This is a genomic window from Sunxiuqinia sp. (genome assembly GCF_055140945.1).
In genome coordinates this window covers 57,672-115,342 of sequence record NZ_JBSQYS010000003.1, presented here as the reverse complement: position 1 = coordinate 115,342, position 57,671 = coordinate 57,672, and the positions used below count along the sequence as shown (strand labels likewise).

Genomic DNA, 57,671 nt, shown 5'->3' with positions numbered 1-57,671 from the left:
CTCAGTTGTGATTCAACCACCCAACTGAGTACTGGATATTTTGCCTCAATCCCAGTCGGATGCTCCACCTTATTGCAAAGAATAGCTGCTACTTTAAGTTTGGCATGCTCTTTACTGCAACTATAAAAAATGCTAAATATGAGCAAAATAAAAATTAGGCGTTTCATTGGTTTGTTTTTATTATCAATCTCGTTTTTCAAGTGAACCTATCATTAAAACAGCTCTATTTTTTTTATGATTTAAAGTGAAATAAATTACTCTTTGAAACATCATCCAAATACTTAAAATCATAAAAAGAGAATTTCCGGTTGAAAAGCATGCCACACAGCCGTGATATTCATTTCAGATAATCTCCTAACTTTTAATCGATTAATGATAACGTTTACACTTTCTATATTACTGTTTTAATGGACTTTAATATTACAAAAATTACCAGATATTTGAAAACGTTATAACGCCATTAAGTCATGAAGTCCAATCTCCAACTTCATCCTAAAACACTAAAACTCTATCCTTCAAACAAATAGATTCCGAAAGTATCTCAAGGAACACTTTTGGCTCACCTTCGAGCCTATTTCAAGCCCAAATTATGGGCTAAAAATAGGAGTAGTTTTTCATAAAAGTTAAGCTCGAACTGACTTGTTTTATCCACTCCCGGGCCATTAGCTCGTGCCCAAAAACAGTTGGATGAATGCCATCCCAAATCCAGTAGTCGATCGGGGCTAAATCTGCTGCCTGCTCAAATACCTGAGCGAAATCAACAATTATAGCATCAAAATCATTGGCAATTTTTCTAACAATTTCAGTGCGTGCCAATGTTTCGCTCTTCCACCACTCCCAATTTTCCTTTCGGGCACCAACAGGAAAAACAAACGGAATACCCAGTACAAAAAGAATATCGGGATTGGCTTGTTTTGACATAGTCAATAATTTTCGATAGCCCTCCTCAAATTCGCTTAAATCCTTGGCACTAGGATTTTTTTCAACAACTGCAGCAACGTCATTAATTCCGACTAAAAGACTGAGCACATCGGGCTTGAGATTCAGCGTATCTTCCTGCCAACGCTTCTCCAAATCAGGGACTTTATTGCCGCTAATTCCTCGGTTATAAAATGAAAAGCCCGCCTGAGGGAAATCGGCACCAATCCGACTTGCAATAGAAAAAGCATAGCCATGACCCATGATATGGTTGGGATCGTTATTGCGTCCCCGATTGCCATCGGTAATAGAATCTCCCTGAAATAAAAAGGTCAGGTCTTTTTCTGTTTCTGGAATTTCATTTGTCCTGTTGGCAAAAGTATCTGAAGCAGTAAAGCCAGTCATTGCGCCGGCAATACCCGCTGTTTGCAGAAATCTTCGTCGAGTAAAGTTTTGAGGATTCATAAATTTATTGTTGAGGTCAGACTCATTTTGTACATTAAAAAAGCGGATTAAAATTAAAAAGTTTCTACGATTTTATCATATTTCATTTTAGCACGAACTAACACATCCACCATCTTTTGAGGAATCTGACCTGTTTGATCAGGAGGAACATTCAATAAAAAATTTGATCCTCTTTCTTTAGCAATCAATCGCATTCCCAAGATTTCGTCTGCCGAGCGAATCTGATTATTTTCCTTCCAAAACCAGGTATAACAAATTGTATCGCAAACTTCTCCGGGGATATAATAATCCTGATCGTTTCCCAAATAATCCTTCACCACATACCAGGGGTTATAGCCGTCACGCGAAGGCGGCAAACCCCGCTCCATGGACACCAAATCAGTTGGCCAGGAATAGTCGGTTTTGATTTGATGCCCTTTCCCTACTCCACCATTCATCATCACGAACGTATCAGGTTGCAGTTGTGTAATTAGCTCATATTGTTTAACCCGGTTTTCATAACTGAGCATTCCAGGGATATCAATCCACACCTCGGCAAACGGGCCATAGTTAGTCATCAATTCCTCAACCTGATTGAATTGAAACTCACAATATTCTGAAGTTGTAAACTTACTTTCCCATGGAACATTGGATGGCGTTGCCGACCCGAACAAATGATGATTATCCCACGAACAATAATAAAAACCAGGTTTGATATCATATTTCTGGCAAGCGGAAATAAAAGCTTCCATCACATCCGTTTTATTTCCGGAATTTCCAACATGATAGTCAGTATATTTGCTAGGCCAAAGACAATGACCCGATACGTGTTTGGCAGTCAAAACAATGTATTTCATACCAGCATCTCTGGCAACCTTCACCCATTGGTCGACATCCAGTTCGTTAGGATTATAGAGTGAGCAAGGATCTTTCCCTGAGCCCAACTCCTCACCAGAAAAAGTACTCATTCCGAAATGGATAAACATACCATATTCCTGTTCGGTCCATTTCTTTAACTGGCTAACTGGTAACCGTTGCACACCAGTTTTTTGAATATTTTCAGAAACATTTTCAGAAACAAAAGGAGTAGCAGTTGATGCGAAACCATTCATTCCAATTCCTGCCATTGCAGAAGCCATTGCAGATTTCTTGATAAAATCACGACGATTAAATTGATCAGGCATATGGATCTTAGTTAGGTTAATTATAAGATTAAAAAATAGAGGCTCAATAATCCTTGAGCCTCTATTTTTGCATAAATATTACCAACTAGTAACCCGCATTTTGGGTTAGGTTCGGATTGGCATTCATCTGTGATTGTGGAATTGGAAATATATTTCTGGTGTCAGGATCATCACTATCCTTGAAGGTCCATCTCCCTTTGGTGAATTTATCAAACCGAACCTGATCATTTCGTCTCCATCCTTCTCCCGCAAATTCCCATCCGCGTTCAGCTAATAAAGCGTCCATAGTTAATGTGGCCGTTGTATAAAGCTTACCAGAAGGATCGTCAAAAGCACGGCTTCTTACCGCATTTACCAGCTCAACAGCTTCAGCAGTAGCATTACCGCCATTTTTACGCATCAACGCTTCTGCTTTCATCAAAAGAACATCAGCATAACGTATTACGGCATAGTCGCAGGATACGGTATAGTTCTTAGCTCCGGTATAATCATACTTGGCTAAACGCGCACCTTCGTCCTCAAATGAACCTTCTAACGAGGTTAAATCAATACTAAAAGATAATGGCTTACCAGCCAACTCTTGATTGCAAACCAATTGTTCTCCTGTTAACGCATACTGTGGACCAACTAACCAAGCATTTCTTCTAACATCGGTCTCATCATAAGACCTATAAAAAGAGGGCATAGCACAGAAACCGTTCCAGCCTCCAGCTTCCATATTAAATGTCTTATTGGAGTTAAAATGAAGAGTCCAATATTGAAATTGATTCATATAATCCCAACTTGTTGTATAAACATCATCAAACGGAATCACAAAAATGTTTTCAGGAGAGCCTTGATTCTCAATAGCAAAATTTGAAAAATACTCGGAAGCCAACGAATAATTACCTGAACTGATAATGGCATCGCAGGCCGAAATACATTCATCAAGCATAGGAGTACCTGTATATATTTCGGCATTCAAGTACAATTTTGCCAAAATAGCCTGAGCTGCATAATAATGCATACGCCCATATGAAGTCATGTCTGTTTTTTTACTTAACACATCCAGACTGTTCTCCAAATCGGATTTAACAAAATCAAAAACTTCTTGTCGTGTATTGTTCGCAGGCGCATAGCCCTCAGGGACATCAAATTGATCAACAATAGGAATATTTCCAAATTGATCCAAACCCATAAAATAAGCGAACGCCCGAATGGCACGTAATTCATCCATAATACTGATCAAAGCATCACTTTTGTTTTCAATTAAATCAAATTGATATAGAATCCGGTTACAATTTGAAGCAGTATTATATACAGACCTCCAGGCCGAATTGAAAAGATCCATTTCCGAAGTCCAGGTATGCAATGCCATTCTTCGGTACATACCGCCATTGTCCCAATGGATACCTCTTGTAGGCAGCACCGCTTCATCGGTACAGAGACTATTAACCCCCCATGTTCCATAAACTTGTACAAATCTGCGGAGTTCGTTATACGCGGGACCAGCTGCCGCCAGAACCTGCTTATCGGTCTGATAAAATTTATCGGTAACAATGGTATCGTACACCTCTTCGTCAAGATTTGTACACGACCACAGTCCAAATAGTGCAAATAATATGATTAATTTTTTCATGATTCGTGTGTTTTAAAATTTAAGGTTAAAACCAATGGTATAAGTTCTTGTACTTGGATAGTCACCTCTGGAATCTACTCCCGGTTCCAATCCTCCGATTGAACCTTCAGGGTCAATTCCTTTGTACCCGGTTATCACCAACAAGTTTGTTCCTGTGAAGAATATTCGTCCTGATTTTAACCATTTTGAACTTTGCAATGGAATATTGTATCCGATAGTCAAGTTATCCAATTTCACAAAATCACCATTCTCAAGGTAGAAATCAGAGAAGTTTTGCGTATCCCAAATTTCAGAATCCATTGCTGATTTCATAATATTTAAAGGAAGCATGATTGGATTTTCGTAGAAAATCCGTTTGTGATTGATGATTTGGTGCCCAAACATACCGCGGAACATCAAGGACATATCCCAACTTTTGTAGCGGAACGTATTGGTTAACCCGGCGTAGAAATCCGGAATTCCATTTCCAATGTCTGTCCGGTCTTCAACCGTAATACCATCAACACCATCCGTATCTTTAAAAATCCATTTACCATCGTCTGTTAACCCCTGATAAACGAATCCATGGATATTACCAATTGAACCACCTTCATAATAACGGTGTGTCCATGCAGAAACTCCCGGAGAGCCAATCTCACCTACATTTCGGTATTCCAAAGAATAATACTGGTTAGAAAGAGACAACAATTTATTTTTTCGGTAATCGAAATTGAAATCTACATTCCATTGAAAATTTCTACTTTGAACAGGAATCGCACTGATTGTAAATTCTAATCCAGAATTACGCATTGAACCAACATTGGCCATGGTCTCTTCATACAAGTTTGGAGGAACCGGCACATCGTACAAGTGTAAAAGATCCTTGGTGTCGCGCACATAATAATCAACCGTACCACCCACTCGTCCTTGATTTACAGACCAGTCAATACCGAAGTTATATTCATGCTTGGTTTCCCATTTCAGATTCGGATTTGGGTTACTGTCAGGCCCATAGCCCGGAATAAACTCTCCATTATAGAAGAAATAACCAGCTTCAGCCATTCTGGACAGCGACAAATAAGGATCAATCCCCTGATTACCTGTGACTCCGTATCCGGCACGAATCTTCAATAAGTCAAAGTTCGAATCATCCAAAAAACCTTCTTGAGTTAAATCCCAAGCTCCGGATATTGCGGGAAACGTACCCCACTTATTGTTGACTCCAAACTTAGAAGAGCCCTCACGACGAACACTGCCCGATAAGAAATATTTTCCTTTGTAATTATAGGCTGCGCGAGCGAAGAAACCAACCAACTTGTTTTCTGATTTGTAGGAGCCCATATCAGCACTACCATCCTTTAGTTTGGTTCCAGACCCCAAGTTGTTATACAATAGATCATCCGAGATAAAATTTGTGTTTTCTGCATCAAATCCTTCATCAACAAACGACTGAAACGAATAACCAGCAGTTGCACTAATTGTATGCTCATCAAAGGACCAGTTAAAGTCGACTGTGGTTTCTAAGGTTTTGGTATCCCTTGCAATCGCCTCTCGACTTGCCGTACCCGAAGTTCCTGCAGTCTCCTGCGTAAATGCATAACTGGGTTCATAATAACCATTTAACGAACGATACTTTTGAATTCCGCCAACAACACCAGCTTTCAACCAATCTGTCAGATAAAGCTCAGCTCCCAGATTCGCAAATAAAGTTGAAGAACCATCTTCGCGAGTTCTTTCAGTTAATTGACCAACCGGATTTTCATATTGCCATCCGGCTATCTCGAATAAACTACCGTCATCATTGTAAACAGGCTCTGTGGGATTCCGTTTGATCGCCTGACGGAACGCATCGTAGTTTACAGGATTTGAAGTACGATCTGACAAACCAAGTTGAACGGTTAATTGCAACTTATCATTTAACGCCATTTGCCGTAAATTCATATTGGCACGATATTCTTCCATTTCTGAATTCAGCATCACACCTTCCTGATCTGTGTAATATAATGACAAGCGGTAAGTCGTTTTATCCGCTCCACCACTCATCGATAAATGCTGAACGTGACTGAAAGGAGAGCGAGTAATTTCATCAAACCAATCCGTATCATAACCATGATCAATCATGCCACTCGCAACTTCGGGATGAGATGACTGTAGCCTGGTTTTCATTTCACGATATTCATCTCCATTCAAAACTTCAACTTGTTTTAATATAGACTGAGTTGTAAATCTGGATGAATACTCGACTTGAACATTTCCTTGCTTCCCTCTTTTGGTCGTAATCAAAATAACTCCATTCGTTCCGCGCGTACCATAAATTGCCGCTGCCGATCCATCTTTCAAAATATCCATTGATGCAATATCCTCTGGAGCAATAGCGTTCAAATCCCCCCCCGGAATACCATCAACAACAACCAAAGGTTCCTGATCTGCACTAATACTTGAAGACCCACGCAAGCGAATTTCAAAACCGCTAGTTGGGTCGCCACCATTTGTGCGGGTGATACTCAATCCGGCTACTTTACCCTGAATTAACTGCATCGCATCAGAGGAAGCAATTTGATTAAAATCATCTGCTTTCACTGAAGCAACAGAACCGGTTAATTCTCTCTTTTTTACGGTACCATAACCAATAGCAACAACTTCTTCCAAACCGATGGTTTCCTCCTCAAGGCTAACATCGATTGATTTCCGTCCATCAACAGGAATTTGAGTGGTTCGCATTCCGACAAATGAATAGGTTAATGTTCCAGCTGACGGCACCTCTGAAATAGAATAACGACCATCGATATCCGAAATCGTTCCATTCATAGTTCCTGCAATTGTAACGGTCACCCCGGGGATTGGCTCACCCGAAAGACTCGTAACTCTACCAGACACTGTTAGCAGCTCTTGCCCGGTTGCATTTGGATTAGTCAGATTTTGATCTGTAATAACAATGTAATGACTAATGAATTCATACTTTAAACTTGAAGGCTTCAAAATAAGATCTAGAATTTCTTCTACGGTCTTATTTTCAACATTAAGATCAATCTTTTCAAGAATATCCAGGTTGTTGCTGTTGTATGCAATTTGATAATCCGTTTGGTTTTCAATTGCATTAAAAACATCCAGAATTGTAGCCTGAGACATATTCATCGTGACAGTACTCACTTGTGAATATGACTGAGAGGCAAAAGTCATAAGTCCGGAAAAAATCAGGATCAATAATAGTTTCATAACTCTTAAGAACTTTGAGTAATGGAGAAATCGATCCCCAAACCCATTGGTTTTACATTTTTTCATAAATTTGTTTAGTTTTTCGTTAAACTTAAGGTTTACACGTAAAGATGGCGGGTAGTGTATGTTGGCGCAGAACTACCCGCTTACTTTTTAAAATAGCTTAGCTTTTCATTTTCGGTTTGATATATATTTTTTGTTTGTTTATGTGATAGTTTATATTCATTGTCTTTTCGATAATCTGCATTAACCGATCAATGCTTTCTCCTTCTCGTAATTCAACCGTCAGTCTTTTATGGTCATACAGTTTTTCATCATAAATAATTTCGACATCGTACCAGCGTTCAATTTTCTTAACGAGATTACTAAATGTATCATCTCTGAAAACCAATCGGTTATTCTTCCACCCAACAATTTCTTCAGAATTAAACCCTGATTTTGACACCGACTTTTGGCTACCGGAAATATTGACAAGTTCTCCCGGATGGACATCAATCTCATCACGATTATCTATCAACAATTTGATTTTCCCGGATAAAAGCGCCGTTTCAACCTGACTTTCATCATAATAGGCCTTTACATTAAACGTTGTACCCAGCACCTTAACAGCCACGTTTTTAGCATTTACGATAAAGGGAGCATTGGCATTATGGGCAACCTCAAAATAAGCCTCCCCATCCAGAAAAACTTCTCTTTTGCCACTTCCAAACTTCACTGGATATTTTAATCGCGTTCCAGAGTTCAACCAGATATGCGTGTTATCGGGCAATACAATTTCTGATTTTTGACCATTTGGCACGATGGCCTCTGCATATTGAAGATTAGAATCTACTCGCGATAGAACGAGGTAGGCTGATACTAAAACAAGAGGTAGAATAAGGATTGCGGCTATTTTTTGTAGTTGTTTAACCCATTTCCGATCCCAGAAAATTTTCTGATTCCGTGTTTGATACGCTTGGTTAACCTGGCCAATTATATCAGAAAATGAAGTATTGGACTCAACTTCATCTGCAAGATCCCAGTAGTCATGCATCCAAATATCAATCACCTGACTATTTCGGGGATCTTCCAACACCCTTTTAAGCACCTTCAATTCCTGTGTTGAAAGGAAATCGTCTTGGATAAATCTTTTTAACAGAGACAAGGTTTGATCGCTCATAGATTCGATAGTTTGTATTCAATACGAAAGCAAACTCTGTTTCCGTGAAGCCAAATCAAAAAAAATAAAGAAAATTCTTAAAGCTGACTATCCTCGTGGTTCTACAACGAAGTAGCGCGCCAACTCTATTTCAACCCAACAGCCTAAAATCGGATGTTCCCTATTTCACGCCTCCGTCAGTCGGAAGACTGACAGCTTCCCCGATTTTCAGGAAAGAAAAGATGAAATCCGGAAACTGATCTTCAAAGAATTATTTGATTAGAAAATTATCAGCAGAATGTTATTGCGAACTATCTTTAACTCTTCTCTCAAAAATTTCAACGCCTTACGAATTTGGGTGTCTACTGTATTTTCTGAGATTTCCAGCTTTTCTGCGATCTGTCTGTAGGTCAAGCCTCCGAATCTACTCAGTTCGAAAATCTCCTTCCGGCGTTCCGGCAATTGATGAATCAACTCACTTATTTTTCTCTCTAATCCCAATTGTTCATCTGTATTATCAGACTGCTCCCTAATATTCAGGTCGGCAATCAGGTTGTTGCCCATAAAATAAATACGGCGATTTACAGAAGACTTCAGTTGATCAATGATTTCATTTTTGGCGATCGTATACAAGAATGCAGAAAATGACTTGTCAATAGACAACTTTTCTTTTTGAAGCCAAACCTTAATAAACACTTTTTGAACGATGTCGTCTGCATCAATTTGAGAGGGGGCAAACTTGAGTACAAAACCTTTAACTTTGTTTTTGTATTTATAAAAAAGGACTTCAAAGGCAAAATGGTCTTGATTTATCAATCTCTTTACCAGTTCAATCTCGCTATGAAGTTCGAGTTTTTTCAAGGAGTAAGTTTTAGTTATGGCTTTGCTCAAATATAACCATTTCATTGGTTGTAAGCTCACGGACCTATTTAATATTTTCGGTTTCGCTTCTATCACAAATTGTTAAAGACTCGAAACATGACACTAAATTATTCACACTACTTACTTCGCATCATGTAAAATAAAAACGAGCGAAAAGATATGGAAACTTTGAAGAAGTCATCTTCAAGAAGTTTCAACTTTAAAGCTACAAACTGCCGATAAAAGATAGTAACTAACTTAAGGCTTGCCTTTAACAACTGGAATTGAAAACCGAAATATTGCTCCTTTTCCTTCCTCGCTTTCAACCCAAATAACTCCCTTGTTCTTTTCGATAAATTCACGACATATCATCAATCCTAAACCACTACCAGTTTCACCCGAAGTTCCTGCCGACGTTGAATAGTTCTGACTATCAAAAATATTGCGCTGAACTTCCTCTGTCATCCCAACCCCTTGATCGGACACTGAAAACTGGATATTTCCACCAATCTGTTTACCCTCTATACGAATAGTAGTTTCAGGATAAGAAAACTTGATCGCATTAAAAACTAAGTTACGAATGACTGTTGCAATCATATCTTTATCGCCATAAATCTTCAATTCGTCATCCATATCAACTTCAACAACCAGAGATTTCTTCAATAGATTTGGGGCTGCCAAATTTAAAATACTATCAACGACTTCCTTCAGTTTAAAATTGGTATTGTATACTTTGATCATATTGGTCTGCGACCGAGTCCAGTGTAGCAGGTTCTCCAATAATGAGAATCCTTGCTCGGTTGCATTATTTAAGTCGATAATAATCCGTTTGAGATCATCTCGGCTAAAGGAATCAAATTGTTCGCGCAACAGGCTGGTAAAACTAATTAAAGCATTAAACGGATTTCGCAGGTCGTGAGCTATAATGGAGAAAAAACGGTCTTTTGACAAGTTTAGTTTTTTCAACTCCTGAGTTTTATCGTGCAGCTCGCGGGCCAGTGCTCGTTCTTTTCGCAACAGGAAAAACAAGATGGACAGAAAAATAACAACCAGCAAAATAATTAAATACAAATAGTTCTGAATACTTCTGGAGTTTACCAAAAGTTTTTCCTGCTGTTCATTTTTCTTTTGAAGCTCCAATATTTCACGCTGCTTTTTTTCAAATTGGTATTGAGTTTCCAGCTTTCGGATTTTAAGTTCTTGTTTCTCTCCTATCAAACTATCATACACCGTATTGTATTGATCGTAATACTCAAAAGCATTTTTGTAATCCCCAATCTCTTCGTAATAAATAGAAAGGTTGCCGTAAATATCACCAGTGAAATCATACATGTTCAATTCGGATGCTATTTTTAATGCAGTTTTAAAATTTTCCACCGATTTCGGGTAATCTTTAAGATCCAGATAAATCAAACCAATATTGTTTTTTGCAATCGCAACCCCTGCCCGATCTCCGGATTCCTCATACAATTCCAGCGCTTGTAGATAAAAACTTAAGCTTTCATCGTAGTTTTCAAGATCGTATTCAAGCGTTCCCAGATTATTAACAACATTCACCATCGAAAGGCTGTCATTCAACTCTTTGGCTAGCTCAAAAGCCAGATTATTATATTCTCTTGACCGCTCGTATTGTTTGAGATTCTGATAACTAATTCCCAAATTGATATATGAAAAAACCAATCCCTCTTTGTTATTCGCTAAACTGTCTATAAAATATGATTCACGGTAAAATTCAAGAGCGCGCTCGAAATCTTCCAGCTCATCAAAAATCATCCCCAGGTTATTATAAACTATAGACTTTTGTCTTACGTTCGGTTTGTGATCCAGAATATTTAGTGCCTTGTAAAAATAGTCCGTACTATTTTCATAGTTTCCAATATTGAAATCAGCCAACCCAAGGTAATTGTAGATTTTTACTTGTAGTGAATCATTTCCAGCTGATTCGGCACTGTCCAAAGCTTCATTCAGACAAGTAACCACAAAGTCATAATAGATAATGGAATCAAGGTATTGGTCACTAAAATCAAGCAATGCATCTACCCTATTTTTTTCACCCGCTGCAATAATTGTTTTCAGAGAATCTGTACTAACAGAATACCCACTGACAATCCCTCCTCCTATAAAAAACAGAAATAATAGAATCAGTTTAAACTTCATAACGAACGTCAGATTAGTCCGGTTTAGCTGCAAATATAAGATAAAAGAATATAGAATGTTAAAAATTGAAAGTTGAAACTTCACATGAAAAAAAATGTGTAACTAAAAAATAGTTTTATCACCCCATAAGATTTTATTTAACAGCCTAAATTTCTTTGAAATACAAGAGATAATCCGTAATTCTGTTATGAAAAATAACCCATTAATTACTACGATTATGGAAACTCGTTCTACTCAATCCTTCATTGATCGTGAAGCACGTTATGGAGCCCACAATTATCATCCACTACCTGCAGTGCTGGAACGCGGCGAAGGCATCTATGTTTGGGATGTTGACGGCAACCGATATCTGGATTTCCTGGCCGCTTACTCAGCAGTTAACCAAGGACATTGCCACCCCAAAATTGTTGAAGCACTCACCCAACAAGCACAAAAACTAGCTTTAACCTCACGGGCTTTTTACAACGATGTATTAGGCGAATGGGAAGAATACATGTGCAAGCTTTTTGGTTACGACAAAATGCTGCCGATGAATTCCGGAGCCGAAGCCGATGAAACCGCACTGAAACTTATTCGAAAGTGGGCCTATAAAGTGAAAGGAGTCCCAAAAAGCGAAGCTAAAATTGTAGTATGTAACGGGAATTTCCACGGGCGAACAATCACCATTATCTCCATGTCTTCGGATCCCGATGCTTATAGTGATTACGGACCGTACACTCCCGGCTTTATCAACATCCCCTACAACAACACCGATGCACTTGAACAGGCTTTGCAAGATCGGAATGTTGCCGGATTTTTAGTTGAACCTATTCAGGCTGAAGCGGGCGTTTATGTTCCTGAAGATGGTTTCCTGAAAAAAGCAGCTGATTTATGTAAAAAACACAATGTTTTATTTGTTGCCGACGAAGTACAAACCGGCTTGGCCAGAACAGGCCGAATGCTGGCCTGCGATCATGAGAATGTTCGACCCGATATCCTGATACTCGGGAAAGCCATCTCCGGGGGTATGTTTCCGGTGTCCTGCGTGCTGGCTGATGACGAGATTATGCTCACCATCAAACCCGGCGAACATGGATCAACCTACGGAGGTAACCCGATTGCGGGGAAAGTAGCCATGGCAGCACTGGATGTTATTCAGGATGAAAAGCTAGCCGAAAACGCTGAAAAAATGGGACGACTTTTTCGAAGTGAGATGCAAGCGGTTGATTCGGAAATGATTGAAGTAGTAAGAGGGAAAGGACTACTCAACGCCATCGCCATAAAGCCAATGGAAGGCAAAACAGCCTGGGATATGTGTTTAGCGATGAAAGAAAATGGATTATTGGCCAAACCAACCCACGAACATATTATCCGGTTTACCCCGCCATTAATCATTAACGAAACTCAAATGATGGAGGCCATCAATCGGATTAAAGAGACATTTAACACTTTTGGTTTTTAGAATGTCAACTAAGGTGAAAGGAGTCAGGTTTCTGGTTCCTTTCACCTTAACAAAAATGAGGACTAACATTTCATGTTAATCCTCATTCATCGAGTTATTCTTACTCAAAACGACCTATCGTTTTGCCTTTTTCTCTCTCTTTTCTGCCTTCTTTTCTTTTGGAGTTTTCAGTGGCTCCTTTTTTGCAGTTTTTTTAGCGTCATGTGATTTTGCCATAATGTTCCATTTTAGCTTTATTAAATTGAAATAAGCTCATTCAATTGCAAAATTACATCTTTATATGATCGGTTGTACAGATCGACATCGTTAAAATCTGAAAAGGTGAGCATTTTCTTCATTCTGAGGAAACTTGGAATAACAAGAAGTTCGGCAAAATAAGAAAGCGCATGAATTATTAATATACGCGCTTTTAAGCCTTTTTCTTCTCTACTGGTAACTCAGCGGAATTACGATCAATCCAAAAACGACTAAAACCTGTTCGAATCAATACAGCAGAACGCTAAAAATTCTGTTCTCAATATTATCCTCTTATACTTATTATTGGCAGTGCCATTCAATTACTTTTTCGATCGATTGTTGGCAAACCGGGCAAAACCCTTTGGCTTCATTGGTTTTCATACGACAGTCCATCATGGGGCTATAAATTCCCTTTGCCAGATAGCCACCACCTTCAAAAACACCCACTAGTTTGCTATTGGCACTATTCCTAGGAGTTGGTTGTGGCGTGCCTTCTTGAATCAAATCCGTCCATTTTGATTGAAAATCAACCAAAGTCGTAATATTCGGCTCCCAAGGTTCTAGCTCCAAATTATAATAATCAGCATAAGCTACATCTGAAGTATAATACTCGTCAGCTAATCCGGCAAAGCCATGTCCGAATTCATGAATAAATACAATTTCGGATAAACTATCGTCAACTGAAGTCAGTGACAGATAGTTGTAAAATCCACCACCTCCATATCTATCGGTATTTACCAACACGTAAATATGATCATATGGGACTACAGCTGCGGCATCGTGAATTGCAAGCATATCTTGTGAAGTCAGGTAGCGCGGTGTATCAAAGGTGTAAAAATTGGAGTTGAAAGCTGTATTCTTATAAATGTGTTCGCCTGGCACATCAGTTCCAGATTCATCAGACGAAACCTCAACAGCATAAACATTAAAATCGTCTTTATGCTTACTAAACGGAGCAGCAGAAAACAAAGCATCGGTCATTCGCCTGGCATCGGCCTCAAATTTATCCATTTCTTCTGAAGTATAACCTTCCGACAAAATAACCAGATCAACCTTTTTTTCGGGCTTCCCGCTATCGATAATTTTTTCAGACTTCAGATTTCTCGGATTTTCATTCAAAATAAAATAGTTTTCGGGATCTATATCAGTCGAATAAACGCTTACAAATTCTCCTTCCCAGTTTCGCTCTTCGACAACAAAAGAGCACGTTTTTTTAGGAAATGGTAAAATAGCCACCTGGTAAAAACTACGCTTTTGTTTTTTTGCCTCATCTGTGGTTTGCCACTCTTGAAAAATGGGACAGAATCCTTTTGAAAAAATTAACTCGTTCGACTCTTTGTCGAAAAGCTGATACCGATAAGTTCCAAAATCAAATTCGTCAATTAAATTAAAATGCGAACCGCCATAATTAGGCTCCTTCTTTAACTGTTCCAGAATAACTTCAGCCGTATCAGCCGTTCCGGTCAATAAGTAATCAATACGCAAGGTCTTGTTTATAAAATAGTCCGAAAACTGAGGTTTCGCCAATAAAACCCCGGATGTAAAAACAATCAACAAGCTGATAAGCATCCATTTCCTAATCATAACAAAATCATTAATTTTAGCGTCTAAATTAGGAACAAATTAATTAGAATAAATTGATATTCGTCAGATGAACTACTTACTAGATCTTTTTAGAACAATTTTATCAGACTTAAGTGTCCCTGAGAACAGTGCGAATCACATTTCAATTTTTGCATGCCTCCTTGTTTTGGCGTTGGTTTCGTACCTTGCTCAGTGGATAACCAGAATAGCACTAGCTAAGATTGTTCACCAGTTTGTTCAAAAAACAAAAACCCAGTGGGATGATTTTCTGGTTCAGCGAAAAGTATTTAGTGCTTTGGCTCATCTTTCATCTGCACTCATTATCTATTACGCTTCTGGTTTTTCTGATAGTGAATTAGTTAACAAGCTACTTTATGGTTTTTCACGAATTTACTTTATCGGAATCTTTACCTTCTTCACAATACGAATTGGTAATGCTGGCAACGACATCTACCAAACTACTCCATATGCTATCAACCGTCCAATCAAAGGATATATCCAGCTGTTTCAGATATTGATCTTTTGTATCGCAATCATCTTTGTCATTTCAGTACTTATTGACAAAACCCCCCTCTACCTGCTTGGTGGATTGGGAGCCATCGCGGCCGTATTGCTGTTAGTTTTCAAGGATACAATCCTAAGCCTTGTAGCTAGTATTCAGCTGTCGGCCAACAAAATGCTGAAACCCGGCGACTGGATTGCCATGCCAAGCCACAATGCTGACGGAACGGTAATTGACATCAGCTTAAATACAGTAAAAGTCCAGAACTGGGATAAAACGATTACAACCATTCCGACCTATGCATTAGTGTCCGAATCGTTCAATAACTGGATTGGCATGGAGGAATCGGGGGGTCGCCGAATTAAACGATCAGTAAACCTGGATATGCGCAGTGTCCGTTTTTGCGATAAAGCGACACTCGAAAAATTAAGTCATTTTTATTTACTGAAAGATTACCTGGAAGAGCGAGAAAAAGAGATCAAAGCGTTCAATAAAAATCTTAAAATAGAAGATGGTGACGTATACAATGGACGCAGGCAAACCAACCTTGGAATTTTCCGACGTTACCTTGAAAACTATCTTCGGCAACATCCGATGATTCATCAGGAGCTGACCTTCCTTGTTCGTCATTTACAACCATCAGAAAAAGGATTACCACTGGAGTTTTATGTTTTCAGCAAGGATCAGAATTGGGCTAAGTACGAAGCTATTCAGGCTGATATCATGGATCACATTTTAGCGATACTACCCGAATTCGGACTCCGTGTTTTTCAAAATCCAAGTGGTTACGACATATCAGACTACATCAGTCAACCCAACGGCACTTCAAAAAAATAGCGAGTAAATGAGTCCGAAAATGATATTGCATAAGAAAGTATCAATTAGAATATGAAAAAAATAATATACTTTTGCCGACCTAAATTTGAACCAACTTATTACTCATACATTACAAGTATCTGCTTATAAATTATTACTAAAGACTTAAAAAGTTACCCGATTATTTATAATTTATTGGTTTTTTATATCTTTAACTTTTAATTTCAAAGTTGAAAAATACAATCAGAATGAATAAAGAAAATACAAATCCGCTACCACAAATAGATGAATTAGATGAAAAAATTCTGCGGCTTATTACTAAGAATGCCCGTATTCCATTTTTGGAAGTTGCCCGGGAATGTGGTGTCTCCGGAGCTGCTATTCATCAGCGCGTACAAAGGCTTCTAAATTTAGGGGTTGTTTCCGGTAGTGAATTCATTGTTAATCCATCAAAATTGGGTTACAACACCTGTGCATACATGGGATTATTCCTTGAGAAAGCAAAATTCCATGCTTCGGTAGTAGAAGCGTTAAGTAAAATCCCGGAAATTGTAGAGTGCCACTACACAACGGGGTCGTATGCTATTTTTGTAAAAATTCAAACAAAAACCAACAATGATCTGAAACGAATTATTGATGAAGAAATGCAGGACATTGAGGGTATCGCCCGGACAGAGACATTCATCTCGCTAGAAATGGAATTTAAACGACAAGTACCAATCAAATAAATCAAATAGAAGCAAGCAATTACCAAACCATATAGAAACGCCTCATTTTGGGGCGTTTTTTTATGTCCATCGTTTTGACCTGCAAACTGCCCTCCTGAATATTCCTCCGATTCGCCACTCTCTAAAAGCCACTTATTTAAAACCTTCTATCCAGAATGGAAAAGAACAATTAATGCTGATAAGAGAAATTTGTTCTCAATTTTATTTTATTTAGTCCATGACAAACACTCAGTGTATGCAGAAAGAAACAGGATGTTGCGCTGAATTTACGAAAGTCGGGAACTAATCAATTTGATAAACTCCTCGCGAGTGGCAACCCGTTCAAAAGCACCGGTAAAATCAGAAGTTGTTGTTATCGAATGTTGCTTTTGTACTCCCCGCATCTGCATGCACAAATGCTGAGCCTCTATAACGACAGCAACCCCAAGCGGATTTAGGGTTTCCTGTATGCATTCTTTTATCTGAAGGGTGAGTCGCTCCTGCACCTGCAAACGACGGGAGAAAGCATCAACAACCCGGGCAATTTTGCTCAGTCCGGTAATGTATCCATTGGGTATGTATCCAACATGCGCCTTACCGATAAATGGCAACATATGATGTTCACACATCGAGTAAATCTCAATATCTTTCACAATAACCATCTGGCGATAATCTTCTTTAAACATAGCCGAACGCAACATTGCTTCAGGATCCTGCTCATATCCTTGCAATAGATATTGCATTGCTTTAGCAACTCGCAGCGGAGTCTTTTCCAGACCTTCGCGCGACATATCCTCTCCTAATAAACTGATTATTTCCCGGTAATGCCCACTTATTTTCTCGGTATTTTTACTGTCAAATCTTTCGATCCGGCGATAGCCGCTTTGCTCACCATTAAATGATTCTTCCATGTCAAAATGCTTCCCGTTGATTTTTCGATCCGAATATTGCAAACAGCAAAAGTAAAAACTTATCCTTTTAATTCATAAATCAGAAGAAATTATCAATAATAAGCTCTTTTGATTACTTTATTTTTGCCGTTAATCTTCTCAAAACGAGAAGAAATAATATTTTTGTGGCAGAAAATTTAAAATATATTGGTAGGCGACACAATAATTTTAACATTTTTTAAGTTTGAGTTGCAAACTCAGTAAACTAAAAACCTACTTAGGTAGTTAAATCTTACTTATATGATCGTTGTTACAGGTGCTGCAGGATTCATTGGAAGTTATATGGTGGGAAAGCTTAATCAGGAAGGATTTCAGGATTTAATCCTTGTTGACAAATTCAATGACCCCTTAAAAATATCGAACTACATTTCGAAAACGTACAATCAGCTACTTGATCGCGATAACTTTTTCGAATGGCTCAATGACAATCACCAATTTGTTCAATGCATCATCCACCTTGGTGCAAGAACCGATACCATCGGACAAGAACCAGAAATATACAAGCAACTCAATTTCGACTATTCGAAACGTATTTGGAAAAGCTGTGTGCAATTTGGATTACCGTTGATTTATGCCTCGTCGGCTTCAACTTATGGCGACGGCGAATTTGGATTTGACGATGATCATCAGCTTGTTGATCAATTCAAACCGTTAAATTGCTATGCACAATCGAAACACGATTTTGATCTTTGGGCTCTAGCACAAGAAAAAAAGCCGTATTTCTGGGCTGGGTTAAAATTCTTTAATGTTTTTGGCCCAAACGAATATCACAAAGGGAGAATGGCTTCTGTTATTTACCAGGCATTTAACCGTGTTTCCGAAACACAAAAAATGACTTTATTTCGCTCCCACCGTCCGGCATATAAAGATGGTGAACAAGCACGCGATTTTATCTATGTAGACGACGTAGCTGATGTGATGTTGCATTTTATGAAAACCCGCAAACATTCGGGAATTTACAACGTGGGAACAGGAACTGCCAGAACTTACGTCGATTTGGCCAAAGCTGTTTTCAAAGCCATGGACATGAAAGAAGACATCAGTTTTATTGACACACCTGAGGATATCCGCGACAATTATCAATATTACACCTGTGCTAAAATTGAGAAATTGAGAAAAACCGGTTACAACAGACCGTTCACGAAGTTAGAAGATGCTATTGACGATTACATCAAATCTTATTTAGCAGCAGAGTACTGTTATTAATTCGGGAAACTGCACGAACGCACGATATTCGAAGAGCCTGAAACTTGCAACTGGAAACCCAATACCAGCAACTCCCTTAGTGGTCGCGCGTAAAAACCCACTCTTTTTCTTTCGAAAGGTCATTATTGAAATAATACCCGTCCAAATCAAAAGCCTTTAAATCCTCTGGATTTGTAATCCGATTTTGAACGATAAACCGGCACATTAAACCACGCGCCTTTTTCGCATAAAACGAGATCATTTTATATTTCCCGTTTTTCAGGTCTTTAAAAGCCGGGGTAATAATCTCAGAACCGATCTTTTTCGTATCGACCGCTTTAAAATATTCATTTGAAGCCAAATTGATCAATGGACCTCCTGTCGCTTTCAGTTCCTTGCTGATTGCCTTTGTGACCTTTTCCTGCCAAAAATCGTACAGGTTATTTCCGCCATCAATTCCAAATTTAGATCCCATTTCCAACCGGTAAGGCTGAATCAGATCCAAGGGTTTCAATACGCCATAAAGCCCCGACAATATTCTGATTTTTTCCTGAGCGACTTCAAAGTCCTTTTCTGTGAAACTATCTGCCTCCATCCCTTGATATACATCTCCGGTAAAAGCCAACACCGCTTGCTTTGCATTTTCGCGAGTAAACGGAGTCTTCCATTTCCGGTTGCGCTCAAAGTTCAGTTCACCCAGCTTATCCGAAATGCTCATCAACTCAGACAACTCTTTGGGTGAAAGTTTTTTCAGCTCTTTATGAATCTGGCGCGATTCTTTTAGAAAAGAAGGTTGAGAGTATTTTTCAGTAGCCGGCTTTGTTTCAAAGTCCAACGACTTTGCGGGCGAAATAACTATCAGCATAACATTTGTTTTTGTGCTTTTAAACAAGCGGAACAATTGAAAAGTTTAGCTTATTTCCGCTCCAACAAAACCACATTCTCAACATGGTGGGTATGCGGAAACATATCCACTGCCTGAACTTTAGTTACCCGGTACTTTTCATCCATCATAGCCAAATCGCGTGCCTGCGATGCCGGATTACAACTAACATAGACCACCTTCCCAGGAGCAACATTCAAAATGGTCTTCACTACATCTTCATGCATGCCCGCTCGAGGAGGATCAGTAATAATCACGTCCGGCATACCGTGGGTTGAAATAAATTCATCGTTCAAGACATCTTTCATATCACCTGCAAAAAAGCTGGTATTTTCAATGCCGTTTATTTCTGAATTGATTTTAGCATCTTCAATTGCCTCAGGGACGTACTCAACGCCAACTACTTTTTGAGCTTTTCGGGCTACGAAATTGGCAATTGTTCCGGTTCCGGTGTATAAATCGTAAACCACTTCGCTGCCAGACAAGTCAGCAAATTCGCGAGCCACTTTGTACAACTCATAAGCTTGAGCCGAATTGGTTTGGTAAAAACTTTTGGGCCCAATTTTAAACCGTAATCCTTCCATTTCCTCATAGATATGATCCGGTCCTTTGTAAGCAATCACCTCCTGATCGGTTATCGTGTCGTTTCCTTTGCTATTTATCACGTACATCAGCGAAGTCAGTTCCGGAAATTCAGCATCAATTGCATTTAGCAATCCTTCCCGTTTTTCAACGTCTTCCTGGTAAAAAGCCAATATCAACATGGTCTCTCCGGTTGAAGCCGTCCGGATAATCATATTCCGTAAAAAACCTTCCTGACTTCGAATATCAAAAAACTCCAGCTTGTTTTCAATCGCGTAAGAGCGAATGAAATTCCGGATCGGGTTGGAGGGATCGGGCTGAAGCCAGCACTTTTCAATATCGATGATCTTATCAAACATGCGTGGAATATGAAATCCCAGCGCATTCATCGTTGCCGGCTCTTCTTCAGAGTCAATCTCTTCAACAGTCAACCAGCGTTTGTTTGAGAAACTAAATTCAAGTTTATTACGATAAAAAGTGTTTTTTTCAGAGCCCAGAATCGGACTCACTTCAGGCAACTCAATTTTCCCCAATCTTTTCAACTGATCAACAACTTGCTGTTGCTTATAATACAATTGCTTTTCGTAGGGTAAAAATTGCCATTTACAGCCGCCGCACACTCCAAAGTAATTACAAAAAGCTTCTACCCTATCGGCCGACTTTTCATGTACTTTAACCACACGGGCTTCCTGATACTTTTTCCGTTTTTTGGTCACCTGCAAATCCACAACATCTCCAGGAATAGCATGTGTCGTAAACACAACCATGTCGTTAACACGTGCAATGGCTTTTCCTTCGGCACCAATATCGGTTATTGTAACTTGCTCATAAAAAGGCTTTTTTCGGCGGCTTCGTCCCATACATTTCTATTTTGGTGCAAAAATAGGAAAATAGATGAACGAGCAGCTGTCAATCTCTTAAATTGTAAATGAAATGATTAATTAATCCCACACTCTTACAACTTAAGCTTCTCTCTATTTTCTAATGGATTCTTCTATCTTTGCACTTCAATTTTTAATGTGTTATGATTTCAGTTGATCAGTTAGTCGTAAGTTTTGGAGGATTTGAACTTTTAAAGAAGATTTCGTTTTTGGTAACCCCTAAAGACCGGATTGGCTTGGCGGGGAAAAACGGAGCGGGGAAATCAACCTTACTTAAAATCATTGCCGGACAGCAGTCGCCGTCTGAAGGATCAGTCGTTGTTCCAAAAGATATTCGCGTTGGCTACTTACCTCAGCATATGAATGTTTCGAATAAACATACCGTTTTTGAGGAAGCGAAAAAGGCTTTCGATGAGATCCTGCAAATCAAAAATGAAATTGAACACATCAATCACCAAATTGCTACTCGCAAAGATTACGAGTCGGACGAATACATGGGATTGATTACCAAGGTTACTGAGTTGAATGATCATCACCATATGGTTGGTGGGGCAAATTTTGAAGCAGAAATTGAACAGACATTAACCGGTCTTGGATTCAAACGAAGTGATTTCACTCGGCAAACAAGCGAATTTAGTGGTGGATGGCGCATGCGTATTGAGTTGGCAAAAATATTGCTAAAAAAACCAGATGTCTTTTTACTCGATGAGCCGACCAACCATCTGGATATTGAATCGATCCAGTGGCTGGAAGATTTTCTAAAAAGCTATGCCGGTGCAGTTGTTTTAGTTTCGCACGACCGTGCATTTCTGGATGCGGTAACCAACCGAACCATTGAGATTTCGCTGGGAAGAATATACGATTACAAGGCCAACTACACCAAATACCTGGAGCTTAGGCAAGAACACAAGGAAACCCAGCTGGCTGCTTATAAAAACCAGCAAAAGCTAATTGAAGATACCGAGAAATTTATTGAGCGATTTCGGTACAAGGCAACAAAGGCTGTTCAGGTGCAATCGCGCTCGAAAATGCTTGAAAAACTGGACCGAATTGAAATTGATGAAGAAGATAACTCGCGACTCAACATCCGTTTTCAACCACCGGAACGCTCTGGAACAATTGTTGCCGATTGCAAACACTTGACAAAAAGATATGGCGACTTATTAGTTCTCGACGACATTCATTTAATGATTGAGCGCGGTGACAAAATTGCTTTTGTTGGTAAAAACGGCGAAGGAAAAACAACTTTGGCTCGCGTTATTATGAATGAACTCGACTACCAGGGTAACTTGAAGATCGGACATAATGTAAAAATCGGCTATTTTGCTCAGGATCAGGCTCAACGATTAAATGAGAATTTATCGGTATTGGAAACAATCGACGAAATAGCTGTTGGCGATGTTCGAACTAAAATCAGGGATATCCTTGGGGCTTTTATGTTCTCGGGCGAAGATGTTGAGAAAAAAGTAAAAGTGCTGTCGGGAGGCGAGCGCTCACGGCTGGCGATGATCCGGCTGATGCTGGAGCCTGTGAACTTTTTGGTGATGGATGAACCGACCAACCACCTGGATATGCGTTCGAAGGAGATTTTGAAACAAGCTTTGGCTAGTTACGAAGGAACTGTTTTAGTTGTATCGCACGATCGTGAGTTTTTGGATGGGCTGGTCAATTGTGTTTATGAGTTTAAAGACCGTAAAGTCAAACAACACCTTGGTGGTATTTACGAATTCCTCCGTCGCAAGAAGATGGAATCGATGAAAGAATTGGAGCGCAAAAGTCAAGTTAATTCCAATTCTGAAAAAAAAGAAAAACCGCAGCAGGAAGAAAGCAAATTCAGCTACAACGAGCGCAAGGAAATAAATAAAAACATTAGTCGGTTGGAAAAGCAAATAGCGCAAGCAGAGCAGGAAATTACAAATCTGGAAAATAAGATTGAAGATTACGACAAGAGAATGGCAAATCCTGATTCGCTGGAAGATCATAGCATCTTTGAAGAGTATGATCAACTAAAAGCCAAACTTGAAGAAGTTATGACAGCATGGGAAAACAACCAACTGGAATACGAAACATTGAAAGAACAAAAAACCTGGTAACATGTATAAAGCAAAACCACAGAAAAATACTGACGACTTTATTTTTGGCATCCGTGCCGTTATTGAAGCCATCGACTCAGGAAAAGAAGTTGATAAAATACTGATCAAAAAAGGCTTGGGCGGCGAATTGTTTAAAGAGCTGTTTGACAAGATCAGGGAATTCCAGGTTCCGTTTCAGTATGTGCCGATGGAGAAAATCAACCGCATTACCCGAAAAAATCACCAGGGAGTACTGGCCTTTATTTCACCGGTTACTTTTTATGAGTTGGAAAACTTTCTTCCATCGGTATTCGAAGCTGGCAAAAACCCGTTAATTTTGGTATTGGATCAGGTAACCGATGTTCGAAATTTTGGAGCGATCGTACGCACGGCAGAATGTGCGGGGGTTGACGCAATCGTGATTCCCGAGAAGGGAGCTGCCAGAATTAACGCCGATGCGGTAAAAACTTCGGCTGGAGCGTTGCATCTGCTACCAATCTGTCGAACTAAAAATCTAAAGGAAAGCATTATTTATCTGAAAGAATCGGGGCTAAAAATCGCGGCAGCTACCGAAAAATCTTCATTCAACTATACCCAGGCCAACCTTTCGGGGCCCACAGCCATCATCATGGGCTCGGAAGAAAAAGGGATTGAAATGCAATTATTGAACTTAGCCGATGAGCAAGTTCAAATTCCTATTCTTGGTAAAATTGAATCGCTTAATGTTTCGGTAGCCGCCGGACTATTAATTTACGAAGCCGTCAGACAACGTCTTCATCATTCATGAATGGGCACCTGACGTTTAAAGGTTTCCTCCAACGAAATGAACGTTTCGGTACTCGAAATTCCGCCAATTCGTTGGACTTTGTCGCTTAAAACTTCCTTCAAATGTTCATTATCACGTGCATACACTTTCACAAAAATAGCATATTGCCCTGTAGTGTAATGACATTCGACAATTTCTGGAATTTCTTTTAATTGGTTGGCAACATCTTCGTAAAACCCACCTTTTTCAAGAAAAACGCCAACATAGGTACATGTCTTATAATCAACCTTCTTGGGATCAATATGATACCCTGATCCGGTAATTACATTCATCTCAATCATCCGATTTACGCGTTGGTGAACAGCAGCTCGAGATACGCCAACTTCGGAAGCAACGTCCTTAAAAGGAACACGTGCATTTTTAGTAATAATGTCCAGAATGTGTAAGTCTATCTGGTCCAAATTGTTTCTTAGTGTCATATAATTTAACTTCAGCCTTAAATTTATGCGTCTAAAATTAAATAAATTTTAGCAGATAGATAAATAAACAAAAACTTATCTTTCAATATGCAAACGAAAGTCATATTTTCGATTCACTCCTAACTAACTGGGTTCGAAATAAATGATCAGTTAAACATTTCCTAAATGTTAAATTAGACGAGGCTCTCAGTGACATTTTTTATCAAATTGAATAAATATTTTTGAATTATTCTTTGATTTTCTACTTTTACACCCAAATTAGTGTCAATTTGATACGGCTGAAGAAATTCTAATTGACAATATGTAGACATTGTAGGTAAACTTAAAATAATTTGACATTATGAAGAACGCTAATCTAAGTTGGCTTTTTATTCTATTATTATTGGTTGTTGCGGCAGTAGTGGGAGTATTTTTCCCAAGTGGTTTTGGTGGACTGAATGACCCGAACATCAGCACAGGAGATACTGCCTGGATGCTTACTGCAACAGCATTGGTTTTATTAATGACCCCTGGTCTTGCATTCTTCTACGGGGGAATGATTCACTCCAAAAACATTTTATCAACCATGTTGCAAAGTTTTATTGCCATGGGTGTAATTAGTGTAATTTGGGTAATTTGTGGTTTTAGTATTGCATTTGGCGACAGTATTGGCCCCGACGGATATGGTTTGTTTGGTAATCCCTGGACTTTCTTCATGTTTAAAGGAGTAACAGGACACACTGATCCAGATCTGGCGCCAACATTCCCATTAGCGCTGTTTGCGATGTTTCAGCTTAAATTTGCCATTATCACTCCGGCATTAATTACCGGATCATTTGCAGGTAGGGTGCGGTTTCGTTCCTACATGCTATTTATGGTACTTTTCTCGCTGTTTATTTACGCACCATTAGCCCACTGGACATGGCATCCGAACGGTTTCCTGAGAAACTGGGGAGTACTTGACTTTGCAGGAGGTACTGTTGTACACATGTCTGCTGGTTTTGCAGCCTTGGCAGGTGCCATGTTTCTGGGGAAACGAAAAGACTTTGGTCAGGAAGTACGTCCGGCTAATATTCCATTTGTATTGCTGGGAGCAGGTATGCTTTGGTTTGGATGGTTTGGTTTTAATGCCGGATCAGCACTTGGAGCCAACTCAACTGCAGCACTTGCACTAATGAATACAAATACTGCTTCGGCAGCTGCTATGTTAGCCTACTTGTTTTACGATATGGTCAAAGGTAAAAAACCAACTGGTATGGGAGCTTCAATTGGCTTAGTTGTAGGTCTGGTTGCCATTACCCCTGCTGCTGGTTTTGTAAATGTCGGTTCTAGTATCTTCATTGGTGTTGTTGCTGCTCTTGTTAGTAACTACGCAATTGAACTTCGCTCAAAAACAAGGCTGGATGATACCCTCGATGTATTCCCGGCTCACGGAATGGGTGGTATTGTTGGAATGCTTCTTACAGCCGTTTTTGCTCAGGAAGTTGGGCTAATTTACGGAGAATTCACCACTTTCCTTTATCACTTGCTAGCCTTGTTAATTGTAGGTATTTTCACATTTGGAGGTTCTTTGTTAATGTATAAAATTACGGATATGATTGTTCCATTACGTGTTTCGCCTCAAGGTGAAAAAGTTGGATTGGACATTAGTCAGCACAACGAATCATACGACTTTGAATATAAAAGCGACAAAATGCTTTAACGTGTCGCTCTTTTATATGCTCAAAACTCCCCTTATCTCCGGGGAGTTTTTTTTGCCTAAACTTTTGTTGACTACAATTATTCTACCGGAATCAACCGCAGGATTTTGCCCGGATTTTCAATGGCTACATAGATATATCCATCAGGACTCATTTCAACATTCCGAACCCGACCAATATTTTCTAACAATTTTTCCTGATGAGTCACTTGTTCGCCTTCCAAAACAATCCGCTCTAAATACATAAACCGGAGTGACCCAACTAAAATATTATTCTTCCAGTTTTTATACCGATCTCCTTTAACAAAGGTTGTTCCGCATGGAGCTATCGATGGAACCCAATAAGTAACAGGCTGAGCCATCCCCTCCTTCTCGGTTAGTTCGGTGAAAGTTGTACCATTGTAATTTATTCCGTATGAAATGACCGGCCAACCATAATTCACCCCGGGCTTGATTAGGTTTAGTTCATCTCCACCACGCGGACCATGTTCGGTTTCCCATATTTCGCCAGTCTCGGGGTTCATGCAAGTTCCCTGCGGATTACGATGTCCATACGAGTATATGCTCGGAACAGCATTAGGCGTATCCAAAAACGGATTGTCTGCCGGAATTGAACCATCATCATGCACCCGATGAATTTTCCCACAGGTATTTGTCAAACTCTGAGGATTTTCGTCGCGATTTCCACGGTCTCCAACGCCAAAGAATAAGTACCCCTCCCGATCGAACTCAAGCTTACATCCCCAGTGCTGGCCTTTGTTTGTATCAGGAAAACCATTAAATATAACTTGTTGATCAACCAGTTGGTTACCGTCAAGTTTCGCTCGCATCACATTGGTGCAGCCTTTGTTTTTATTGTCATCAGCATATCCGGAATACGAAAAATACAACCATCCATTGCTTTCATAATCAGGGTGTAATTCTAAATCGAGCAAACCGCCCTGTCCTTTTACCATAATTTCGGGCAAGCCGGATATCTCCTGTAACTCATTTTTGGAAAAGCGATACAACTTTGCAGAACGTTCAGCAATTAACAAATCTCCATTGGGTAAAAATTCCAGTCCCCAAGGAATACCCAAGCCCGAAACAACCGTATCGACAATAAAATTCTGAACCTCTGATTGAACCGTAGCATTTGCCGACAAAGCGGGCTTCAATGCTTCCTTATCTTCCGGCACACCTTCTTTTACATACTCAGCAAGCGCTATAATCTCTTCGTCAGAAAATGTAGCTTCAAAAGCAGGCATTCCCATTTCGTCTCGCCCGTATGTTATACTGGTCACTAAACTGGAATTATCATCTCCAAACATCCACTCCTTCTCTTCAAACTTTTCCAGATTATTACCATGGCAACCAGCACAATAATTTTGATAATTTTCAGCCGCCTTTACACGTTGCTTTTCATCGTGTTGACCATTTCCCATCGAACAACTAACCGATGAAAGCCCTAAAAAAATAACTAAAATTGAAGAATTAACAAGAAGACGAATCATAACAAGAAAGCTTTAACGTTTAACTTCAAAACAAAAAGTGAATCAAAAAGTTAACGCTTTTTTGTTAATAAATGACTAATGTATACCTGAAATTAATTATTCGTCCTAAATAAAAAAGTCCGATCAGCCTCAACGAACCAAAAATTCAAGACAAACCGGACGCGGGACTTCTATACTTTTTCCGGTATAAGCTAACATCCCTGATTCCACGTCAATGTCAAACAGCGTAACATTGTTACTTTTTTTATTGGCCACCAACAGGTAGTTTCCGTCGGGAGAAATTGTAAAATTGCGAGGCCAATCTCCAACTACCGGTTCTGTTTCAACTAACGTTAACATCCCATTATCATCTCGCTCAAACACGGCAATTGAATTATGCCCCCGGTTTGAGCTATAAATAAATCGCCCGTCAGCACTCACATGGATATCAGCTCCTGAGTTAGAGCCGACAAAATCCGTGGGCAAACTAGATAGAGTCTGAATCGGATCGAAAGTATCCCCTGTTTTCTTTAAAACAGAAACAGTGGAGTGCATCTCATTCATGACATAGATAAACTTTCCATCGGGCGAAAAATCAAAATGCCGAGGTCCGGCTCCCGGAGACATGTTTAGAACAGATTGTTCGGCTTCCTCAAACTTATTGGCTGCCTGATTGAACCGATAAAATTCAACTTTATCTGTTCCCAAATCTGCTGACACCAACACTTCGCCCGAAAAACCAAACTGAGCGGAATGAGCGTGCGGTGCTTTTTGTCTGGCGGAATCGGGGCCACTACCAGCATGCTGGATCTGCTGAAAACAATCGGTTAAGCTACCATCATCATTAACCTCAAATAAACTTAAACTTCCACTGGAATAATTTGATGCCACCACAAAATGGCCGTCTGGCGACACAGCTACATGGCACGGGTGATAGCCTTTAGTCGGCTTTTGGTTTATTTTATTCAGTTCTCCTGAAGCCGAAATCCGATATGAAGTAACAGAGCCACTATCAATCCCCGGACTCTCTTTCACTTCCGATACGGCATATAAATATTTTTTATCCGGACTTATCGCTAAAAAAGAAGGATTCTCTTTATTTTCAGTAATCGATTTTAAGCTAAGATCCCCAGTCCGTTCATCAAACTGATAACAATAAATTCCCTCACTCCCTGCGTCGGTGTATGTTCCAACATAAAGTAAGGTTTCATTCGTATCTTTCTCACAAGAAATCAATAAAACGGAAATCAATAGAGTAATCAGAAGAAGTGCTCTCATAATGATCAATTTAAATTCAAACTATCTGGTAATTCTGTTGTTTTAGATTTTATATTGAAAACCTAAAAATAAAGGAAATGAAGCTAGCAAAAACATTTTTCACCATTTTTATTTTAGTTATTTCGTCACACAGCTTCGGACAAAAACTGGTTGAAGTTTGGCGAACAGGCCCTACCATGAAAACACCCGAGTCGGTCTATTATAGTCCCGATCACGATGTGATTTTTGTAGCCAACATCAACGATAATCCATCGGAGAAAGATGGAAATGGGTTTATTACGCAGCTAAACGCCGACGGATCAGTGAAAAACATGAATTGGGTTTCCGGACTGAGTGCCCCAAAAGGGATGGCAATTTTTGATGGAAAACTCTACGTTTCTGACGTTGATGAATTAGTTGAAATTGACATTGACCAAGCAAAAATTATCAACCGCTATCCGGCTCCCGGCTCAATTTTTTTGAATGATGTTGCTGCCTGCAGTAACGGGACAATTTTTGTTACCGACAGCAGAACAAATAAAATTCATGCACTGTCGGATGGTAAGTTTACGGTTTGGCTTGAAAGCGAAGATTTTAAAGGAATAAATGGTCTCTACACCGAAATGGGGAAATTATACATTGGATCGGACAAAATACATGTTGCTGATGTCAAAACAAAAGAATTAAAAGAGGTCCAATCCGATTGTCAGGGAATTGATGGACTTGACAAGGATAATGATGACAACTTTGTTTTCTCAAATTGGGCAGGGCGTATTTTTTATCTCGAAGACGGGCAGATGACCAAAATGTGGGATTCTACAAAAGAGGAAATTAACACAGCCGATATCTTTTTTGCTAATGATCTTAATTTATTGTTGGTGCCTACATTTTTTAACAATCAGGTTGTTGCCTATCGTATTGAAAAATGATAACTTGAAATTCGATTTTCAAAGTTGAAATCCGTACTGACAAGTTGAATACAAAAACCTTTAAATTATGGCAAAAGGAAAAATTGCAGAAAAAAGTCCGATCATGATGGAGATGAAACCAGGCACCTATTACTGGTGTGCCTGCGGCAAAAGTAGCAACCAACCATTTTGCGATGGTTCACATCAAGGAAGTGAATTCACCCCAAAAAAAGTTAAAATTGAAAAAGAACAGACCGTATTTTGGTGCCGATGCAAACAAACGGACAACCCGCCATTTTGCGACGGATCGCACAATAAATTGTAAAATCTTACAACATTAATGATGAAGGGAGACTATTTTAGTTTCCCTTTTTTTTATCCGAAACCCGGCTTTCTTTGGGAATAGCTGATTGCCAGATACAACACTCCCCTATCCATTTAAGACCTTTTTGTCTCATTCTGATAAAATCTTATTCATCATGAGAATAACGGGAAGGCTCCAATTAACCTATGCTCCTAATACTCAAAAACTAAACGAAACACCAGTGTTTTGGCACTTCGTTTGCAATTTTCGAGCGAAGTAAAGTCCATATAAAAAAAATTAAACATGAGTGGATGGATACTGTTAGAAAAAACGAGAAGAAGAAGAAAGTAATTAACGTAAAATCTAATTGTAATGTTAAAAATTTCAAAAATGATGAAATCTAAAATCTCAATTTTATTAATTTTTGCATTGGTAATGATCCAATGTTCTGAGGATAATGAAATTGAAGAACAACAGGGCGAACTCAGTGTGAAATTAACGGATGCCCCTTCTGATGATGCCAATATTCAAGGAACCTTTGTAACGGTTTCTGAAGTCCATGTTAACGGACAAAAAGTTGAAGGGTTTGCCAAACAAACAATCGAAGTGTCAGCCTATCAAAATGGGAATGCTAAATTGCTGGCTAATGAAATGGTTGAAGCAGGGAACTACTCAAGTGTCACCGTTGTTCTCAACAACCAATCAGACGAAAATGGCGACTCACCCGGCTGTTATGTCTTAACTGACGACAACAATAAACATTCGTTGGAAGCTTCATCGAGTTCAACGACCGAAGTAACCTTCAACAAGCCTTTTGCCGTTGAAGCGAATGGTGTGACCAACTTGGTAATTGACTTTGATTTGCGAAAAGCAATTGTTCGCGATGAAGACACTGATTCAGAAAGTGATTACAAGTTTGTTACAACTGCTGAATTGATCAATTCACTGCGCATTGTTGAAGAAGATAATTGTGGTGAAATCGAGGGAACGATCAGCAACAATTCTTCCAGCGACGATAAATTGGTTGTATATGCCTACGAAAAAGGAACATTCGATATGAACACCGAAACAAATGGCCAAGGGGACAGTATGGTATTATTCGCAAATGCTAAAACCAGTGCAAAAGTAGATGGTCATGGTAATTATCAATTGTCTTTTCTTGAAGAAGGTGAATATGAGATTCATGTTGCATCCTACGAAGAAGACTCAAGCGGAGAAGTTACCTTCAACGGGACTGTTAATGTCACAAGTATAATTAACGGTCTATTGCTCAACTCTATTCAGGTTGAAGCTAACAGTCAGGTCAATCTGGACATGGAAATATCAGTGCTATAATAAAATACACCTGCAATAGTAAAAACAAAGGGAGCACAAATTTGCGTTTGTGCTCCCTTTTCTTTTTTCAATTAATGCTTGTGTCCATCGTGAGGTTCTGCTTTTTCTTCAGCAGCACGATCGTATTGGCAGCAGCCGGGAAGTTCATTGTAAACTTCGTCTTTCGCTTTGTGCATCTTGGTGTCGTGCCCGGCTTTGGCAATCGCCATATGCACTTTATGTACATCGGTTTTGCTATCGTCCAGCGTTACTTCCATCATTTTGGTTTTTTTGTCCCAGTCGGCAGTGGTCACACCATCAACCGACTTCGCTGCTTTTTCGATGCGTTTTTCGCACATACCGCAGTTACCATACACTTTAAACTTTTCGGTTTTGCTTTTCGCTAAAACACTTCCGGCACCCATCATCATCAGGATGGCCAGCATCATTACTTTTGTTTTCATTACTTTCAATTTTAATGGTTACTAATTCTATTATTTCATCGAATAAAAAACTAATTTTACCCAGCACTTTTGCCTCTTTAGCTCAGCTGGTAGAGCAGCTCATTCGTAATGAGCAGGTCGTGGGTTCGAGTCCCATGAGAGGCTCACGAATAAATTTTCAACACGAAGCCACAAAGTCACTATGGATTGGTTATGTTGTGTTCCACCCTTCCTTTGAAATATTCAATAATGAATATTCAATTTTAAATTTTGAAGGAACCAGCCTGATGCTTTAAACATTTCTTTTTATTTTCCACAGCACGATCCCGAAGTCGGGCTTTTATCGTGTACACATTCTGTCTTTTTGCCGGTCTTTTTCATTACTCCGGGAACTTCCGGGGAAGCATGATTATTTGTTTTTCTATTACTATCCCTTTCATATTGACAGCAGCCAGGCAGTTCGGCATATCGTGCATCACTGGCACTAAAAAGCCCGGTGTCATGCCCGGCCATCGCAATCGCAGTCTGTATTTTTAGCACACTTGTTTTTTGATCGTCATAACTAACGGATAACTCGCCGGTTTTCTTATTCCAGTCAGCTGCTTCAACACCATTCAGCGAAGTGGCGGCTTTTTCAATTCGCTTTTCGCACATGCTACATTTTCCGTCAACTTTAAATTCATCGGTTTTGGTACCTGCAAATACTGTTCCTGATCCGATGAACAATAAGGTAATCAAGCTTAATACTTTTGTTTTCATTTACTCTAACTTATGGTTTTTATTAATTATTTATTTATCGCTTTCGAAGCCGTAAGGCATTAAATATCACCGACACCGAGCTAAAACTCATGGCTGCGGCTGCAATCATAGGACTCAGTAGGAGTCCGAAAAATGGGAATAAAATCCCTGCTGCAATGGGCACTCCCAACGAATTGTAAATAAATGCGAAAAAGAGGTTTTGCTTGATATTGCGCATTATCTTATTACTCAGCTCACGTGCTCGGACGATTCCATTCAGGTCGCCTTTTACCAACGTAATTTCAGCGCTTTGCATGGCAATATCTGTGCCAGTGCCCATAGCAATGCCCACGTTGGCCTGCTCAAGTGCAGGCGCATCGTTTATTCCATCGCCAGCCATCGCGACTACATGGCCCTTCTCCTGCATTGCTTTTACCTGGTTGTATTTATCTTCTGGCAAACATTCTGCTTGAAAACCATCCAGTCCCAGCTCATCTGCCACTGCTTTGGCAGTTAACTTATTGTCACCGGTGAGCATGTGTACCTTTACCCCCATCCCTTGCAACTCTTTGATCGCTTTGGCCGAGGTTTCCTTAATTTTGTCGGCTACACTAACAATGCCTTCCACTTTGTTTTTAAGGATGAGGTACATCACCGTTTGTCCGGCTGACTGCCACTCTTCAACGATATTCCTATTTTTATCATCGAGCGTCACTCTGAAGTTTTCAAGTAGCCTGTGATTTCCCAAGCCAATTTTTTCATTTTCATAAATGGCTTGTACGCCTTTCCCGGTGACCGATTCAAATTTATCGAGTTTCATTACCTCCAGTTTATTGGCTTTTGCCCCAGCCACAATGGCATCGGCCAGCGGATGTTCGCTGTTGGCATCCACCGAAGCGGCCAGTTGCAGGATTTCAAGGTCGCTTAGTTTTCCAAATGACTTAAACTCCTTCAGGCTTGGCTTTCCCTCGGTGATCGTTCCGGTTTTATCAATGATAAGGGTGTCCACTTTATTCATTTCCTCAATAGCACGGGCATCTTTTACCAACACGCCGGCCTGGGCCATCCGTCCCGATCCAACCATAATCGACATAGGAGTCGCAAGACCCAATGCACACGGACAGGCTATAATCAATACCGCCACTGCATTTACAAACGCATAAACGTATGCAGGTTCCGGTCCCCAAATTGCCCAAACTGCAAAGGTGATCAGAGCGATACCAATTACGATCTGCACAAAGTATTTAGCTACTGTATCGGCCAGTTTCTGAATGGGTGCGCGTGAACGGCTGGCCGTGTTTACCATTTCAATGATTTGTGCAAGCAGGGTGTCGCTGCCCACTTTTTCGGCTTTCATTTCGAAAGCAGTTTTACCGTTAATTGTTCCTCCTGTTACCTTGTCACTTTCTGTTTTTTCAACGGCAATCGGCTCACCGGTAATCATACTTTCGTCAATCACCGCCTCGCCTTGATGAATGATTCCGTCGACCGGTATTTTTTCGCCGGGTTTTACTTTTAAAATATCACCAACATTCACATCCTCCAGCGGAATTTCTGTTTCTTCGCCGTTGCGGATAACCCTTGCCACCGGTGGCACCAAATTCAGGAGGGCTTTTATGGCCGAATTGGTTTTACTGTGAGCGCGCAACTCTAAAACCTGCCCCATAAGCACCAGTGTTAAAATAACTGCCGCTGCCTCGAAATAAAGGTGGACATTGCCGTTTCCATCTTTAAATTGTGCCGGAAAAACCGAAGGGAGCACTAAGGCAAACACACTGAAAAGATACGCTGCACCAACGCCAATAGATATTAGTGTCCACATATTAGGCGACCATCTCACAATTGAACTCCATCCACGCTTAAAGAAAATACCACCCGAATAAAACACAACCGGGGTTGCAAGTATAAATTCTATCCATCCCAGAATTTTTTTCGAAGCCATATTTTCAAGGGCCAGAAATGGTATCATATCTGACATGGCGATAACAAATACCGGAACACTCAATGCCAGAGCTATCCAGAATTTTTTTGCCATTTTCTTGTATGACTTTTCTTCTTCGCTGGATTCTTCACCTTTTTCGGGGACTAAATCCATTCCGCATTTTGGACAGGTTCCCGGATGATCTTGCTTGATCTCAGGATGCATTGGGCAAGTATAGGTGACACCTGCTGTCTGCCTTGTTTCTTCTTTCTTTAAATGCATTCCGCAAACAGGACAGTCGCCAGGCTTATCGTAGGTTTTGTCACCTTCACAATGCATTGGACAATAATATTGCCCGTGGCTGCTTTTTGCCTTCGTTGCCTGATGCTGGTGGTGTTCGTGATGATGCTCGTGCTTTGCTTCAGTCCGTCCATCATCAGGAACCAGGTGCATATTGCACACCGGGCAATCACCCGGCTTGTCGTAGGTTTTATCACCTTCGCAATGCATGGGGCAATGGTATTTTGTTGTATTTGCTGTGTCCATGAGTTTTGTTTTTACTTAATCAGACATCAGGTCATGATAAGATGGCCCGTTTTTTATCTTCAAACAATGGTGCCAGATGCATATTACAAACCGGGCAGCTGCCGGGTTCGTCGTAGGTTTTGTCCCCTTCGCATTTCATCGGGCATTGGTAAACATTTTTTGCATCACTGCTTTGATCCGCCTGGTGATGGAGAACATGTCCGCTGCCACCACAGCAGGGAGCTGCTTCGCTCATCTCACTTGGCTGTCCGAATCCTTTGAATATTTCTCTCAGTGTTTTCATAATCAGTTGTTTTAAATTCAATAATTCAAAGTTACGCCATGTCTGACAGAGACTTATTACACAATTTCCGAATTCATTTACATCATTTTAAGGTTTCAAACCTTGTCGATCGATTTTCGCTTTTGTTCGCCCAGTTTCTTAAAAAATGAAGGCGTGAAACCAGTCACTTTTTTGAACTGTCCCGATAAATGCGCCACGCTGCTATACCCCATTTCAAAGGCGATTTCGCTTAGTGTTTTCTCATCGTAGACCAACAATTCTTTAACCCGCTCAATCTTCAGGTTGATCAAGTGTTTTTCAATGGTTGTCCCTTCTACCGAAGAATAGAGCGAACTCAAATAATTGTAATCGTGGTTAAGTCGAGCAGACAAGTAATCGGAAAAATTCTCATTTACTTTTTCCTGATCCTCATACATGTAGTCAATACACTGTTTCTTGATCTGCTCGATGATCCGGCTTTTCGCATCACTTATAATTTCAAAGCCAACCTGAATCAATTTTTCCTGAATTGCCGCGAATTCACTTTCGTCCAGCTTTTCCTCGAGGATAACTTTTCCCATTTGCACTTTAGCCTTCTGAAAACCGGCTTCTCTAAAGATGTCGGAAACGACCAAAATGCAACGGTTGCACACCATATTTTTGATATGAAGCTCCATAAATGTTCAGCTCTAATTAGATGGCCAAAATTCCTTTCTCATCGGTTCGTACTTTATAGACCTCATCGACAGGAGAAACCAAGATCATCCCATCACCTCTGTACCCTGTTCGTCCATGTTCACGAATGAGTCCAACAACCGGGTCAACATGTTCATTTGCAACCAACATTTCCAGTTTAATCACCCGGTAGGCATCAGCATAAGGATATTTGTCACTGATATGTTGCTTTTCATGGTCGGAATACTGGCCAGTACCTTCACATTCAACAAAGGTCATGCAACAATACCCATCCTTTTTTAAGGCATTGTATACAACTTCGACCATCCTGTGTCTTATATAAGCTTTGATGAGTTTCATCGTTCTATCGTTTTAATGGTTAATCTTATTTTGCACTAACTTCCCCGCAATCTGCAATCTCTTTCAGTTCACATGACGAACACGTTTGATCCTTTCCGCTACCTTCGTCTTCCAATGAACAAGAGTGTACAGTAAACTCAGCATCTTTATCAAATAAAAGCTTCACACCTAAGGCCAACATGATAATGGCGACCAAAATGACTGATATAAGAATCGTTTTAATAATCATGACTTTAATTTTTAAGTTACTTTTTAATCACGTAATTAAAGTTAGTTAATTCATGAGGCTTATCTGTTATATAATTCATCGAAAGATTTATATATTCTTCTCATCACAACTACGATCTGTCAATTCAGGTTCATAGCCATCTGCGGCCTTCCGAAGCTACAGGACTACATACCCTTCGTCCCATGAAAGTTCATTTGATAAGAGGTATCACCATCTTCCATTTGAAAACGATACCCGAAGGTCATTCGTTCCGAGTCAAAACCTCCAAAATGCTCATCTCCCGGGCTATGCTCATCAGCCATGTGATGCTCCCATTCAGTCTCACCTTCGTGCCTGTCGCCCATCATACCTCCCATCATATGGCCTTGTCCCAAGGAATGCCCGTACCTATGTTCAAAATCATCGCCGGTGAGGCACACCATCACACTGTCGTGACTGCTTTCGTAATAGTTAAGCATGAAGGTGGTATCCAACACATCGCTGTAACAATGCACTTCAATTTCTTCGTCATTGAGCATTGATATGACTGCAGTCGCGCTTACCTCCGTTAGAGTTGATCCTGAGGTGTTTTTTAATGTACTGGCTGTTAACGTGCCGTTGTAAGTTCCTTCTATTGTCTGGTCAGAAACCTCGTCATTTTTGTTGCAGGCTGTTATGACCAATATTGCGATAACGGCCAATATTTGAGTTATTTCTATTCGTCTCATAATTGATATTTTTTATTTGGGTTTACTTAAGAATTTGAAGAAAGGAAGAAACGAATTTCTTCCTTTCCTGTCTTTCCTATTATTCCAGGGTTTCCCTGGTCTCTCCACATCCTAACATTTCGTCCCCGAAATAAGGATTTCGTATCTCTTCTGTTTCGCTAAACCAATAGGCCCCTTTGTCGCGGTTAGCCATCGGGCAATATTGATAGTAAGTCGTCTTGTCCTTCAAGCCAAACATTTTCAGGCTTTTGTAGAAAGCCAAATTGAATTGTGCGAATTCGGTTCGTTGCTCTTCAATGTCCATCGATTTGCTGATCGTACTGATGGTACTCTCCAGTGTTTTCAACTGATCCATCCAGGCCATGTGTGCATCGCCTTTGAGCAATCCCATATCAACATTCTTCAGTGATTTTTCGACATCCTGAGCCGCAACCATCACTTGGTGAGCCTCAGAGGCAACAAATGCGTCCTTCATGACAAGGTAATTTTCATAGACCTTAGTCAGTTGTTGCTTAAAAGCAGGATCGGTTTCAAGCGATTCAACAGGAGTGTGTTTTTCAACCGTTGTTTCTGTTCCCATCTCTGTCCCGCCGTGGTCATGCCCAGTCATCACCGCACCACCTTCGGGGCTCATCATGCTCGGCTTGCCGGCGAGCTGTGCCGCGGCATCAATGCTGAAGGTACCGTTCACCGCAATTTCTTCGCCTCGCTCCAATCCGCTCTTAATGATGAAGCTCTCGCCCAGCGAAGGCCCCAGCGTCACCTCACGCATTTTGAAACTCACGCCTTGCTCCGTTGTGGTCTTCACATAAACCAGCGAACGCTCGCCGGTCCACATCACCGCGGTTTTTGGTACCACCACCGATCCCGGCTCCGCTGTAAGTTCCGCTTCAACCGTTCCCGACGCAAACATCTCGGGTTTTAACTGGAGACCAGCATTGCTGAACTCCACCCGGGCTTTGGCCACCCGTGTCTGGGGATCAATCACCGGATCGAGCCAGGAGATCGTTCCTTCAAACGACTCACCCGGCAGGGAAGCGACGGTAAAATTGACGCGGTCGCCCCGCTCGATCCATGCCAGGTCGGACTCGTACACATCAAAGAGCACCCATACCCGCGAGAGATCAGCAATCTCGTAGATGGCCTCGCCCCTGCCGATATAGTCACCCAGTTTGACCTTCTTTTCCATCACATATCCGGAGCCCTCGGCGTAAACCTCAAATTCCTCTTTGGACTTCCCTGATGCCAACAGGGCTTCCACCTGGCTATCCGACAGCTTCCAGTTTTTCAGTTTCTCTTTGGCAGCACTGAACAGCTGCGGTTGTGTCACCTTGATTTTTTGGGCTTCAAACAGTTCTTCCTGGGCCGTGACCAATTCCGGCGAATACACTGCTGCAACAGGCTGTCCCTTGCGGACAAACTCGCCTGTGAAATTCACCATTAACTTTTCAACCCGCCCGGGTAGGTGCGACGACTGGGAAAAAACCAGCCGCTCGTCGGCCTGCACCTTGCCGTTCAGCCGCACAGATTTGACAGGTTCGAGCGAGCCCACGACAGCCGTGCTGACGTTGGCCAGTTGCATGGCCGTTGCCGACATGCGGATGGCCATGGGATCCTGCTCACCGTCTTGCTCACTTTCGAGCGGAATCAAATCCATCCCGCAGATAGGGCAATCGCCCGGCTCCCCCTGACGGATCTGCGGGTGCATGGAGCAGGTCCAGGTTTCCGACTCAGCGGACACTTCCGTTTCATGATCATGCCCCTCGTGTCCGGTTTCGCCTCCGGAACCACCAAAAAGCATCCAGCCCAGTAACACACCTACCAGCAATGTTGCAAGTACCGTTAAAATTGTTTTTTTATTTGTTGTCTTCATTTTTATTCAGTTTTTGCAGTAATGTAATGGAGTTTGGCCAGCGCGATCTGGTATTTAGCTTCCGCGGTAGCCATCATTTTTTCGTATTTCAGCAGTTGCTGCTGCATGCGCAACACCTCTTCGAATTCCTTTCCGGAGTTGCCATAAGCGCTAAACAGCAGGTTGAGCGATTGCTGGGTAGTCACCAGTTGGTTTTCGTACAACTCAATCAGTTCCAATTGTTGCTGCATATCAAACCAAACGGTCTCATAACCCGAGCTAAGCGAGTTGACCAGCTCTTCGCGTTGCAGCGTGTAGCTTTCCTGCATCAAGCGCGCTTCTTTTACCGCTGCCTTGTATTTACCCCTGAAAATGGGAATGTTCACCGAAACCATCGGCATGAGGATATCCTTGCCGTTGTCAGCCAGGCTCATATCGCTGCGTTCAGCCACAACCGCATAGTCCAGTCCGACTCCCAGCTTTGGCAGTCCTTGTTTTTGAGCCGCAAGCTCACTGGCTTCACTCGCCTGTATTTTCAGGTCCAGCGCATTCAGCACCGGGTTGTTGGTCAGCAGCGAATCTCTTCGGAAATTAGCTGCCAAAGCTTCCGCTTCCAACGAATCCCGAATAAGAACTGCTTCGCCTTCCTCCCTGTTGAGCAATTGATTGAAGCTGGCGCGTAACGGTTTCTCCTTCTGATCCAGGATGCTCAGGTTGGTTTCGGCATCCTTCAACATCAAGTCCACCCGCAACACATCCACCATCGGAGCGGCACCGCTTTTGAACTTCGAATTGGCAATGGTTTTATACGATTGCAGAATGTCGATATTCTTCTGCTCGATCTTTTTCCATTGCTTGAGTTCGTACAGCGGGTAGTAGGCCGCCGCCACCTGATAGTGCAATTGGTTTTGCGCATCCAAAAACGATTGGTATTTGGCTTCCGCCATCAAGGTCGCCACATCGCCCTGCGCTTTCAATGTTCCAAACCAGGGAAACATCTGGGTGAGTGAGAATTTGGCTCGTTGCGGGCCCACACGCGTTTCAACCGGCGAGATGAAATAGCCGAAAGAAAACGAGGGGTCAGGCAAGGTATTCACCTGCGGTACTTTTTGCATGGCCGCTTCAAACTCCTTGTATTTGGCCTGCAATCCGGGATTGTTCTCCGAAGCGATTCGTTGGTAATCGCCAAGACTTTGTCCAAATGACGAAAACGATAGCAGAAACAAGGTTGTGATTAGAAGATAGAAGCTAGAAGTTAGATTATAGAATTTAGATTTCGGATCGTCTGGACTACTATTCCCTGCTTCTCCCTTCCTGTATCCGATAGCTATTTCATTTTCCATTGCTTTTCCAGTTTTGATGAAGTTTGTTTATCATTCTGCCAATTTGATCCAGCTCATCCGTCAATTGTGCGTACCTCTCACGATTGATATAACCGCACTCCAATGAGAATAAAAGCCAGGTCTCCGTTTCGGTACATGAACCTAACAAATGAATGAGATGCTGCTTAAAAACAGATTCATAAGTACGTTTTGCCCATCCTTCGCTTATATTGGAGCTGATTGATCTTGATGAACGCACAATTTGAGAGGTAAGAGAATAGATCTCTTCTTTTGGGAACTTACGTGTAATCCAGAAGATATCCATTGCAATTTTGAAGGATCTCTTATAAACTTCCAAATCTTTATATGACTGTATCATTCTTTATCATTTTAAATTTATAAAACACTTTACCATACTAGTTTCTGTGTTCTAATTTCTAACATCTATCCTCTCATTCCTACCATCCAGTTTTCGCTCTTCACGCATACTGTACAATACCGGCACAATGAAATAAGTGATGGCGGCAAAAATCATCCCGCCGAAAGCCGGAATAGCCATCGGAATCATGATATCTGCCCCGCGCCCAGTTGATGTCAGAATAGGAAGCAGCGCAATAATGGTTGTTGCCGAAGTCATCACTGCAGGCTTGATTCTTCGGTGGCCAGCTTCCACCACCGCCGCGCGGATACCTTTCATGTTGTCGGTCTTGTTTCTTTCAAAACTTTGGTCGAGGTAGGTCGCCATCAATACGCCGTCGTCAGTGGCAATTCCAAACAGGGCGATAAAACCGACCCACACCGCTACACTCAGGTTCACCGTGTGCATTTGAAACAGGTCGCGCATATTGGTTCCGAACAGGGAGAAATCGACAAACCAACCCTGACCGTATAGCCATATCATCATAAACCCACCGCTAAATGCCATGGCAATCCCAGAGAAAACCATCAGGGAGGTGGTGACTGACTTAAACTGGAAGTAAAGAATCAGGAAAACAATAACCAAAACCAAAGGAACAATAATAGAAAGGCGTTTTTCAGCCCGCACCTGATTCTCATAACTTCCGGAGAATTTGTAGCTTATTCCCGAAGGTACATCTAAATCTCCGGCATCAATCCTGCCCTGAATAGCATTCTGCGCATCGTTGACCACGCCCACTTCGGAAAAGCCATCACGCTTGTCAAACAAAACATAGCCAACCAAGAACGTATCTTCGCTTTTAATGGCCTGTGGACCGCGCTTGTATTCAAAATCAACCAACTGGCTGATGGGAATTTGCGCCCCGGTTGGCGTTGGGATCAATATTTTGCCCAGCGATTCGGGATCGTCACGCAGCTCGCGGGGATAGCGCACCCGCACCGGAAAGCGCTCGCGCCCTTCTACCGTTGAGGTAATTTCCATTCCGCCAATCGCCGTTTCAATGGTTTGCTGGACATCTTCCACGTTCAAGCCATACCGCGAAATTTCATCCCGGTTGATGTTCAAGTGCAGGTAAGGTTTGCCCACAATCCGGTCGGCAAACACCGCTTCGGCTTTTACCGAAGGGACTTCTTTCAATATCTCCTCCAGTTGCATCCCAAATGCTTCAATGGTTGGCAGGTCTGGAGCGTACACTTTAATCCCCATGGGGGCGCGCATGCCGGTCTGCAGCATCACCAGTCGCGTTTCAATGGGCTGTAGTTTGGGCGCCGAGGTTACTCCGGGAATTTTTGCCACTTTCACAATCTCGTTCCAGATATCGTCAGGCGATTGGATTTGCTCGCGCCAATTACGGAAATAATTACCCCAATCGTCCGGCACCAAATCCGCACGGGTCACCCCACGTTTCAGGGCTTCCTCATTGCTAAGCGTGTCTCCATTCACCAATATAAAACGGTCATCCTTATCCACCTTAAACCGCGTGCGGTGCCCTTTTTCGTTAAGCATGTACTCCGGGCTGTAGTTGATCACGTTTTCGTACATGGAAATGGGAGCCGGATCGAGCGCAGATTCTACCCTTCCTAATTTTCCGACGGTAAGCTCAACTTCAGGAATGTTGGTCAGCAACATATCCAGCTGACCCAAAACCTTCCGGTTGTATTCAAAGCCCGAATGGGGCATGGAAGTGGGCATGAGCAGAAAGCTACCTTCATTAAGTGAAGGCATAAATTCTTTTCCAATTGCGGGGAATGTATGGGTCAATCCGGACCACACTTTGGTTGTGCGAACATTCCAGCCTACCGCATCGAACCCCTTGGCTACAAAACCGAACAAAGAATTAAAACCTATAAAGGTTGTTGTTCCGAAGAGAATCAAAAAAGAAGGAATCAACAGAAACGTAACCTTATGGTCAAGGCACCATTTTAATATTGGTTTGTAGAAATACTCCAAAATTGTGAAGAACCCTAAGATAAGCGTCACAATCAAAGCAACAAATACCACATTCATGACCAAACTTTTGGCGGGTCCCAGCGGAAGCCAGTATTTAGCCAGCAACCAAATTACACCAATAACTACAATGATGATTTCAGCATGCTCAAACATCCAGTAGGCGGCTGATTTTGCTTTTTGTTGAACTGATTTATTGGAAGAAGTAGCACCTTCGCCTCCATTTAGTGCCTCTCCTCTAGCTTTTAACCTCGATCCTCTAAGCTCTTTTAACACACCTACAAGCCCAAAGGCCAGGAACATCATTCCGCCCCAGATTTGCCCGAATAAGAGAGCGGCAATACCAATGGGAATCAATATGATATTCACCCATTTCCTGATTTTCTGATTTTTGATTTTAGCGCCAAAGAACCAGTGGGCCAGCATGGGTAAAATAAACAAGGAGACTATCAATGCGGCTATCAGTGCAAAGGTTTTGGTGAAAGCCAGCGGCCCGAAGAGTTTCCCTTCGGCAGCCTGCATGGTAAATACCGGAATGAAACTCACAATGGTGGTCGAAACCGCAGTGAGTATTGCAGAGCTCACTTCAGAAGCACCGTTGTAAATGGTCGTTATAAGTTTTTGCCCGGGCGGGGCTTCATCCACATGCTTGATGATGTTCTCTGACAGAATGACCCCTAAATCGACCATTGTCCCAATGGCAATGGCAATACCGGATAAGGCAACAATATTGGCATCGACACCAAAGTAGCGCATGGCGATAAACACCATCAACACGGAAATGGGCAATAAACTGGAGATTAGAAAGGAGGCCCGAAGGTTGTATACCATCACAATCACGACCAAGATCACAATCAGGATTTGAAGCGAAATGGCCTCTTCCAATGTCCCCAATGTTTCGTATATCAATCCGGAGCGATCGTAAAAAGGCACGATCGTTAGTTGGCTAACCACGCCATTCTCCAATGTTTTTCGTGGCAACCCAGGCGAAATCTCCTTGATTTTGTCTTTCACATTGTTGATAACCTGCAACGGGTTGGCTCCATAACGTGCCACCACGACGCCGCCCACCACTTCGGCTCCGTCTTTGTCGAGCGCACCACGCCGGGTAGCTGGCCCCAGAGAAACGATTCCAACGTCCTGAATACGGATTGGGACATTTTCCTGAACGGCTACCACCGCTTTTTCAATGTCTTCCACTTTTTTGATGTACCCCAATCCCCGCACCAGATATTCAGCCTGGTTGATTTCGATGGTTTTGGCGCCAACATCCCTGTTTGACTTTTGCACCGCCTGCATGACTTTATGCAGCGGAATATTGTATGCCTTCAAGGCATCGGGGTTGACATCGATCTGATATTCCTGTACAAAACCACCAATGGAAGCCACTTCCGAAACGCCTTCGGTGGCATTCAGTCCGTATTTTACATAGAAGTCCTGAATCGACCGAATCTCATGTAGATCCCAACCGCCGGTAGGATTTCCATCCTTGTCGCGGCCTTCGAGCGTATACCAATACACTTGGCCCAAAGCGGTGGCGTCGGGCCCAAGCGCGGGTTGAACCCCTTCCGGCAGCAAACCCGAAGGAAGCGAACTCAGCTTTTCCAGAATGCGCGACCGTGACCAATAAAATTCAATGTCCTCTTCAAAAATGATGAAGATGCTGGAAAATCCGAAGATGGAAGAACTGCGAATCGATTTCACACCAGGGATTCCCAACATATAAGTGGTTAGCGGATAGGAAATCTGATCCTCAATGTCCTGTGGCGAACGCCCCATCCATTCGGTGAAAACAATCTGTTGGTTTTCGCCAATGTCGGGAATGGCATCTACCGGAACCGGATCTTTTGGTAAAATACCGGTATCCCAGCCAAACGGGGAAGTTACGATTCCCCAGCTCACAAAAAGGATGAGCACTAATAGTGTAACCAGCTTATTTTCAAGAAAAAAGCGAATTATTTTATTTAACATGCAATTTCAGTTATGATTTTTTGTTTATGATATACAACAAGTTAGCCACTACAAAGTTGTTTCCTTGCAGTTTTGTTAATCATCATAAAATCATAAAAGAAATACTTCTTTTAGAGCGAGTGTTTTTTGAATGGGAAGTAAGGGGGGTGCTTCAATAAAATTAAGACTTGCAACTTCCGTTTCAGGCTCGTTTAATAACCTCACGGCGAGCAAATCATGTCCCAAAATATCAAGTTCGGCTAAAACCGGGATGCTTGAAACAGCAGGGACTGAAAAATCCTCTTTAACCTGATAGACCTGTGTTTCATTGTGGCAGCAGCTGTCCATGTCGCAGCAGGATTTTGCTTCATAAAAGACGGCAACTGATTCGAGTGAACCTGCGCAATAATGTTTTGACACAGCCATCCCCATTGTTGAAATCAACAACAAGGCAGATAAAATGATATGGCTGATTCTTTTTAACATGATAGCAAATTAAACAAATAATTTCTAAAGGTGTTCTCTTAAAATTGATAATTTTTGTTAATTTGAAACAAACACAGACTATTTGCCCGGTGGTTTTCAACTATTTTAACTGATGCAAACTGATGCAAACTATGCGATACTGGAAAATTGAAATGGTATTCGATTCTAGAAAAATGGTATCTATTTTTTTTGAATTTCATGAATTCGTAAACCTTTAGTTTGATTCTTCTTGTCTTGAAAGAAACCATTTCTCACCAAAGTAAATAAGTAACATAGCTCCTACTGCTACAATCACCACTGGCAAGTCATTTTTTGCTTTCGTTAAAACAAAACCGGATAGAACAACCAGATCGAGTACAATCGCTGAAATTACGATTGCAGGTTTAAAGTCAACCTTTCCGCGTAAATTTTTTAGCAGTCCGTAGTGTATCCCAATGTCCATAACCAGGTAGAAAATTGCGCCGAGCGAAGCAATTCTGGAGAGGTCGAATAAAATAGTAAGCAGGATTGCAATCCCGGCGATGTAACCCAGCATGTGTTTTTGAATCCTGCCCGACATCCCAAGGTGGCTGTGGGGGATCAGTTTCATTTCTGTGAGCATGGCAGTCATTCGTGAAACGGCAAATATGCTTGCGATTATTCCGGAGATCGTGGCAATGATGGCCACAAAAACGGTGACCCAAACACCATATTTCCCAAAAGCCGGACGAGCTGCTTCGGCAAGCGAATAATCCTTTGCAGAAATGATTTGCTCAATTGACAAAGATGAAGCCACCGAAATGGCTACTAAATAATAAAGCACCACACAAATGACAATGGAAATGATAATAGCGCGGCCTATATTTTTGTGTGGTTTTTTAATCTCGTCGCCACTGTTAGTAATAGTTGTAAACCCTTTGTAAGCCAATATGGTAAGTGCCAGTGCTCCTATAAAGCTTGTGACTGACTTGTCAGGCAGGGTTTTTGGAAGGGTTTCGCTGAAACTAAAACCGGCAGCCCACAAACCTCCGATGGCCAAAACCCCCAGACCACCAACTTTTAAAACCGCCATCGTAAACGATGACTTTTCAATCAATTTATTGCCCGAAATATTCACCCCAAATGCCAACACGATAAGGGCAACTCCAAGCACCGGCACCCAGAAGGTATCTTTTTCCACATCAAACAACTGCAACACATAGGTGCCAAATGTACGGGCAACCAAACTTTCATTAATGATCATTGAAAAAGCCATCAACAGTGCCGCAAATGCTGTGAAAGTGGTTTTGCCATATTCCTTTTTCAGATACATGCCAATGCCGCCGGCCGAGGGAAACGCATTGGACAATTTAACGTATGAATAGGCGCTAAAAGCAGATATTGCTGCGCCAATTACAAATGCGATAGGAAAAAGATTTCCGGACAATTCGGCAACCTGTCCCAACAATGCAAATATTCCGGCACCAATCATCACTCCCGTCCCCATAGAAACGGCGCCAGTTAACGAAAGGCTATTTTTTTTATAATCATTCATGATCTAGAATCTTTTGGGTAATCCGCTTCCGCTACCAAATCGGCTAGTGTAGTTTGCCGTTAATAAAACGTTTTTTGAAAGCCTATATTTAGCACCGGCACTCCAACCCGCTTTAAGGATAAATATAGTATCCGATTGCAGTCTGTTAACCCACCCCCTTCAGACTATTCTCCTTTTTCTACCGACAACCCTAAAGTTACCCAGTCGTGCATACCACCACGGTAATAAAGTATTTTATCGGGCGGGTAACCGGCCTTCAGTAAATTATGGATGGCCCAGGATGACTGCGGACATTGCAGACCATTGCAAAAGAAAATGGCAGGCTCGTCGGGGTTCAATTCATCCATCCGTTCAACCACTTCGTTGTGCGGTATATTTTTTGCCCCGGGGATGGTTGACTCTTTGTAAAAATCAGGAGTGCGCCCGTCGATTACCTGCATCCCTTTTCCCAGCGAATCATTTAATTCAATCTCATCTATCGTTCGAACGCCATCGGCTACTTTAATAGGCTGAATTTTGCCCCATGTGGTATCAACCTGTACCAATCCTGAATCTCCTTTAACCGGTTGCGGCACCATTTGCGAATCGCCTTTTTTTTGATTACGTTTTTCATTAATATCCATAATGTATTTCTTATTTTATAGTAAATCTTTCTTCTGTTCTTCAAATTTCTGCTTGTCAATTTCACCGCGGGCATATCGTTCTTTTAAAATGTCCAAAGCCGTTTTACCGGTTCTTTGATTCGTTGATTGATTGTTTTGATTCAATCCTTTTACAAGCATCCAAACAACCACAACTATTATAATAAGACCGATGATCCACCACCAGCCCATTCCCATTCCCCAGCCGTGTCCTTCAAATCCGTTCATCATAACATTCTCCTTCCTTTTTACTGGCTATTCTGATTTTGCATCATTCCGCCTTGTTCCTGGCTCTTCATGCCTTGTTTTTTATTTTGACTGTTTTTCTGTCCCATCATTTGGGCGTTTGCTGTGTACCCTGCCATAAAGAGTAGGGTCGTTACAATAACTATTAACTCTTTCATTTTTATTAGTTCTAAATATTTATACAAAGTGTTTGACAATTAACTCCTTAACTATTGAGTGATTTTAAGAAGAATTTATAGTATCCTATTCTTCATGTTGTTCAATGAAATTTCCACCCGGTCCTACCTCTTCAATAAATACCAGTTGCGAACCGAGATGTCCCGCAAGGCTTACCGTAACTGCCGAGCCGGCCAGCACGAGAAATACAATTACTTCCGCCCAGATTTTGCGTTTTGTAAAATGGCTGATTAATTTCAGAACAAGAGCAATGCCGGCCAGCCAAATCGTCAGGTATGCATAATACTCATGGGTTTCAAACACTTTTTGAGCGTTTTCGGTCAACCCCCCGGCGTGCGGGTGAAAAACCATTCCAGCGAGCAGTGTGCCAATAAATCCACCAAGCAATAAGAATATGGTTATCAGGCTCATTTGTTTCCGGTAAGCAAATAACCCGACAAGCTGGGCAAGCGCCGCCACCAGTAAAAGGGCAACTGGGAAATGTACAACCATGGGATGGAGGTTTGGAAATTCGCCCCACGAGGCAAAAGTTGAATTTGCTGTAGCTGGAATTTCCATTTCTTCCGGCAGTCCTTTCTGAAGTACTACTGATTCATTTCTTTCTTCGCCGTGGCTATGTTCTCCTTCCTGTGCGTTGGTTTGCAAGGAAAATGCTAAGACCAAGGTCAAAAACATAAGTAATTTTCTTATTTGTCTCATGCTACTTATTTTTTATGCCCAAACGATGGGGCTATTTTATGTCACTTGATAATTACGCATCATTCCCATATCCTCGTGTTCCAGGTTGTGGCAGTGATAGACATATATTCCTTTAAAATCTTTGAACTTCATCACTATCTTAACTTTCATGCCCGGCATTAGCAAAAAGGTATCTTGCCAGCCTTCATCCATGAAGCCGTCTTTTATCGTTTCCCAAACTGCGCTTTCCATTCCGGAAACATCGCGGTCGATAATTTGAAATTGCAAACCATGCAGATGAACAGGGTGAGGCATGCGCATCATATCCTGCATCATGCCCATGCCGCGGCCATCGTCGCCGTTGATAAATTCCCAAATCTCGGTAGTTCCCAGTTTTACTTTTTCCCAATCGGCCACTTCGGTCATCCCAAATGTTTCGCTATTGATGACCCACTGCATGCGCTGGTTATAAAAATAGAATTGTCTGGGCGAGTTAGAATTTACCGCTTTTACGGCGTCTGTTTTTTTTATGGGTGAAAAAGAAGCAGGCAATGTTTTGATTTCGCCCTCGTTTTTGGTGATTTTAAAACGGGCAACATTGAATGCATTGCCGTTTTGTGTGTCTTCGGATTGCATCATTCCACCCATCATTCCGCCGCCCATCCCCATGGAAGTACCACTGTTAAAAGCAAGACTTTCTAATTGAATTTCGTCGGTGTTTTTCGCATCTGAAAAGTCTTTCCAGATTTCGGCACGTTGACCAGGAGCAAGCATCAGGTAGGGTTTTTTAATTGGCTTTTCTAAAAGTCCGCCATCCGTGCCGATTACAATCACATCGCTGCCATCGCTCCATGCTAATTTATATATTCGTGAGTTGGAACCGTTTAGCACCCGAAATCGATAAGTCGCCTTTGAAACTTCCATTATTTGTTCCGGGGAACCGTTCACCATGATTTGCTTGCCCAAAAAACCCTGCATTTGCCCCATCCGGTTATTCTGCAAATAAACCAGTTGGTTGTTGTTGTCGAACGTTCGATCCTGGATAATTAATGGAATATCATATTCACCGCTTGGCAAATCCTCGTTCACACCTTCAACGATAAACATTCCTGCCAAGCCTTGATAAACCTGCGGCCCGGTAATTTTATCGGGATGCGGATGGAACCAATAGGTACCAGGGCGATTGTTTACTTCAAATTCGTAAATGTATTGTTTGCCGTTTTCAATGGCGTACATCGGATGCCCGTCCATTTCGGGCGGAATGTGCAACCCATGCCAGTGCACTACACTTTCGTGTGGAAGCTGGTTTTTAAAACGAACGCGAATTTTTTGCCCATTTCTTACGCGGACGACTGGGCCGAGATATGAATCCGGCAATTTTTCGTGTGATGCATTTTCGCCTTTCAACAATTTTGACTGATAAGAATAAATATTTGTTGGGTTGCCGGGGAAAAATTGTAATTCCGATGGAGTAGCTGTCAGTTCAAGATCAACATCAGGCTCAAAATCACTATTAACTCGATAATTTCCCGAGATTGTTTTTTGTTGACCATCAGTGGAGCAAAAAACCAACGAAGGAACTAATGTGGTCAAGGTAACTCCTTTGGCAGAATTTTTTAAAAATTGCTTTCGGTTCATTTTTTTGTTAGAAGTAAGGAAAAGACCGTGCCATGATATATTGATAGCTGTAAATGCCTAATTGATTTATATTAAGAAAATTAAGCAGAGGGTATGTCAGGTGGTCAAGTGTGGAAAAATCTCCTCATTTGATGGGGGATGTTACCAACATTAAAAATAAAGTTAAGGGTACCGTTTTCGATTGAATATTCTATATTTCTGCAAGTTATCTTATGCACCCCCAGAAAACCCTAATAGAAATCCCGGATAAACATCGGCTTTGGATACCTTAAAAACCATCGAATTCAACTATGCGACACATTGCAAAAAAGCTGTTGTATGCCTTGGGTCTGTTTATGATCCGGAAACTTGGACATAATAGAGTAGAAACAAAAGAATAATATGGTAGAAAAACAGGATAATTCAGACCAGAGATGAATTGTGTTTCCTTCTGGTAAAACTGATTGTTGTAACTACCAATAAAAGAATCATTGGAAGAGGAAGAATTTTTTTGCTCATCTGTTATATTCGCCGTAAATTTTTACATAAATTTGTTTGATTTGATAAAAGTAAATTTGACTTTTTAAACTCAATTGTATAACTATTAATTCAATAACGCTAACACTTATGAAAAAACTAGCTTTTCTGTTATTAATTTTCGCTTTTGCTTGCCAGCAGCCTGAAGAAAAGTTTCAGGTTCCTTACACAAAAGCTGATTTTGAAACCACTGTTGATGGTAAATCAGTCAGTTTATATACGTTGGAAAATGAGAATGGCCTGCGAGTTGACATTACGAATTATGGAGCCAAAATAGTTGCCATCCTGGTACCTGGCCGAAATGGAAAATTGGCAGATGTAAATTTAGGTTTTAAATCGATTCAGGAATATTTGGATCATCACAATGAGATTGGTGCCATTATTGGACCTTATGCCAATCGTATTGGAGATGCCAACTTCTCGATTGGAGATTCTACCTACCAGCTTCCTGCAAATGATAATGGCAACTGTTTGCACAATGGGTTAATTGGGTTTAAAAACCGGGTTTTTGATGCCGAGAAGATTGACTCGCCAGAAGGTGACGCTGTTGTTATGAGCATTGAGAGTCCGGATGGAGAATTTGGTTTCCCGGGCAATAAAGAAGTAAAAGTAACTTACACGCTAACAGCTGAAAATGAATTGAAAATTGATTACGAAGCAACTACAGACAAGGCAACTCCTTTTAACCTGACAAATCATGCCTACTTCAATCTGAAAGGAGAGGGCAATGGTGACGTATTAGGGCACGTAATGGTGATTGATGCAGATTCAACAACCGCTATTAATGAAGAATTGATTCCGACCGGCGAGATTGTTTCAATCAAAGGAACTGATCTGGATTTTACGTCTCCACATACCATCGGTGAGCGAATCAATTCAGATTACGAACCGATCCGGATCGGCAAAGGATATGACCACAATTATATTTTGAATAAGGATCAGAATGGCAATGAGTTGACATTTGCAAGTAGCGTTTACGATCCTGAGTCAGGCCGTTATATGGAAGTGCTGACCACAGAGCCAGCTATTCAATTTTATTCGGGGAACTTCCAGGATGGATCGTTGACCGGGAAATATGGTAAGCCATTTGAATTTCGTACCGGAATTTGTTTAGAAACTCAGCATTACCCTGATTCACCTAATCACCCGAACTTTCCAAGCACTATTTTGGAGCCGGGTGACACGTTGGAATCAACAACGATTTACAAGTTTTCGGTGAAAGAATAAGGACGCATTTCACAATAAATGAAAGCCGAATGACAACAGTTTTTCGGCTTTCGTTATTTTATGAAACTGAATAGAAGAATCAAAGAGAGGCAGCTGATAGCGAAGTAATGGAGCACCTGTCTTTTCAAAACCAGTCTAGGTTAGTTAATAAAAAAATGCTAGTTTGGCTAGTTCAAAAATCGATTTAATTTATTGTTATGAAAAAATATCTCATTTTCCTTTTGTTTGTTGGAATTTGTCAATTCTCTCTCGCACAACAACCCTATAAATATGTCATTATTCCAACTCAGTTTCCTGATTTTACGGAAGGCTTTAATCCTTATGGGCTAAGCACATCGCTGCAAAAGGAACTGAATGCGAAGTCTATTGAAACTGTTTTCCAATCGGATGAGATTCCTGACAATTATTGCGACGCGGTGACCGCCGGTTTAGTGAAACTGAAAAGTACATTTCGTAATAAATTAACGGTGGAATTGAAGGACTGCCGGAATAGGGTGATCTGGTCGCAAGAAGGAACAGGGCGATCGAAAGATTTCAGAAAAGGTTATGGGGAGGCGATCGCAGATGCCTTGAAAAATTTAAATGAATTGCCGGTTAATCAGAATCCAAGCACGGCTGAAAAGGCAGTGACAACTAAACCTACCGAAAACGAAGACAATCCACTTCCTGCTATTACGGACAAGCCACAACAAAAAGCGGAAGTTGAGATTGCGGAAGTCGCAGCAGGCCAGAAGTCAATCTACAAGCCTGAAAATCTGTTTTATAACTACACTTATTTTGTTGATTTTGTTGAAAAGGGAAATGGTAAAAAAGAACTCGTTATTGTAAATGGAGAGCTGCTAGGTTATCAAAACCTGCAAGTTATCGCTACCTTAATTCCTTCGGGTCTCGATCAGGTGTTTACGGTCAATTGGATAAACACGGATGGAACAACGGCTCGGGGAGTAGCCAATCTGACTAGCGAGGAATTAAATGTATCATTGCCCAATGGAGATGAAATGGAGGTTATTCAGTTGCGGAAATACTAAAATTAGAACACGATTTTTAAATCGTAAAGAAAAAAGAGTTGTCATATAAATTTACCGGCAGCTCTTTTTTTTTACAATTTAAAACCCTGAAAAACATCCGATTGAAATCGACAATCACCTGTTTGGTATATCATTTTAAGCAGGAATGAACGATGCCTGAAAATGCATGCAGCTATTTTATGAGTGTACAAGCCGCAAACGGTAATAAAACCAAAGAAGGGAGCTTGTTGTGTCTACTGTTCATTCGGAACGGTAAAATGCCGTCGGTACAGACAGCTAAAAATTGTGGTGCGTAACATGCACAACTCAACAGTTGCAATAAGCGAACGTTTTTCCTCATCAATTGTACTTCGCTTTAATCGTATATTTCCCGATCACGAAAACCAATTAAATAAAGGAGCGCATCAAGACCGACTTCGGAAATAGCGTTTTTAGCAGTTTCCTGAACTTTGGGCTTGGCATGAAAAGCGATACCCAAGCCCGCTAATTGAATCATGGGTAAATCGTTCGAACCATCTCCTACCGCAATGACCTGCTCCAAATGTAAATCTTCTTTAAAGGCCAATAATTTCAGCATTTCAGCTTTTTTTTCACCATCCATTATTTCGCCTACATGCCGCCCGGTCAATTTGCCATCGGCCACCTCCAGTTCATTGGCAAACACATAATCGACATCCAGCTTCGATTTCAGGTAGTTGCCAAAATAGTTGAACCCACCAGACAAGATCGCCGTTTTATAGCCAAACTTTTTAAGTGTTCGAAATAAACGCTCAGCCCCTTCGGTGAGGGGTAGCTGCTCGGCAATCTCACTCATAACAGACACATCCAGCCCTTTTAGCAAGCCAATGCGCTTCTCGAAACTTTCCTTAAAATCAAGCTCTCCGCGCATAGCTGACTCGGTAATCGCACTCACCTCATCGTAAACACCAGCCTTGCGGGCTAATTCATCAATCACTTCAGCCTGAATAATTGTGGAGTCCATATCAAAACAAACCAAACGACGATTGCGCCGATACATATTATCAACCTGAAAAGCAATGTCGACACCGGTTTCGGTGCTGATTTCAATAAACGTCCGTTTTAGTAATTCTTTATCGTGAGGGGTTCCACGAACCGAAAATTCAACCACACTTTTGACATTTCCCTTATCATCGTTGAGCGGAATCCGCCCTGACAGACGAGAGATAATATCAATATTTAAGCCTTGCTTTGAAATAGCTGAAGTTACTTTTGCCAGCTGCAAAGCAGTTAATTTACGTGCCAGCAGCGTTACAATGAAACGTTCTTTCCCCTGGTGAGTTACCCATTCTTCATACCTCGCCTCGGTGATGGGGGTAAACTTCACCTTCAATCCCAGTTCGTGCGCTTTGAACAACAAATCCTTCAATATTGGCGAAGAATCGGCTTTTGCCGATAACTCAAACAAAATACCCAATCCGAGATGTTCGTGAATAACCGCCTGTCCGATATCCAGTATATTTACTTCGTATTGCGCTAATATTTCTGTTAGCGACACCGTCAATCCGGCTTTATCAGCGCCTGATATATTGAGTAGGATAATTTCGCGTCCTTTTTGCATGCTATGATTCCATAATTTAGTAGGAGGAGAATGAATGCTTAAAATATTACCTGAAGTCAAGCTGGTTGATGCCTCGAAAACCTTAAATGATCACCAATTAAACTTGATTGTTTGTACCAAATCGGAGTGCAAACTTAACGGAACCGGGCTTTTACCGGCCACGCTTTCAATCAGCTGCTTTTCTTCATCAGTATAATTCTTCTTCGGAAAGAAAAACTCAACAACAACCTCTGCTACGCGACGCGGATCACTAGCCATGATCTTCGTAATTTCGAGCTGTGTTCCAACAATATCAATTCCATGATCCATCGCATTAATGCCCATAATCGTCATGATGCAATTCCCGAGCGATGTCGCCAATAAATCTGTTGGTGAAAACGACTGCCCCTTTCCGCGGTTATCACAAGGTGCGTCGGTGATAATCTTTGCGCCCGATTGCACATGAATATTCTCCGTGCTCAAATCGCCAAGATAAGTGGTCTTTATTGTAACCATAGAGTTGTGTTTTTGAGTTTCGGCAAAAATACAAAAATAAAAGCATGCGATGGTAAACTTGTTTACCGATTGAACCGAACCGGTCGTGATGTACCTGATACCGCCAGTACCGACTTACGGGCGACACCCGGAAATTACGCTTGCGATCCGGCTCTTTCAATCAACCCGGTTTCCGCCTTCAATGCATTTGATTTCTTCCAATCGACCCGGTTTTCGGCTTAAACGAAATTGATTTCTTGCTGTCGACCCGGTTTCCGGCTTCCCCGGGTTTTCGTTAGCCTATTGACCCGGTTTCCGGGATGAACACATTTTTTTGAAGCCAGAAACTCAGTTTCCAGACTGAATTATTTTTTTCTCCGTTGTCGACTCAGTTTCCGGGCACCTTCTTTTCGCTGTCGTCAAAAAAAAATCAATTGACAGCATTACCATAATTCAACATTGCCAATTAGTGACACAAAAAAGAAAGCAGCCCCAAAACTTACTTTTGAGACTGCCGTACCAAATTGACTGATTAATTTTAAAATATATTGACTAAAAATGGGCTGAGAAATGAATTCCGAGATTAAAGCGTGGAGCAATCCGGTAGCCATATCCATATGGTTCAAATACGATATCTCCATGTCGGTAATACAAATGATCTCCTACCCAAAACCGATCGCAATGAAATGGTAAATGTTCGAACACCAGATGTGCCGGGAATTCTACCCGTACATAACCAACTCCATGATGATGACGATAATAGTGACCGCCATAAAAATAATAATCACCGTGCTGATGTCTGATTCTCATCGGGCTCTCACAAAAGCGAGAATAAACTCGTCCGTATTTTGGGTGACGATATTCGTAGCGACGATCATACTTGTAATGTCTGTTGCCATACTTTTCACTGTAGCGGTACGACTTTTTATTATTCCGATTCCAATGATCGCTTCGGCTATCTCTTTTATTCCGATTCCAATGATTATCCCGATTGTTCTTTCTGTCCCGATCGGCATAACTCCGTTGGTCTCGTGAGCGACTTCGATCCCAATCGTGGCTGTTATTTCGATCTGACTTGTGATAGGCCCGTTGATCATTTCGAGGCTTCCGGCTTCGGTCGGCTGTTGAATATTCCCGACGGTCGCTTTTTCTACTATTGCGGTCGTTATACTGCTTACTTTGCTTGTAAGTTCGTCTGCTATCAGAACCTGTTTCTCTACGCTGTGCCTCTGCGTTAACTCCTGTCATGACTGCTGCAAGTGTAATCATCAATACAATCAGTCTCATCTTTTTTGTTTTCATGGCTTCCAGTTTTTAATGTTTTATAAATGTCTCATCTGGTGCCTGCATTTACCGGTAATCAGTTGTTTGATGACAAGCAAACCTCATGCCAAAAGCGCATCAAATTAAATTTCAACATCTTACATACAGCCCGAATAAACATCTTTTTTGAATAAGAGCTTTCATTCTGGCTTGATAATATTATTTTTGCACAAATTTTAAATGAAATGGGTAGAATATTGGCAATCGATTATGGCCGAAAGCGCGTTGGCCTGGCTGTTACCGATCCGATGCAATTGATTGCATCGAAGTTAACAACAGTTCGCAGCCATGACATCTTCGACTTCCTGAAAGACTATTTTCAGAAAGAGCAAGTCGAGAAAGTCATTATCGGGTACCCACTTCAGATGAACAATGAGCCCTCTGAAGCCGTTTTGTATATCAATCCGTTTTTAAAGCGGTTTCAAAAGCTTTATCCCGACATGCCCATCGAGCAGGTTGATGAGCGCTTTACATCGAAAATGGCATTTCAAACCATGATTGATGCGGGATTGAAAAAGAAAGACAGACAAAACAAAGGAACGATTGATGCGGTAAGTGCAACAATTATTCTTCAATCGTACATGGAACAACAAAAATATAGATCATGATATATCCGGTAACTGTATATGGAGATCCGCTTTTGCGGAAAGTAGCTCAACCAATTGGTGAGGACTTTGAAGGACTGAAAGAACTGGTTGAAAACATGTTCGAAACCATGTACCATTCGGAAGGTGTTGGGCTGGCCGCTCCTCAGGTTGGTAAATCACTCCGCATATTTGTTGTTGATGCGAGTCATATTGCTGATGAAGAGCCCGAACTGGAAGGGTTCAAAAAAGCATTTATTAACCCCGAAATTTTGGAAACAAGCGGCGACGAATGGGTCATGAACGAAGGCTGTTTAAGCCTACCGGAAATCCGCGAAGACATTAGCCGCCCGGAACGAGTTAAAATTAAGTACCTCGATGAAAACCGGGTTGAGCATATCGAAGAATACGGAGGTTTTGCTGCCCGTGTTATCCAACACGAGTACGACCACCTGGATGGAGTTTTGCTGGTTGACTACCTCAACCCATTGAAAAAACGTTTGCTTAAAAGCAAACTAACAGCTATTTCGAAAGGAAAAGTACGGACTTCATACCGCATTGTTTTACCTGGCAAAAAAGTAGGTTCGTGAGAGAAATGGGTGGTTTTATCATCCAAATAGTAGCGTTCATCAAAAAATTACGCTCAGCTTAAACTAAT

52 protein-coding genes and 1 tRNA gene (1 of these 53 only partly in view) are annotated in these 57,671 nt (G+C 41.3%); 16 read left to right on the top strand and 37 right to left on the bottom strand.

The features are described 5' to 3' along the window. The 8 genes from ACTB00_RS02050 to ACTB00_RS02015 all read right to left on the bottom strand — a co-directional run. Positions 1 to 167, bottom strand: partial view of a family 78 glycoside hydrolase catalytic domain gene (locus ACTB00_RS02050; RefSeq protein ID WP_463298287.1) — the start only. It extends 2,632 nt beyond the left edge of the window; 167 of the gene's 2,799 nt are visible here — the first part of the coding sequence; its start codon is at positions 165 to 167; the stop codon falls past the left edge of the window. 427 nt (positions 168 to 594) lie between these two features. Continuing rightward, positions 595 to 1,383 carry an SGNH/GDSL hydrolase family protein gene (locus ACTB00_RS02045; protein ID WP_463298286.1) on the bottom strand — a complete coding sequence of 263 codons (789 nt, stop codon included), beginning with the start codon at positions 1,381 to 1,383 and terminating at the stop codon, positions 595 to 597. 53 nt (positions 1,384 to 1,436) lie between these two features. Beyond that, positions 1,437 to 2,546, bottom strand: a complete 1,110-nt coding sequence (locus ACTB00_RS02040) for an alpha-L-fucosidase (RefSeq protein ID WP_463298285.1) — start codon at positions 2,544 to 2,546, stop codon at positions 1,437 to 1,439. Positions 2,547 to 2,631: 85 nt separating this feature from the next. Next, positions 2,632 to 4,164 (bottom strand): RagB/SusD family nutrient uptake outer membrane protein, encoded by a 1,533-nt coding sequence (locus tag ACTB00_RS02035; protein ID WP_463298284.1) that lies wholly within the window; start codon positions 4,162 to 4,164, stop codon positions 2,632 to 2,634. Positions 4,165 to 4,176: 12 nt separating this feature from the next. After that, entirely contained in the window at positions 4,177 to 7,359 is a 3,183-nt protein-coding gene (locus tag ACTB00_RS02030) for a TonB-dependent receptor (protein WP_463298283.1), read from the bottom strand. Between the two features lie 163 nt (positions 7,360 to 7,522). Next, positions 7,523 to 8,518, bottom strand: a complete 996-nt coding sequence (locus ACTB00_RS02025; protein ID WP_463298282.1) for a FecR family protein — start codon at positions 8,516 to 8,518, stop codon at positions 7,523 to 7,525. A gap of 258 nt (positions 8,519 to 8,776) precedes the next feature. Further along, complete coding sequence (locus ACTB00_RS02020; protein WP_463298281.1) at positions 8,777 to 9,358, bottom strand: RNA polymerase sigma factor; 582 nt, start codon at positions 9,356 to 9,358, stop codon at positions 8,777 to 8,779. 258 nt (positions 9,359 to 9,616) lie between these two features. Next, positions 9,617 to 11,515, bottom strand: coding sequence for an ATP-binding protein (locus tag ACTB00_RS02015; protein ID WP_463298280.1), 1,899 nt, complete (start codon positions 11,513 to 11,515; stop codon positions 9,617 to 9,619). A 217-nt stretch (positions 11,516 to 11,732) separates the two neighbouring features. On the opposite strand from ACTB00_RS02015, the gene rocD reads away from it, so the two are divergent. Beyond that, the gene (rocD, locus tag ACTB00_RS02010) at positions 11,733 to 12,956 is read left to right on the top strand and encodes an ornithine--oxo-acid transaminase (protein ID WP_463298279.1); all 1,224 of its coding nucleotides are present in this window, start codon (positions 11,733 to 11,735) and stop codon (positions 12,954 to 12,956) included. 537 nt (positions 12,957 to 13,493) lie between these two features. Here rocD and ACTB00_RS02005 read toward each other — a convergent pair. Beyond that, positions 13,494 to 14,777, bottom strand: coding sequence for a M64 family metallopeptidase (locus ACTB00_RS02005; RefSeq protein ID WP_463298278.1), 1,284 nt, complete (start codon positions 14,775 to 14,777; stop codon positions 13,494 to 13,496). Between the two features lie 67 nt (positions 14,778 to 14,844). Here ACTB00_RS02005 and ACTB00_RS02000 point away from each other — a divergent pair, with 67 nt between their 5' ends. Then, on the top strand, positions 14,845 to 16,116 hold the full coding sequence (locus ACTB00_RS02000) for a mechanosensitive ion channel family protein (protein WP_463298277.1): 1,272 nt from the start codon (positions 14,845 to 14,847) through the stop codon (positions 16,114 to 16,116). Between the two features lie 227 nt (positions 16,117 to 16,343). Continuing rightward, a complete protein-coding gene (locus ACTB00_RS01995) occupies positions 16,344 to 16,823 on the top strand; it encodes an Lrp/AsnC family transcriptional regulator (RefSeq protein ID WP_321285553.1) in 480 nt (159 codons plus the stop codon). 266 nt (positions 16,824 to 17,089) lie between these two features. Here the strand turns inward: ACTB00_RS01995 and folE are convergent, their stop codons facing one another. Then, complete coding sequence (gene folE, locus ACTB00_RS01990; protein ID WP_463298276.1) at positions 17,090 to 17,713, bottom strand: GTP cyclohydrolase I FolE; 624 nt, start codon at positions 17,711 to 17,713, stop codon at positions 17,090 to 17,092. A gap of 279 nt (positions 17,714 to 17,992) precedes the next feature. Between folE and rfaD the strand changes: the two genes are divergently transcribed. Next, complete coding sequence (rfaD, locus tag ACTB00_RS01985) at positions 17,993 to 18,958, top strand: ADP-glyceromanno-heptose 6-epimerase (protein ID WP_463298275.1); 966 nt, start codon at positions 17,993 to 17,995, stop codon at positions 18,956 to 18,958. Positions 18,959 to 19,034: 76 nt separating this feature from the next. Here rfaD and yaaA read toward each other — a convergent pair whose 3' ends face one another. Both yaaA and rlmD read right to left on the bottom strand, forming a co-directional pair. Beyond that, positions 19,035 to 19,802, bottom strand: a complete 768-nt coding sequence (gene yaaA / locus ACTB00_RS01980; protein ID WP_463298274.1) for a peroxide stress protein YaaA — start codon at positions 19,800 to 19,802, stop codon at positions 19,035 to 19,037. 50 nt (positions 19,803 to 19,852) lie between these two features. Then, entirely contained in the window at positions 19,853 to 21,262 is a 1,410-nt protein-coding gene (gene rlmD / locus ACTB00_RS01975) for a 23S rRNA (uracil(1939)-C(5))-methyltransferase RlmD (protein WP_463298273.1), read from the bottom strand. Between the two features lie 164 nt (positions 21,263 to 21,426). Between rlmD and ACTB00_RS01970 the strand changes: the two genes are divergently transcribed. Next, positions 21,427 to 23,376, top strand: coding sequence for an ABC-F family ATP-binding cassette domain-containing protein (locus tag ACTB00_RS01970; protein ID WP_463298272.1), 1,950 nt, complete (start codon positions 21,427 to 21,429; stop codon positions 23,374 to 23,376). 1 nt (position 23,377) lies between these two features. Then, a complete protein-coding gene (gene rlmB / locus ACTB00_RS01965; protein ID WP_463298271.1) occupies positions 23,378 to 24,142 on the top strand; it encodes a 23S rRNA (guanosine(2251)-2'-O)-methyltransferase RlmB in 765 nt (254 codons plus the stop codon). On the opposite strand, the gene ACTB00_RS01960 is transcribed toward rlmB, so the two are convergent. Next, positions 24,133 to 24,600 (bottom strand): Lrp/AsnC family transcriptional regulator, encoded by a 468-nt coding sequence (locus ACTB00_RS01960; RefSeq protein ID WP_463298270.1) that lies wholly within the window; start codon positions 24,598 to 24,600, stop codon positions 24,133 to 24,135. The genes rlmB and ACTB00_RS01960 overlap by 10 nt on opposite strands. A 340-nt stretch (positions 24,601 to 24,940) precedes the next feature. Between ACTB00_RS01960 and ACTB00_RS01955 the strand changes: the two genes are divergently transcribed. Beyond that, positions 24,941 to 26,281: an ammonium transporter gene (locus ACTB00_RS01955; protein WP_463298269.1), complete on the top strand. Its 1,341-nt coding sequence runs from the start codon at positions 24,941 to 24,943 to the stop codon at positions 26,279 to 26,281. A 77-nt stretch (positions 26,282 to 26,358) separates the two neighbouring features. On the opposite strand, the gene ACTB00_RS01950 is transcribed toward ACTB00_RS01955, so the two are convergent. Together ACTB00_RS01950 and ACTB00_RS01945 are read right to left on the bottom strand one after the other, a co-directional pair. Then, entirely contained in the window at positions 26,359 to 27,771 is a 1,413-nt protein-coding gene (locus ACTB00_RS01950; RefSeq protein WP_463298268.1) for a PQQ-dependent sugar dehydrogenase, read from the bottom strand. 129 nt (positions 27,772 to 27,900) lie between these two features. Next, positions 27,901 to 29,028, bottom strand: coding sequence for a lactonase family protein (locus ACTB00_RS01945; protein ID WP_463298267.1), 1,128 nt, complete (start codon positions 29,026 to 29,028; stop codon positions 27,901 to 27,903). Between the two features lie 77 nt (positions 29,029 to 29,105). On the opposite strand from ACTB00_RS01945, the gene ACTB00_RS01940 reads away from it, so the two are divergent. From ACTB00_RS01940 to ACTB00_RS01930, 3 genes are all read left to right on the top strand, one after another. Continuing rightward, entirely contained in the window at positions 29,106 to 29,936 is an 831-nt protein-coding gene (locus ACTB00_RS01940; protein WP_463298266.1) for an NHL repeat-containing protein, read from the top strand. A 67-nt stretch (positions 29,937 to 30,003) separates the two neighbouring features. Next, a complete protein-coding gene (locus ACTB00_RS01935) occupies positions 30,004 to 30,240 on the top strand; it encodes a CDGSH iron-sulfur domain-containing protein (RefSeq protein WP_463298265.1) in 237 nt (78 codons plus the stop codon). 369 nt (positions 30,241 to 30,609) lie between these two features. After that, on the top strand, positions 30,610 to 31,554 hold the full coding sequence (locus tag ACTB00_RS01930) for a DUF4382 domain-containing protein (RefSeq protein WP_463298264.1): 945 nt from the start codon (positions 30,610 to 30,612) through the stop codon (positions 31,552 to 31,554). Between the two features lie 71 nt (positions 31,555 to 31,625). Here the strand turns inward: ACTB00_RS01930 and ACTB00_RS01925 are convergent, their stop codons facing one another. Beyond that, complete coding sequence (locus ACTB00_RS01925) at positions 31,626 to 31,997, bottom strand: heavy-metal-associated domain-containing protein (RefSeq protein WP_463298263.1); 372 nt, start codon at positions 31,995 to 31,997, stop codon at positions 31,626 to 31,628. 71 nt (positions 31,998 to 32,068) lie between these two features. Between ACTB00_RS01925 and ACTB00_RS01920 the strand changes: the two genes are divergently transcribed. Beyond that, positions 32,069 to 32,141, top strand: a tRNA-Thr gene (locus tag ACTB00_RS01920). Between the two features lie 141 nt (positions 32,142 to 32,282). Here ACTB00_RS01920 and ACTB00_RS01915 read toward each other — a convergent pair. The 18 genes from ACTB00_RS01915 to ACTB00_RS01830 all read right to left on the bottom strand — a co-directional run bounded on the left by ACTB00_RS01915 (position 32,283) and on the right by ACTB00_RS01830 (position 50,282). Continuing rightward, a complete protein-coding gene (locus tag ACTB00_RS01915) occupies positions 32,283 to 32,735 on the bottom strand; it encodes a heavy-metal-associated domain-containing protein (protein WP_463298262.1) in 453 nt (150 codons plus the stop codon). A gap of 34 nt (positions 32,736 to 32,769) precedes the next feature. Then, entirely contained in the window at positions 32,770 to 35,181 is a 2,412-nt protein-coding gene (locus ACTB00_RS01910) for a copper-transporting P-type ATPase (RefSeq protein WP_463298261.1), read from the bottom strand. Positions 35,182 to 35,212: 31 nt separating this feature from the next. Continuing rightward, positions 35,213 to 35,464 (bottom strand): heavy metal-binding domain-containing protein, encoded by a 252-nt coding sequence (locus ACTB00_RS01905; RefSeq protein WP_463298260.1) that lies wholly within the window; start codon positions 35,462 to 35,464, stop codon positions 35,213 to 35,215. 95 nt (positions 35,465 to 35,559) lie between these two features. Next, a complete protein-coding gene (locus tag ACTB00_RS01900) occupies positions 35,560 to 36,120 on the bottom strand; it encodes a helix-turn-helix domain-containing protein (RefSeq protein WP_463298259.1) in 561 nt (186 codons plus the stop codon). 16 nt (positions 36,121 to 36,136) lie between these two features. Next, positions 36,137 to 36,478 carry a P-II family nitrogen regulator gene (locus ACTB00_RS01895; RefSeq protein WP_463298258.1) on the bottom strand — a complete coding sequence of 114 codons (342 nt, stop codon included), beginning with the start codon at positions 36,476 to 36,478 and terminating at the stop codon, positions 36,137 to 36,139. A gap of 25 nt (positions 36,479 to 36,503) precedes the next feature. Then, positions 36,504 to 36,707, bottom strand: a complete 204-nt coding sequence (locus ACTB00_RS01890; protein ID WP_463298257.1) for a hypothetical protein — start codon at positions 36,705 to 36,707, stop codon at positions 36,504 to 36,506. Between the two features lie 164 nt (positions 36,708 to 36,871). Next, positions 36,872 to 37,414, bottom strand: a complete 543-nt coding sequence (locus ACTB00_RS01885) for a hypothetical protein (RefSeq protein WP_463298256.1) — start codon at positions 37,412 to 37,414, stop codon at positions 36,872 to 36,874. A gap of 79 nt (positions 37,415 to 37,493) precedes the next feature. Beyond that, positions 37,494 to 39,287, bottom strand: coding sequence for an efflux RND transporter periplasmic adaptor subunit (locus ACTB00_RS01880; RefSeq protein ID WP_463298255.1), 1,794 nt, complete (start codon positions 39,285 to 39,287; stop codon positions 37,494 to 37,496). Positions 39,288 to 39,289: 2 nt separating this feature from the next. Next, positions 39,290 to 40,609 (bottom strand): TolC family protein, encoded by a 1,320-nt coding sequence (locus ACTB00_RS01875; RefSeq protein WP_463298254.1) that lies wholly within the window; start codon positions 40,607 to 40,609, stop codon positions 39,290 to 39,292. Beyond that, a complete protein-coding gene (locus ACTB00_RS01870; protein ID WP_463298253.1) occupies positions 40,599 to 40,967 on the bottom strand; it encodes a four helix bundle protein in 369 nt (122 codons plus the stop codon). Before ACTB00_RS01870 ends, ACTB00_RS01875 begins: the two co-directional genes overlap by 11 nt. A gap of 51 nt (positions 40,968 to 41,018) precedes the next feature. Beyond that, a complete protein-coding gene (locus ACTB00_RS01865; RefSeq protein ID WP_463298252.1) occupies positions 41,019 to 44,924 on the bottom strand; it encodes an efflux RND transporter permease subunit in 3,906 nt (1,301 codons plus the stop codon). Positions 44,925 to 45,014: 90 nt separating this feature from the next. Further along, positions 45,015 to 45,389: an HYC_CC_PP family protein gene (locus tag ACTB00_RS01860; RefSeq protein WP_463298251.1), complete on the bottom strand. Its 375-nt coding sequence runs from the start codon at positions 45,387 to 45,389 to the stop codon at positions 45,015 to 45,017. A 214-nt stretch (positions 45,390 to 45,603) separates the two neighbouring features. Next, a complete protein-coding gene (locus ACTB00_RS01855) occupies positions 45,604 to 46,902 on the bottom strand; it encodes an APC family permease (protein WP_463298250.1) in 1,299 nt (432 codons plus the stop codon). 164 nt (positions 46,903 to 47,066) lie between these two features. Continuing rightward, positions 47,067 to 47,525, bottom strand: a complete 459-nt coding sequence (locus tag ACTB00_RS01850; RefSeq protein WP_463298249.1) for a rhodanese-like domain-containing protein — start codon at positions 47,523 to 47,525, stop codon at positions 47,067 to 47,069. 15 nt (positions 47,526 to 47,540) lie between these two features. Beyond that, complete coding sequence (locus ACTB00_RS01845; protein ID WP_463298248.1) at positions 47,541 to 47,774, bottom strand: SHOCT domain-containing protein; 234 nt, start codon at positions 47,772 to 47,774, stop codon at positions 47,541 to 47,543. 17 nt (positions 47,775 to 47,791) lie between these two features. Further along, a complete protein-coding gene (locus ACTB00_RS01840) occupies positions 47,792 to 47,947 on the bottom strand; it encodes a hypothetical protein (protein WP_463298247.1) in 156 nt (51 codons plus the stop codon). Positions 47,948 to 48,032: 85 nt separating this feature from the next. Continuing rightward, positions 48,033 to 48,665 (bottom strand): DUF2231 domain-containing protein, encoded by a 633-nt coding sequence (locus ACTB00_RS01835; RefSeq protein ID WP_463298246.1) that lies wholly within the window; start codon positions 48,663 to 48,665, stop codon positions 48,033 to 48,035. 36 nt (positions 48,666 to 48,701) lie between these two features. Then, positions 48,702 to 50,282: a multicopper oxidase family protein gene (locus ACTB00_RS01830; RefSeq protein ID WP_463298245.1), complete on the bottom strand. Its 1,581-nt coding sequence runs from the start codon at positions 50,280 to 50,282 to the stop codon at positions 48,702 to 48,704. Positions 50,283 to 50,888: 606 nt separating this feature from the next. Between ACTB00_RS01830 and ACTB00_RS01825 the strand changes: the two genes are divergently transcribed. Then, positions 50,889 to 52,025 carry an aldose epimerase family protein gene (locus ACTB00_RS01825; protein ID WP_463298244.1) on the top strand — a complete coding sequence of 379 codons (1,137 nt, stop codon included), beginning with the start codon at positions 50,889 to 50,891 and terminating at the stop codon, positions 52,023 to 52,025. 197 nt (positions 52,026 to 52,222) lie between these two features. Further along, positions 52,223 to 53,053, top strand: coding sequence for a hypothetical protein (locus tag ACTB00_RS01820; protein WP_463298243.1), 831 nt, complete (start codon positions 52,223 to 52,225; stop codon positions 53,051 to 53,053). A 355-nt stretch (positions 53,054 to 53,408) separates the two neighbouring features. Here ACTB00_RS01820 and serB read toward each other — a convergent pair whose 3' ends face one another. After that, positions 53,409 to 54,632: a phosphoserine phosphatase SerB gene (gene serB / locus ACTB00_RS01815; RefSeq protein ID WP_463298242.1), complete on the bottom strand. Its 1,224-nt coding sequence runs from the start codon at positions 54,630 to 54,632 to the stop codon at positions 53,409 to 53,411. Positions 54,633 to 54,722: 90 nt separating this feature from the next. Then, on the bottom strand, positions 54,723 to 55,127 hold the full coding sequence (locus ACTB00_RS01810; protein WP_463298241.1) for an OsmC family protein: 405 nt from the start codon (positions 55,125 to 55,127) through the stop codon (positions 54,723 to 54,725). Between the two features lie 6 nt (positions 55,128 to 55,133). Between ACTB00_RS01810 and ACTB00_RS01805 the strand changes: the two genes are divergently transcribed. Next, a complete protein-coding gene (locus tag ACTB00_RS01805) occupies positions 55,134 to 55,349 on the top strand; it encodes a hypothetical protein (RefSeq protein WP_463298240.1) in 216 nt (71 codons plus the stop codon). Positions 55,350 to 55,658: 309 nt separating this feature from the next. Here the strand turns inward: ACTB00_RS01805 and ACTB00_RS01800 are convergent, their stop codons facing one another. Beyond that, positions 55,659 to 56,408 (bottom strand): hypothetical protein, encoded by a 750-nt coding sequence (locus tag ACTB00_RS01800; protein ID WP_463298239.1) that lies wholly within the window; start codon positions 56,406 to 56,408, stop codon positions 55,659 to 55,661. Between the two features lie 206 nt (positions 56,409 to 56,614). On the opposite strand from ACTB00_RS01800, the gene ruvX reads away from it, so the two are divergent. Together ruvX and def are read left to right on the top strand one after the other, a co-directional pair. Next, entirely contained in the window at positions 56,615 to 57,037 is a 423-nt protein-coding gene (ruvX, locus tag ACTB00_RS01795) for a Holliday junction resolvase RuvX (protein WP_159520165.1), read from the top strand. Continuing rightward, on the top strand, positions 57,034 to 57,603 hold the full coding sequence (def, locus tag ACTB00_RS01790) for a peptide deformylase (protein WP_463298238.1): 570 nt from the start codon (positions 57,034 to 57,036) through the stop codon (positions 57,601 to 57,603). Before ruvX ends, def begins: the two co-directional genes overlap by 4 nt. The last annotated feature ends 68 nt before the right edge of the window (positions 57,604 to 57,671 follow it).

Excerpts from the sequence above, each read along its gene's own strand:
- ACTB00_RS02025 (WP_463298282.1), bottom strand. The coding sequence starts at position 8,518 with ATGAGCGATCAAACCTTGTCTCTGTTAAAAAGATTTATCCAAGACGAT.
- ACTB00_RS01840 (WP_463298247.1), bottom strand. The coding sequence starts at position 47,947 with ATGAAAGAGTTAATAGTTATTGTAACGACCCTACTCTTTATGGCAGGG.
- ACTB00_RS02040 (WP_463298285.1), bottom strand. The coding sequence starts at position 2,546 with ATGCCTGATCAATTTAATCGTCGTGATTTTATCAAGAAATCTGCAATG.
- ACTB00_RS01945 (WP_463298267.1), bottom strand. The coding sequence starts at position 29,028 with ATGAGAGCACTTCTTCTGATTACTCTATTGATTTCCGTTTTATTGATT.
- ACTB00_RS01850 (WP_463298249.1), bottom strand. The coding sequence starts at position 47,525 with ATGGATATTAATGAAAAACGTAATCAAAAAAAAGGCGATTCGCAAATG.
- ACTB00_RS01845 (WP_463298248.1), bottom strand. The coding sequence starts at position 47,774 with ATGATGAACGGATTTGAAGGACACGGCTGGGGAATGGGAATGGGCTGG.
- ACTB00_RS01855 (WP_463298250.1), bottom strand. The coding sequence starts at position 46,902 with ATGAATGATTATAAAAAAAATAGCCTTTCGTTAACTGGCGCCGTTTCT.
- ACTB00_RS01970 (WP_463298272.1), top strand. The coding sequence starts at position 21,427 with ATGATTTCAGTTGATCAGTTAGTCGTAAGTTTTGGAGGATTTGAACTT.
- ACTB00_RS01860 (WP_463298251.1), bottom strand. The coding sequence starts at position 45,389 with ATGTTAAAAAGAATCAGCCATATCATTTTATCTGCCTTGTTGTTGATT.
- ACTB00_RS01880 (WP_463298255.1), bottom strand. The coding sequence starts at position 39,287 with ATGAAGACAACAAATAAAAAAACAATTTTAACGGTACTTGCAACATTG.
- ACTB00_RS02030 (WP_463298283.1), bottom strand. The coding sequence starts at position 7,359 with ATGAAACTATTATTGATCCTGATTTTTTCCGGACTTATGACTTTTGCC.
- ruvX (WP_159520165.1), top strand. The coding sequence starts at position 56,615 with ATGGGTAGAATATTGGCAATCGATTATGGCCGAAAGCGCGTTGGCCTG.
- ACTB00_RS01915 (WP_463298262.1), bottom strand. The coding sequence starts at position 32,735 with ATGAAAACAAAAGTATTAAGCTTGATTACCTTATTGTTCATCGGATCA.
- ACTB00_RS01930 (WP_463298264.1), top strand. The coding sequence starts at position 30,610 with ATGATGAAATCTAAAATCTCAATTTTATTAATTTTTGCATTGGTAATG.
- ACTB00_RS01910 (WP_463298261.1), bottom strand. The coding sequence starts at position 35,181 with ATGGACACAGCAAATACAACAAAATACCATTGCCCCATGCATTGCGAA.
- rlmB (WP_463298271.1), top strand. The coding sequence starts at position 23,378 with ATGTATAAAGCAAAACCACAGAAAAATACTGACGACTTTATTTTTGGC.
- yaaA (WP_463298274.1), bottom strand. The coding sequence starts at position 19,802 with ATGCTGATAGTTATTTCGCCCGCAAAGTCGTTGGACTTTGAAACAAAG.
- ACTB00_RS01955 (WP_463298269.1), top strand. The coding sequence starts at position 24,941 with ATGAAGAACGCTAATCTAAGTTGGCTTTTTATTCTATTATTATTGGTT.
- def (WP_463298238.1), top strand. The coding sequence starts at position 57,034 with ATGATATATCCGGTAACTGTATATGGAGATCCGCTTTTGCGGAAAGTA.
- ACTB00_RS01935 (WP_463298265.1), top strand. The coding sequence starts at position 30,004 with ATGGCAAAAGGAAAAATTGCAGAAAAAAGTCCGATCATGATGGAGATG.
- ACTB00_RS01830 (WP_463298245.1), bottom strand. The coding sequence starts at position 50,282 with ATGAACCGAAAGCAATTTTTAAAAAATTCTGCCAAAGGAGTTACCTTG.
- ACTB00_RS01825 (WP_463298244.1), top strand. The coding sequence starts at position 50,889 with ATGAAAAAACTAGCTTTTCTGTTATTAATTTTCGCTTTTGCTTGCCAG.
- ACTB00_RS01885 (WP_463298256.1), bottom strand. The coding sequence starts at position 37,414 with ATGAGACGAATAGAAATAACTCAAATATTGGCCGTTATCGCAATATTG.
- ACTB00_RS01895 (WP_463298258.1), bottom strand. The coding sequence starts at position 36,478 with ATGAAACTCATCAAAGCTTATATAAGACACAGGATGGTCGAAGTTGTA.
- ACTB00_RS02000 (WP_463298277.1), top strand. The coding sequence starts at position 14,845 with ATGAACTACTTACTAGATCTTTTTAGAACAATTTTATCAGACTTAAGT.
- ACTB00_RS01890 (WP_463298257.1), bottom strand. The coding sequence starts at position 36,707 with ATGATTATTAAAACGATTCTTATATCAGTCATTTTGGTCGCCATTATC.
- ACTB00_RS01865 (WP_463298252.1), bottom strand. The coding sequence starts at position 44,924 with ATGTTAAATAAAATAATTCGCTTTTTTCTTGAAAATAAGCTGGTTACA.
- ACTB00_RS01820 (WP_463298243.1), top strand. The coding sequence starts at position 52,223 with ATGAAAAAATATCTCATTTTCCTTTTGTTTGTTGGAATTTGTCAATTC.
- ACTB00_RS01995 (WP_321285553.1), top strand. The coding sequence starts at position 16,344 with ATGAATAAAGAAAATACAAATCCGCTACCACAAATAGATGAATTAGAT.
- ACTB00_RS01940 (WP_463298266.1), top strand. The coding sequence starts at position 29,106 with ATGAAGCTAGCAAAAACATTTTTCACCATTTTTATTTTAGTTATTTCG.
- rfaD (WP_463298275.1), top strand. The coding sequence starts at position 17,993 with ATGATCGTTGTTACAGGTGCTGCAGGATTCATTGGAAGTTATATGGTG.
- ACTB00_RS02035 (WP_463298284.1), bottom strand. The coding sequence starts at position 4,164 with ATGAAAAAATTAATCATATTATTTGCACTATTTGGACTGTGGTCGTGT.
- ACTB00_RS01925 (WP_463298263.1), bottom strand. The coding sequence starts at position 31,997 with ATGAAAACAAAAGTAATGATGCTGGCCATCCTGATGATGATGGGTGCC.
- folE (WP_463298276.1), bottom strand. The coding sequence starts at position 17,713 with ATGGAAGAATCATTTAATGGTGAGCAAAGCGGCTATCGCCGGATCGAA.
- serB (WP_463298242.1), bottom strand. The coding sequence starts at position 54,632 with ATGCAAAAAGGACGCGAAATTATCCTACTCAATATATCAGGCGCTGAT.
- ACTB00_RS02015 (WP_463298280.1), bottom strand. The coding sequence starts at position 11,515 with ATGAAGTTTAAACTGATTCTATTATTTCTGTTTTTTATAGGAGGAGGG.
- ACTB00_RS01950 (WP_463298268.1), bottom strand. The coding sequence starts at position 27,771 with ATGATTCGTCTTCTTGTTAATTCTTCAATTTTAGTTATTTTTTTAGGG.
- ACTB00_RS02045 (WP_463298286.1), bottom strand. The coding sequence starts at position 1,383 with ATGAATCCTCAAAACTTTACTCGACGAAGATTTCTGCAAACAGCGGGT.
- rlmD (WP_463298273.1), bottom strand. The coding sequence starts at position 21,262 with ATGGGACGAAGCCGCCGAAAAAAGCCTTTTTATGAGCAAGTTACAATA.
- ACTB00_RS01870 (WP_463298253.1), bottom strand. The coding sequence starts at position 40,967 with ATGATACAGTCATATAAAGATTTGGAAGTTTATAAGAGATCCTTCAAA.
- ACTB00_RS01900 (WP_463298259.1), bottom strand. The coding sequence starts at position 36,120 with ATGGAGCTTCATATCAAAAATATGGTGTGCAACCGTTGCATTTTGGTC.
- ACTB00_RS02005 (WP_463298278.1), bottom strand. The coding sequence starts at position 14,777 with ATGATTAGGAAATGGATGCTTATCAGCTTGTTGATTGTTTTTACATCC.
- ACTB00_RS01875 (WP_463298254.1), bottom strand. The coding sequence starts at position 40,609 with ATGGAAAATGAAATAGCTATCGGATACAGGAAGGGAGAAGCAGGGAAT.
- ACTB00_RS01835 (WP_463298246.1), bottom strand. The coding sequence starts at position 48,665 with ATGAGACAAATAAGAAAATTACTTATGTTTTTGACCTTGGTCTTAGCA.
- ACTB00_RS01800 (WP_463298239.1), bottom strand. The coding sequence starts at position 56,408 with ATGAAAACAAAAAAGATGAGACTGATTGTATTGATGATTACACTTGCA.
- rocD (WP_463298279.1), top strand. The coding sequence starts at position 11,733 with ATGGAAACTCGTTCTACTCAATCCTTCATTGATCGTGAAGCACGTTAT.
- ACTB00_RS01905 (WP_463298260.1), bottom strand. The coding sequence starts at position 35,464 with ATGAAAACACTGAGAGAAATATTCAAAGGATTCGGACAGCCAAGTGAG.
- ACTB00_RS01810 (WP_463298241.1), bottom strand. The coding sequence starts at position 55,127 with ATGGTTACAATAAAGACCACTTATCTTGGCGATTTGAGCACGGAGAAT.
- ACTB00_RS01960 (WP_463298270.1), bottom strand. The coding sequence starts at position 24,600 with ATGACACTAAGAAACAATTTGGACCAGATAGACTTACACATTCTGGAC.